Source organism: Caulobacter sp. FWC2, assembly GCF_002742625.1.
In the GTDB taxonomy this organism is placed as follows: domain Bacteria; phylum Pseudomonadota; class Alphaproteobacteria; order Caulobacterales; family Caulobacteraceae; genus Caulobacter.
Window position 1 is genome coordinate 4547415 of sequence record NZ_PEBF01000001.1, and the last position, 55062, is coordinate 4602476.

At 67.8% G+C, this 55062-nt stretch carries 56 protein-coding genes (2 of these 56 running past the window's edge); 34 read left to right on the forward strand and 22 right to left on the reverse strand.

Going from position 1 to position 55062, the window contains the following annotated elements:
- The 5 genes from CSW62_RS21515 to CSW62_RS21530 all read left to right on the forward strand — a co-directional run.
- A protein-coding gene (locus CSW62_RS21515; RefSeq protein ID WP_099581394.1) for a FecR domain-containing protein crosses the window boundary here: on the forward strand, positions 1 to 511 show its 3' portion. 467 nt of this gene lie to the left of the window's left edge; 511 of the gene's 978 nt are visible here — the last part of the coding sequence; its start codon lies off the left edge, out of view; it ends in the stop codon at positions 509 to 511.
- A gap of 105 nt (positions 512 to 616) precedes the next feature.
- The gene (locus CSW62_RS21520; RefSeq protein ID WP_233206750.1) at positions 617 to 2266 is read left to right on the forward strand and encodes a TonB-dependent receptor; all 1650 of its coding nucleotides are present in this window, start codon (positions 617 to 619) and stop codon (positions 2264 to 2266) included.
- Positions 2267 to 2289: 23 nt separating this feature from the next.
- Positions 2290 to 2931: a TonB-dependent receptor gene (locus CSW62_RS27135; RefSeq protein WP_233206751.1), complete on the forward strand. Its 642-nt coding sequence runs from the start codon at positions 2290 to 2292 to the stop codon at positions 2929 to 2931.
- Between the two features lie 145 nt (positions 2932 to 3076).
- Positions 3077 to 3922, forward strand: coding sequence for a glycosyltransferase family 2 protein (locus tag CSW62_RS21525; RefSeq protein WP_099581396.1), 846 nt, complete (start codon positions 3077 to 3079; stop codon positions 3920 to 3922).
- Positions 3923 to 3941: 19 nt separating this feature from the next.
- Positions 3942 to 4715: a polysaccharide deacetylase family protein gene (locus tag CSW62_RS21530; protein ID WP_233206752.1), complete on the forward strand. Its 774-nt coding sequence runs from the start codon at positions 3942 to 3944 to the stop codon at positions 4713 to 4715.
- Between the two features lie 6 nt (positions 4716 to 4721).
- Here CSW62_RS21530 and CSW62_RS21535 read toward each other — a convergent pair whose 3' ends face one another.
- Complete coding sequence (locus tag CSW62_RS21535; protein ID WP_099581400.1) at positions 4722 to 4847, reverse strand: hypothetical protein; 126 nt, start codon at positions 4845 to 4847, stop codon at positions 4722 to 4724.
- A gap of 93 nt (positions 4848 to 4940) precedes the next feature.
- Positions 4941 to 6389, reverse strand: a complete 1449-nt coding sequence (locus CSW62_RS21540; RefSeq protein ID WP_099582407.1) for a protein adenylyltransferase SelO — start codon at positions 6387 to 6389, stop codon at positions 4941 to 4943.
- Positions 6390 to 6637: 248 nt separating this feature from the next.
- Between CSW62_RS21540 and CSW62_RS21545 the strand changes: the two genes are divergently transcribed.
- Together CSW62_RS21545 and CSW62_RS21550 are read left to right on the forward strand one after the other, a co-directional pair.
- A complete protein-coding gene (locus CSW62_RS21545; protein WP_099581403.1) occupies positions 6638 to 9058 on the forward strand; it encodes a TonB-dependent receptor in 2421 nt (806 codons plus the stop codon).
- 196 nt (positions 9059 to 9254) lie between these two features.
- Entirely contained in the window at positions 9255 to 11672 is a 2418-nt protein-coding gene (locus tag CSW62_RS21550) for a M28 family metallopeptidase (RefSeq protein WP_099581405.1), read from the forward strand.
- A gap of 1 nt (position 11673) precedes the next feature.
- On the opposite strand, the gene CSW62_RS21555 is transcribed toward CSW62_RS21550, so the two are convergent.
- Genes CSW62_RS21555 through CSW62_RS21565 form a run of 3 tightly spaced genes read right to left on the reverse strand, consistent with a single transcriptional unit; the run spans position 11674 to position 14107 of the window.
- On the reverse strand, positions 11674 to 13536 hold the full coding sequence (locus CSW62_RS21555) for an AMP-binding protein (protein WP_099581406.1): 1863 nt from the start codon (positions 13534 to 13536) through the stop codon (positions 11674 to 11676).
- A gap of 17 nt (positions 13537 to 13553) precedes the next feature.
- Positions 13554 to 13901 carry a hypothetical protein gene (locus tag CSW62_RS21560; RefSeq protein WP_099581408.1) on the reverse strand — a complete coding sequence of 116 codons (348 nt, stop codon included), beginning with the start codon at positions 13899 to 13901 and terminating at the stop codon, positions 13554 to 13556.
- A complete protein-coding gene (locus CSW62_RS21565; RefSeq protein ID WP_099581410.1) occupies positions 13898 to 14107 on the reverse strand; it encodes a hypothetical protein in 210 nt (69 codons plus the stop codon). Before CSW62_RS21565 ends, CSW62_RS21560 begins: the two co-directional genes overlap by 4 nt.
- A gap of 298 nt (positions 14108 to 14405) precedes the next feature.
- On the opposite strand from CSW62_RS21565, the gene CSW62_RS21570 reads away from it, so the two are divergent.
- On the forward strand, positions 14406 to 14651 hold the full coding sequence (locus CSW62_RS21570) for a hypothetical protein (RefSeq protein ID WP_143324442.1): 246 nt from the start codon (positions 14406 to 14408) through the stop codon (positions 14649 to 14651).
- A gap of 11 nt (positions 14652 to 14662) precedes the next feature.
- On the opposite strand, the gene CSW62_RS21575 is transcribed toward CSW62_RS21570, so the two are convergent.
- From CSW62_RS21575 to CSW62_RS21585, 3 genes are all read right to left on the reverse strand, one after another.
- Entirely contained in the window at positions 14663 to 14875 is a 213-nt protein-coding gene (locus tag CSW62_RS21575; RefSeq protein ID WP_099581414.1) for a hypothetical protein, read from the reverse strand.
- 91 nt (positions 14876 to 14966) lie between these two features.
- A complete protein-coding gene (locus CSW62_RS21580; RefSeq protein WP_047413801.1) occupies positions 14967 to 15149 on the reverse strand; it encodes a DUF3606 domain-containing protein in 183 nt (60 codons plus the stop codon).
- A complete protein-coding gene (locus CSW62_RS21585; protein WP_099581416.1) occupies positions 15149 to 15340 on the reverse strand; it encodes a hypothetical protein in 192 nt (63 codons plus the stop codon). The genes CSW62_RS21580 and CSW62_RS21585 overlap by 1 nt, the downstream gene beginning before the upstream one ends.
- 1074 nt (positions 15341 to 16414) lie before the next feature.
- Between CSW62_RS21585 and CSW62_RS26240 the strand changes: the two genes are divergently transcribed.
- Positions 16415 to 17002 (forward strand): DUF6680 family protein, encoded by a 588-nt coding sequence (locus CSW62_RS26240; protein WP_143324443.1) that lies wholly within the window; start codon positions 16415 to 16417, stop codon positions 17000 to 17002.
- A gap of 63 nt (positions 17003 to 17065) precedes the next feature.
- Here CSW62_RS26240 and CSW62_RS21595 read toward each other — a convergent pair whose 3' ends face one another.
- Together CSW62_RS21595 and CSW62_RS21600 are read right to left on the reverse strand one after the other, a co-directional pair.
- On the reverse strand, positions 17066 to 18505 hold the full coding sequence (locus CSW62_RS21595) for an aldehyde dehydrogenase family protein (protein WP_099581418.1): 1440 nt from the start codon (positions 18503 to 18505) through the stop codon (positions 17066 to 17068).
- An 89-nt stretch (positions 18506 to 18594) separates the two neighbouring features.
- Complete coding sequence (locus CSW62_RS21600) at positions 18595 to 19065, reverse strand: NUDIX domain-containing protein (protein WP_099581420.1); 471 nt, start codon at positions 19063 to 19065, stop codon at positions 18595 to 18597.
- A 290-nt stretch (positions 19066 to 19355) separates the two neighbouring features.
- On the opposite strand from CSW62_RS21600, the gene CSW62_RS21605 reads away from it, so the two are divergent.
- The 8 genes from CSW62_RS21605 (at position 19356) to CSW62_RS21640 (ending at position 24262) form a co-directional block, all read left to right on the forward strand.
- On the forward strand, positions 19356 to 19742 hold the full coding sequence (locus tag CSW62_RS21605) for a dihydroneopterin aldolase (RefSeq protein ID WP_099581422.1): 387 nt from the start codon (positions 19356 to 19358) through the stop codon (positions 19740 to 19742).
- Positions 19739 to 20509: an SDR family oxidoreductase gene (locus CSW62_RS21610; RefSeq protein WP_199170669.1), complete on the forward strand. Its 771-nt coding sequence runs from the start codon at positions 19739 to 19741 to the stop codon at positions 20507 to 20509. The genes CSW62_RS21605 and CSW62_RS21610 overlap by 4 nt, the downstream gene beginning before the upstream one ends.
- 190 nt (positions 20510 to 20699) lie before the next feature.
- Complete coding sequence (locus CSW62_RS21615; RefSeq protein ID WP_099582408.1) at positions 20700 to 21215, forward strand: 6-carboxytetrahydropterin synthase; 516 nt, start codon at positions 20700 to 20702, stop codon at positions 21213 to 21215.
- Positions 21216 to 21229: 14 nt separating this feature from the next.
- Positions 21230 to 21640, forward strand: coding sequence for a dihydroneopterin aldolase (gene folB / locus CSW62_RS21620; protein ID WP_199170670.1), 411 nt, complete (start codon positions 21230 to 21232; stop codon positions 21638 to 21640).
- Between the two features lie 3 nt (positions 21641 to 21643).
- Complete coding sequence (locus tag CSW62_RS21625) at positions 21644 to 22195, forward strand: hypothetical protein (protein WP_099581427.1); 552 nt, start codon at positions 21644 to 21646, stop codon at positions 22193 to 22195.
- A 125-nt stretch (positions 22196 to 22320) separates the two neighbouring features.
- The gene (locus CSW62_RS21630; protein ID WP_099582410.1) at positions 22321 to 22695 is read left to right on the forward strand and encodes a DUF4870 domain-containing protein; all 375 of its coding nucleotides are present in this window, start codon (positions 22321 to 22323) and stop codon (positions 22693 to 22695) included.
- A gap of 4 nt (positions 22696 to 22699) precedes the next feature.
- Entirely contained in the window at positions 22700 to 23101 is a 402-nt protein-coding gene (locus tag CSW62_RS21635; protein WP_099581429.1) for a hypothetical protein, read from the forward strand.
- 171 nt (positions 23102 to 23272) lie between these two features.
- Positions 23273 to 24262 carry a tetratricopeptide repeat protein gene (locus CSW62_RS21640; protein WP_099581431.1) on the forward strand — a complete coding sequence of 330 codons (990 nt, stop codon included), beginning with the start codon at positions 23273 to 23275 and terminating at the stop codon, positions 24260 to 24262.
- A 175-nt stretch (positions 24263 to 24437) separates the two neighbouring features.
- Here the strand turns inward: CSW62_RS21640 and CSW62_RS21645 are convergent, their stop codons facing one another.
- The 5 genes from CSW62_RS21645 to CSW62_RS21665 form a co-directional block, all read right to left on the reverse strand.
- Entirely contained in the window at positions 24438 to 25844 is a 1407-nt protein-coding gene (locus CSW62_RS21645; protein WP_099581433.1) for a glycoside hydrolase family 30 beta sandwich domain-containing protein, read from the reverse strand.
- Positions 25844 to 28132 carry a glycoside hydrolase family 3 protein gene (locus tag CSW62_RS21650; protein WP_099581435.1) on the reverse strand — a complete coding sequence of 763 codons (2289 nt, stop codon included), beginning with the start codon at positions 28130 to 28132 and terminating at the stop codon, positions 25844 to 25846. Before CSW62_RS21650 ends, CSW62_RS21645 begins: the two co-directional genes overlap by 1 nt.
- Before the next feature lie 22 nt (positions 28133 to 28154).
- Positions 28155 to 29684, reverse strand: coding sequence for a tryptophan halogenase family protein (locus CSW62_RS21655; protein ID WP_099581437.1), 1530 nt, complete (start codon positions 29682 to 29684; stop codon positions 28155 to 28157).
- A gap of 117 nt (positions 29685 to 29801) precedes the next feature.
- Positions 29802 to 32651 (reverse strand): TonB-dependent receptor, encoded by a 2850-nt coding sequence (locus CSW62_RS21660; protein WP_099581439.1) that lies wholly within the window; start codon positions 32649 to 32651, stop codon positions 29802 to 29804.
- A 153-nt stretch (positions 32652 to 32804) separates the two neighbouring features.
- On the reverse strand, positions 32805 to 33845 hold the full coding sequence (locus tag CSW62_RS21665; protein ID WP_099581441.1) for a LacI family DNA-binding transcriptional regulator: 1041 nt from the start codon (positions 33843 to 33845) through the stop codon (positions 32805 to 32807).
- Between the two features lie 413 nt (positions 33846 to 34258).
- Here CSW62_RS21665 and ahpC point away from each other — a divergent pair, with 413 nt between their 5' ends.
- Both ahpC and ahpF read left to right on the forward strand, forming a co-directional pair.
- Positions 34259 to 34822, forward strand: coding sequence for an alkyl hydroperoxide reductase subunit C (gene ahpC / locus CSW62_RS21670; RefSeq protein WP_099581443.1), 564 nt, complete (start codon positions 34259 to 34261; stop codon positions 34820 to 34822).
- Between the two features lie 141 nt (positions 34823 to 34963).
- A complete protein-coding gene (gene ahpF / locus CSW62_RS21675; protein ID WP_099581445.1) occupies positions 34964 to 36550 on the forward strand; it encodes an alkyl hydroperoxide reductase subunit F in 1587 nt (528 codons plus the stop codon).
- 61 nt (positions 36551 to 36611) lie between these two features.
- Here ahpF and CSW62_RS21680 read toward each other — a convergent pair whose 3' ends face one another.
- On the reverse strand, positions 36612 to 37499 hold the full coding sequence (locus CSW62_RS21680) for a hypothetical protein (RefSeq protein ID WP_099581447.1): 888 nt from the start codon (positions 37497 to 37499) through the stop codon (positions 36612 to 36614).
- 91 nt (positions 37500 to 37590) lie between these two features.
- Positions 37591 to 38481 carry a branched-chain amino acid aminotransferase gene (locus CSW62_RS21685; protein ID WP_099581449.1) on the reverse strand — a complete coding sequence of 297 codons (891 nt, stop codon included), beginning with the start codon at positions 38479 to 38481 and terminating at the stop codon, positions 37591 to 37593.
- 81 nt (positions 38482 to 38562) lie between these two features.
- Between CSW62_RS21685 and CSW62_RS21690 the strand changes: the two genes are divergently transcribed.
- From CSW62_RS21690 to CSW62_RS21700, 3 genes are all read left to right on the forward strand, one after another.
- A complete protein-coding gene (locus CSW62_RS21690; RefSeq protein WP_099581451.1) occupies positions 38563 to 39066 on the forward strand; it encodes a MarR family winged helix-turn-helix transcriptional regulator in 504 nt (167 codons plus the stop codon).
- Positions 39067 to 39078: 12 nt separating this feature from the next.
- A complete protein-coding gene (locus CSW62_RS21695; RefSeq protein WP_099581453.1) occupies positions 39079 to 39780 on the forward strand; it encodes a response regulator in 702 nt (233 codons plus the stop codon).
- A gap of 124 nt (positions 39781 to 39904) precedes the next feature.
- Complete coding sequence (locus CSW62_RS21700) at positions 39905 to 41245, forward strand: ATP-binding protein (protein WP_099581455.1); 1341 nt, start codon at positions 39905 to 39907, stop codon at positions 41243 to 41245.
- Positions 41246 to 41379: 134 nt separating this feature from the next.
- On the opposite strand, the gene CSW62_RS21710 is transcribed toward CSW62_RS21700, so the two are convergent.
- The 4 genes from CSW62_RS21710 to CSW62_RS21725 form a co-directional block, all read right to left on the reverse strand.
- A complete protein-coding gene (locus CSW62_RS21710; RefSeq protein ID WP_099581457.1) occupies positions 41380 to 41937 on the reverse strand; it encodes a TetR family transcriptional regulator in 558 nt (185 codons plus the stop codon).
- Positions 41938 to 41977: 40 nt separating this feature from the next.
- Positions 41978 to 42760, reverse strand: a complete 783-nt coding sequence (gene proC, locus CSW62_RS21715) for a pyrroline-5-carboxylate reductase (RefSeq protein WP_099581459.1) — start codon at positions 42758 to 42760, stop codon at positions 41978 to 41980.
- A gap of 95 nt (positions 42761 to 42855) precedes the next feature.
- Positions 42856 to 43362 carry a YbjN domain-containing protein gene (locus CSW62_RS21720; protein ID WP_099581461.1) on the reverse strand — a complete coding sequence of 169 codons (507 nt, stop codon included), beginning with the start codon at positions 43360 to 43362 and terminating at the stop codon, positions 42856 to 42858.
- A gap of 132 nt (positions 43363 to 43494) precedes the next feature.
- Entirely contained in the window at positions 43495 to 43764 is a 270-nt protein-coding gene (locus CSW62_RS21725) for an accessory factor UbiK family protein (protein WP_099581463.1), read from the reverse strand.
- 114 nt (positions 43765 to 43878) lie between these two features.
- Between CSW62_RS21725 and lgt the strand changes: the two genes are divergently transcribed.
- From lgt to CSW62_RS21780, 11 genes are all read left to right on the forward strand, one after another.
- Complete coding sequence (lgt, locus tag CSW62_RS21730; RefSeq protein WP_099581465.1) at positions 43879 to 44793, forward strand: prolipoprotein diacylglyceryl transferase; 915 nt, start codon at positions 43879 to 43881, stop codon at positions 44791 to 44793.
- Positions 44780 to 45952 (forward strand): class I SAM-dependent methyltransferase, encoded by a 1173-nt coding sequence (locus CSW62_RS21735; protein ID WP_099581467.1) that lies wholly within the window; start codon positions 44780 to 44782, stop codon positions 45950 to 45952. Before lgt ends, CSW62_RS21735 begins: the two co-directional genes overlap by 14 nt.
- Positions 45949 to 46737 (forward strand): peptidoglycan editing factor PgeF, encoded by a 789-nt coding sequence (pgeF, locus tag CSW62_RS21740; RefSeq protein WP_099581469.1) that lies wholly within the window; start codon positions 45949 to 45951, stop codon positions 46735 to 46737. The genes CSW62_RS21735 and pgeF overlap by 4 nt, the downstream gene beginning before the upstream one ends.
- Before the next feature lie 250 nt (positions 46738 to 46987).
- Positions 46988 to 47926 (forward strand): ribose-phosphate pyrophosphokinase, encoded by a 939-nt coding sequence (locus CSW62_RS21745; protein ID WP_099581471.1) that lies wholly within the window; start codon positions 46988 to 46990, stop codon positions 47924 to 47926.
- Positions 47927 to 48064: 138 nt separating this feature from the next.
- Positions 48065 to 49123 carry a hypothetical protein gene (locus CSW62_RS21750; RefSeq protein ID WP_099581474.1) on the forward strand — a complete coding sequence of 353 codons (1059 nt, stop codon included), beginning with the start codon at positions 48065 to 48067 and terminating at the stop codon, positions 49121 to 49123.
- 289 nt (positions 49124 to 49412) lie between these two features.
- On the forward strand, positions 49413 to 50009 hold the full coding sequence (locus CSW62_RS21755) for a 50S ribosomal protein L25/general stress protein Ctc (RefSeq protein ID WP_099581476.1): 597 nt from the start codon (positions 49413 to 49415) through the stop codon (positions 50007 to 50009).
- A 90-nt stretch (positions 50010 to 50099) separates the two neighbouring features.
- Positions 50100 to 50717 (forward strand): aminoacyl-tRNA hydrolase, encoded by a 618-nt coding sequence (gene pth, locus CSW62_RS21760; RefSeq protein ID WP_099581478.1) that lies wholly within the window; start codon positions 50100 to 50102, stop codon positions 50715 to 50717.
- A gap of 2 nt (positions 50718 to 50719) precedes the next feature.
- A complete protein-coding gene (locus tag CSW62_RS21765) occupies positions 50720 to 51469 on the forward strand; it encodes a tetratricopeptide repeat protein (RefSeq protein WP_099581480.1) in 750 nt (249 codons plus the stop codon).
- Between the two features lie 54 nt (positions 51470 to 51523).
- Positions 51524 to 52129, forward strand: coding sequence for a DUF2975 domain-containing protein (locus CSW62_RS21770; RefSeq protein WP_099582411.1), 606 nt, complete (start codon positions 51524 to 51526; stop codon positions 52127 to 52129).
- A complete protein-coding gene (locus CSW62_RS21775; protein ID WP_099581482.1) occupies positions 52129 to 52377 on the forward strand; it encodes a helix-turn-helix transcriptional regulator in 249 nt (82 codons plus the stop codon). Before CSW62_RS21770 ends, CSW62_RS21775 begins: the two co-directional genes overlap by 1 nt.
- 25 nt (positions 52378 to 52402) lie before the next feature.
- Positions 52403 to 53254 carry an alpha/beta fold hydrolase gene (locus tag CSW62_RS21780; protein WP_099581484.1) on the forward strand — a complete coding sequence of 284 codons (852 nt, stop codon included), beginning with the start codon at positions 52403 to 52405 and terminating at the stop codon, positions 53252 to 53254.
- A 37-nt stretch (positions 53255 to 53291) separates the two neighbouring features.
- Here the strand turns inward: CSW62_RS21780 and CSW62_RS21785 are convergent, their stop codons facing one another.
- The gene (locus CSW62_RS21785) at positions 53292 to 54122 is read right to left on the reverse strand and encodes a pirin family protein (RefSeq protein ID WP_099581486.1); all 831 of its coding nucleotides are present in this window, start codon (positions 54120 to 54122) and stop codon (positions 53292 to 53294) included.
- A gap of 120 nt (positions 54123 to 54242) precedes the next feature.
- Between CSW62_RS21785 and ychF the strand changes: the two genes are divergently transcribed.
- Positions 54243 to 55062, forward strand: partial view of a redox-regulated ATPase YchF gene (gene ychF, locus CSW62_RS21790; protein ID WP_099581488.1) — the 5' portion only. It continues 281 nt past the right edge of the window; only the first 820 of its 1101 coding nucleotides appear in the window; the start codon lies at positions 54243 to 54245; the stop codon falls past the right edge of the window.

Genomic DNA, 55062 nt, shown 5'->3' on the forward strand with positions numbered 1-55062 from the left:
CCAGGCCCTGTTCGATGTCGCCCATGACACCGCTCGCCCCTTCCTGATCACGGCCGGCGACGAAACCGTGCGGGTGGTGGGCACCAAGTTCGACGTCCGCCGCCGCGACGGCCTGCTCACGGTCACCGTGCTGCGCGGCCTGGTCGAAGTCTCGACCGACGGCGACGACACCCCCGTACGCCTGCGTCCGGGCCAGATGCTGGAACATGTCGAGGGCGCTTCCGGCGTCACCGTGCGCAACGTCGCGACCGAGGATCAGGTCGGCTGGCGCTCGGGCCGGCTGATCTATCGCAACGAGCCGCTGACGCGGATCGTAAGCGACATGAACCACTATTTTGACCGGCCGCTTCGCGTCGAGGGTGAAAACGCCGCCAATCTTCGGTTCTCCGGCGTATTGATCGTGGATGGTCAGGATGCAATGGTCCGCCGCCTGACAAGCCTCATGCCGATTTCCGCGACGCCGAGCGATGATTCAATTGTCCTGCGCGGAAGGCCGTCCGCTCCCAACTGACGTTCTTGACCGGGTCCGACCCTGAATCGGGCTTCTCTCCTGCTCGCCGCCAGTCTTCTGGGTCTGGGCGCCAGCGCGCATCAAGCCGCCGCTGCTGAAGCGCGCGTGCGCCTCGACATCCGCAAGCCCACCGCCGCTGAGACCCTGATCGAGCTGGGCGTCCGCATGGGCGCGTCCATCGGCGGGGTCGAGGCCTGCAAGGGTCCCGGCGTTCAGCTGGTCGGCGTCTTCAGCCTGCGCGAAGCCCTGGACCGCGTCAGCCGGGGCAAGGGCTGCGCCTACAGCTTCGTCGACGCCCGCACGGTTCGCTTCTCGGTTGTCCGCCCCGCCCCGGCGCTGCGTCCCGTGACCGCCGCTCGGCCGACCGGCGTCGCGGCCGAGCCGATCGCGCCTCTGGCCCCTCTGGTCGTCAACGCCGGCAAGCGCTCGCCGCGCCTGGGCGCCCTGGCCGGCGGCGTCAGCGTCATCGGCTCGCCGCAGCTGCAGGACACCGGGGTCGGCGAGACCGGATCCGTGTCGCGCCAGACGGCAGGCTTCATGACCACAAACCTGGGGGCGGCGCGCAACAAGATCCTGCTGCGCGGCCTGTCGGACGGCACCTTCACCGGCCGCACCCAGTCGACGGTCGGCACCTATCTCGACGACATACCCGTCAACTACAACGCCCCCGATCCGGACCTGCGGCTGATCGATGTCGACAGGGTAGAGGTGATGCGCGGCCCGCAAGGCGCGCTCTACGGCGGCGGCTCGCTGTCCGGGATCTATCGCATCGTGACCCGCCAACCGGAGCTGGGGCGCTATTCGGCTTCGGTCGGCACGACCATAGCCAACACCGAATCAGGCTCGAACAGCTATCGCGCCGAGGGCATGATCAACGCCCCGCTGGGCCAGATCTCAGCCGTGCGTGTGGCGGCTTACTACGACGTCGACGGCGGCTATCTCGATGACGTCAATCTGCGCCTGTCCAACGTCGACAAGACCACGCGCCGCGGCGGCCGCGTGGCCTGGCGCGCGGACCTCGGCGACTGGCGGATCAGGCTCGGCACGGCCCTGCAGAGCGTTTCGTCCAAGGACACCCAGTACGTCACCCTGACGCCTGGCGGCCCACGCCGCGCCAACCAGGTGCGCGAGATCCACCGCAACCGCCTGTCCCAGACGTCGGTCAAGATCAGCGGCTCGGGGGACTGGGGCCAGTTCGAGTCCGTGACCGGCTACGTCACCCACCGCTACGCCAGCCGCTACGACGCCACCGTCTCGCTCAGCCAGTTCTCGGAAGTGGCGCTGGAACTGGGCGTCTATGACGAAGCCGCCCGCGTACGCATGGCGGTGGAGGACATGATCTACACCGCGCCCGCCATCGGCCGGCTGCGCTGGATGATCGGCGGCTTCCTGGCCACCAGCATCGAGGACGGCGACGCCGACCTGCGCGCCCGCGCGGGGGCTATAACCCGCAGCTACTACGACGAGGCGCGCAAGGACCGGCTGAACGAGTACGCCCTCTATGGCGAGGCGACCTACGACCTGGGTGGCGACTGGAAGATCGCGCTGGGCGGGCGAGCGTTCAAGACCACGGTCCACACGCGCTCGTACGTCCTGGCGCCGTCGCCGGGCCAGTCGCGCGATCTCGACCGCCAGGCCTCGTTCAGCGGCTTCTCGCCCAAAATCTCGATCCAACGCGACCTGGCGCGCGGCGGCATGATCTACGCCCTCAGTTCCGAGGGCTATCGCGCCGGTGGCTTCAATTCGGGGGACTGACCACGCCGTCCGAGACGCGGCGCGTGTTCCAGCCCGACCACCTGCGCAATTACGAGGTCGGCGCGACGCTCAATCCGTTCCAAGACCGCATGAACCTGCGCGCGGCGCTGTTCTATGACGATTGGCGCGACATCCAGACAGACCAGTACTTCGCCTCGGGCCTGTCCTACACCGCCAATATCGGCGACGGGCGCAATTTAGGCCTGGAGATCGAGGCGGGCTGGAAGGCGACGCACCACCTGACCCTGAAGGCCAACGCCCTCTTCAACGAGCCGAAACTGACGCGCATCGCCCCCGGATACGGCATCACCAACAGCGCCAGCCTGCCCGGGGTGCCGGACGTCTCGTTCGGCAGCCTGGTGACCTATCAACGCCCGATCACGGCCACCGCCATGCTCCTGCTGACGGCCGAGACCGGCTATATCGGCGAGTCTCGCCTGACCTTCGACCCGCGCTTCTCCCCGATCATGGGCGGCTACTACACTGGCAAGCTGTCGGCCCAGGTGCTGACCGACCGCTGGCGCGCGGCGGTGTTCGTCAGCAATCCCTGGAACAGCTCCAGCGACACCTTCGCCTACGGCAACCCCTTCAGCTTCGGCCAGGTCCGGCAGGTGACGCCGCAGCGCCCGCGCACATGGAGCCTGGCCCTGTCGGCCAACTTCTAGGCGGAACGCCTCGCCCGCCAGCAGCGGCAATTTGTTGCAAAGCTTACATATTTGTCATCGTCGGATGCGGGGGGCGGCCCTTGGCGGCGACGTCTTTCCTATCGAAGCGACCGCGGGGGCGTAGTCGTTCGATCGAGGACATGTAATGGCCAAGCTCTCGGCCCTGCTTTGCGTGCACAACGAAGAACAACGCCTGCCGGCGTGCCTGGCGGCCCTGTCGTTCTGCGACGAGATCGTCGTGGTCGCCGACCGCTGCAGCGACGGCACCGAGGCCCTTGCTCGCCACTACGGCGCCAAGGTCGTCTCGGGCATCTTCCCGATCGAAGGCCCACGCAAGCACGCAGGCATCGCCCGCTGCACCGGTGAATGGATCCTGGAGCTGGACGCCGACGAAGGCGTCACCCCGGCCTTCGCCAAGGAGGTCCGCGAAACGATCGAGCGCGCCGACGCCGCCGACTGGTACCAGATTCCGATCGACAACTATGTCGGCGACCAGCTGGTCCGCCATGGCTGGGGCGGCTCCTTTGGCACCGCCTCGGCGGCCCGTCTGTTTCGTCGCGGCGTCAAGTCGTGGAAGGCCGAGCGCGTCCATCCCGGCGCCAAGCTGGACGGCGCCTATGGCGGCCGCCTGAAGACGGCCCTGAACCACATGGTCGACGAGGACATCGCCGACATGTTCGCGCGCCTGGGCCGCTACACCGCCCTGAAAGCCCAGGACTTGGCCGACAGCGGCAAGATCAAGAGCCTCGGCGACGACGCCTTCCGCGGCGTGCGCCGGTTCTTCAAGTGCTATGTCTCGCGCAGGGGATACAAGGAAGGCGACCTGGGCTTCCTGATATCGCTGATGGCCGGCCTCTATCCGATCCTGTCGAACCTGCGGGCGCGCGAGATCCTGCGCACACGCGCCCAGGAGGCCAAGACCGAGCGTCCGGCTATCCCCCCCGCGCCGCTGACATTGCCTCTGCGCCGCGTCGAGGCCGCTGGCCAGTAAGCGCCTGATCGTCGCCATCATGTCCCGGCTGCCGATCGTCTTTCGCCTGGTCCTGGGGCCGGAGCTCGCGCTCTGGGCCAAGGCTGGTCGCGCGCCGGTGCTGTGGTGGCGCGACGACGACGCCCGCGCGGCGACGGGCGCGCTGGAGCAATTACTAGCCCTGTCCCGCCGCCACCAAGCCCCGCTGACCCTGGCGGCCATCGCCGGTCCCAGCCTGCCCCTGCTGGTGAGCCGCACCGAGACCGAGCCCCAGGTCGAGCTGGCCGTCCATGGCTTCAAGCACGTCAACCGCCAGCCGCAAGGCCAGGGTTTCGGCGAGATCATCGACAGCGACGATACCGACTGGATCCGCGCCCAGCTCCGCGCCACCGTCATGCAATTCCACCGCGTCGGCGTGGCGCCGACCCTGTTCGTGCCGCCGTGGAACAACCTCAAGCCTCAGCTTCTGGAGGTCCTGCCGGACTCCGCGATCACCGCGGTCTCGGGCTTTGACCAGGCCAGCAGCGAGCGAGATGGCGTTAAGCGTCTGGACGCGCACCTGGACGTGCTGCGCTGGAAGGGCGGCGGCCGGTTCCGTGGAAGCTGGCGCTTCCTGTCCCGGATGCGGCGGCTGATGATCCAGCGGCGCAAGGCGGGTCAATGGGACGAGCCCATCGGCCTGCTGACCCATCACCTGGATCACGACAAGGCGACCTGGCTGTTTCTGGAACGCTTCCTGGCGACGTTCCGCGTCACCGCGCGCCGTCAGCTGACCGGCGAGACGGCGGCGCCCATCGAAGCGCTCAGCGCCTAGACTCGATTAGGCGAGTTCGGGACGGTCGCGCAGGCACTCGCCGATGGCGCGGGCGCAGCCCGGGATGCCGAGGGCGCCCACGAAGGACATGGCCACGGCGCAGACCAGCATGATCGGTTGGAAGATGCGCATCGGGGAATCTCCACGCGGGGCGTTCGTCGGAGGCACTGTGCCGCAACTGTAAGACGGAAACTTGACGGTCGTTCCGCGCCCGAATGAAAAAAATCAGGGTGCGGTGTTTTTGTCGCCGCTCAATCCCAGGGCGTAGGCCCGGCGGGCGGCCTCGATCCGGCTAAGCTTTTCGGTTAGCGGCCCCCAGTCGTCGCCTTCGGCGACGGGCGCCCACAGGGCCTCGACCTCCTCGATGATCAGTTCCTCCGGCTCCGGACGTTGGAAAACCGGATCGGCCAGACGCTCGGGCCGGTCGGGCTCGAAGTCGGCCAGCCGTCGACGGAATGTCTCGAACGTCTCTGTGCGGTAGAGCTCGGCGCGCGGCCCTTCCAGCGCCCGCGCCTGCGACGCCGCCCCGCCGAACCAGTCGAAGAAGAACGGCTCCCAGCGCAGGGCCTCGCCCCCTTCGGCCAAGGCGCGAAAAGCGCTGTTGACCAGCTCGACATCCTCGTCCGGGTTACGGCTCTTCACCGCCAGACGGTCCAGCATCGCGCCCCGCAGGGCCAGGCGATAAGCATCGGAGAAGCCGTTCAGCGCCGCCAGCAGACCGGCCTGGTCGGCGACCAGGGTCAGGCTGGCTGCCAGCTGCTGCAGGTTCCAGAACACCGCCTCGGGCTGGCGGCCGAAGCTGTAGAGCCCCTGGTGGTCGAAATAGGCGGCCGTGAAGTTCGGGTCGTTGCGCGGAAGGAACCGCCAGGGGCCGTAGTCGAAGCTCTCGCCCGTCACGACCATGTTGTCGGTGTTCAGCACCCCATGCACGAAGCCCGCCGTCATCCAGCGCGACAGCAGCCGGGCGCTGGCCGCCACCGTCTCCTGCATCAGCGCCGAAGCCCGGTCGGGCGCATCGGCCAGGTGCGGGAAATAGGTCTCGACCACGTGATCCACCAGCTGAACGATCAGGTCGCGCTGGTCGAAATAGGCCAGGCGCTGGAACGTGCCGAAGCGGATGTGGCTGTGCGACAGCCGGGTCAGCACCGCCGATCGGGTGGGGCTGGGCTCGTCGCCGCGATTAAGGGCCTCCCCGGTCTCGACCAGCGAGAAGGCGCGCGACGTCGGAACGCCCAGCGCCTCCAGCATAGACGCCGCCAGGATCTCGCGCACACCGCCCTTCAGGGTCAGGCGCCCGTCGCCGGCCCGCGACCATGGCGTCCGCCCCGAGCCCTTGGTGGCGAGATCCAGCAGGCGGTCCGTCCCCTGTTCGCGAAGCTGGGCGAACAGGAAACCCCGGCCGTCGCCGAGGTCGGGATTGTAAGTGCGGAACTGGTGGCCGTGATAGCGCATGGCCAGCGGGACCGGCTGGTTGTCCGGCAGCGGCGCGAAGCGACCGAAATGGCGGACCCAGTCGGCGTCGGTCAGGCCGTCCAGTCCGACGCTGGCCGCCGCCCTCTGGTTGCGGAATCGCAGGATGGTTTCCGGAAAGTCGGCCGCCTCGACGGGATCGGCGAAATCGCCCCCTAAAGCCTGGAGTCGCGGATCAGGGCGGTAAGCGGGCGAGAGGCTCATGAGGGGCCAGATGAGACCCACCCGCCCCGCGCGCAAGCCCCTTTCGAATTTCTATGACGGCTGCCGATTGCTGTCGCTTCCCGGCAACAGAAATCGCTCGAACCTAGTCGCGACAAGGGATTTTGCTTGCCGAGCCTGCCTCTGGCGCCTAACCCTTGGCTATCCATTCGAACAATCGTTCGACGGAACAACGAAAAAAACGAGCCGGGGCGGGCAAGCGCTTTCGGCCGACAACCGAGAGGTAGGAAATGCGCTTTACCCAGGTGCTTTGCGGCACTGCGTCCGCTGTTGTTCTCGCCGGTATGGGCGCCGGCGCCGTCCAGGCCAAGCAGGCCGCCCAAACCGAAATCCCCACCGTCGACAGCATCATCGTCACCGCCCAGAAGCGCGAGCAGAACCTGCAGGACGTGCCGATCGTGGTGACTGCGGTCGGCGCCAAACAGCTGGAAGGCGCGGGCGTCAGGGACATCAAGGATCTCCAGATCCTGACGCCGGGCCTGAACGTGGCGTCGACGTCGAACGAAACCAATACCACCGTCCGCATCCGCGGCGTGGGCACGGTCGGCGACAACCCCGGCCTGGAATCCTCGGTCAGCGTCGTCATCGACGGCGTCTATCGCCCGCGTAACGGCGTGGCCTTCAACGACCTGGGCGAGATGGAACGGGTCGAAGTGCTGAAGGGTCCGCAAGGCACCCTGTTCGGCAAGAACACCTCCGCGGGCGTCATCAACGTCCTGACCAAGGCCCCTGATTTCGAATTCGGCGCCGAGGCCGAGGCGACCTTCGGCAACTACGGCGCCAAGGGCGGTTCGGTCGCCGTGACCGGTCCGATCATCGCCGACAAGCTGGCCGGCCGCCTGTTCGCCGCCAAGCGCGAGCGCGACGGCTTCTACACCATCAAGACCGGCGCGGGTCCGCGCACGGCCACTGACGACGCCAACCAGGATTTCTACACGATCCGCGGCCAACTGCTGGCGACGCCGACCGATGAGCTGAAATTCCGCTTCATCGGCGACTACACCAAGCGTGACGAACGCTGCTGCGTGGGCGTGCAGATCGTGACCGGCCCGACCGGCGCCATCCTCGACGCCCTGTCGGCGGACTCGGGCGTGTCCATTCCGGCCAAGCCGTTCGACCGCATTTCCTACGCCAACCGCCCGACCGATCAGCAGATCGAGGACAAGGGCGTTTCGCTGGAAGGCGAATGGACCACGCCGTGGCTGGGCGGCGCGACCCTTACCTCGATCACCGCGGCCCGTGAGTGGACGACCAACAACGGCCAGGACGTCGACTTCTCGACCGCCGACATCGCCTATCGCAACAGCGACCAGTGGCGCACGCGCTTCAAGCAGTTCAGCCAGGAACTGCGTTATGCCGGCCGCACCGAAAAGGGCGAATGGCTGATCGGCGCGTTCTACGCCAACGAGGATCTCGATCAGCTGACGCCGTTCCGCTACGGCGCGTCCTACGAGACCTATCTGGGCCTGCTGCTATCGGGCGGCGCCAGCCCCACCTTCGTGTCGGCGCTGACCGGCCGCGCGCCCGGCACGTCCTACACGGCGGGCTCCGGTTCGCTGGACACCTACGCGCAGAACTCCAAGAGCCTGTCGTTCTTCACCAACGACACCTACCACCTGACCGATCGGATCGACCTGACGATCGGCCTGCGCCACACCCACGAACTGAAGACCCTGGCGACGCAGTACACCAACCTGCCGGGCAACAACGGCTGCGCCGCCGCGCTGGGCCGCACCGGGACGATCGTCGGCATCGTCGGCGCCGCCAACGCCTCGACCGTGATCGGCAACCTCTGCCTGCCTTGGACCGATCCGGGCTTCAACAGCTACAGCTCCAAGCAGAAGCGTAACGAGAAGGAATGGACCGGCACCTTCAAGGTCTCGGCCAAGGTCACCGACGACATCATGTCGTATGTGTCCTGGGCCAAGGGCTACAAGGCGGGCGGCTTCAACCTCGACCGCTCGCGCATCGGCCTGGGCGCGCCGAACCCGGACACCAGCTTCGCGCCGGAAACGGTGGAATCGATCGAGGTCGGCTTCAAGACCAGCTGGCTGAACCGCCGCCTGTCGGTGAACTCGGCCTTCTTCCACCAGTCTTACAAAGGCTTCCAGCTGAACACCTTCACCGGCGTCAGCTACATCGTCACCTCGATCCCGGCCGTGGAGTCGTTCGGCGTCGACACCGACCTGCTGTGGTTCACCCCGATCCGGGGCCTCAGCCTGCAGGGCGGCGTCACCTATGCCGAGACCGAGTACGGTCCGTTCATCGCGCCGACCGGCGTCTCCCCGCGCCTGTCCGACGCCCGCCTGTCGTTCGCCCCGCTGTGGTCGGCCTCACTGGCTGCCAGCTATGAGCATGACATCGGCTCGTCGCTGCTGTTCCACGCCAACCTGAGCGGCAAGTTCAGCTCCAGCTACAACACCGGCTCGGATCTGGCCCCGCAGAAGGTCCAGCCGAAGATGACGGTCCTGAACGGCCGCATCGGCATCGGCAGCCAGACCGGTCTCTGGACGGTCGACGCCTGGGCCCAGAACCTGACCAACAAGAAGTACTATCAGGTCGGCTACGACGGCCCGCTGCAATCGGGCACCTACGACGCCTTCCTCGGCGCGCCGCGCACCTACGGCGTGACCCTGAAGGCCAAGTTCTAGCCGGCCAAATCTCTAGCCGGGAGGGGGAACCGGCGGCGGCTTCGAGCCTCCGCCGGCTTTCGGAAGAGGGGAAGGGGCGATCCGGGCGACCGGGTCGCCCTTTTCTTTGGTCGAAGCTTTTCGAGGGGGTTTGCGATCTCTGCGCATCACCCCAGCATGACCCTTGGGGGATTCGTTCAACTCCGGAGCCGCGCCCATGAAGACGATCCGCTTCCTCGGGTTCTGGATCTGCCTGGCCCTCGGCCTGGCGCTGGGGACATGGAGCCAGAGAACCCCCGCGCCGATTCCGGCCAGCGCGCCGGCCACGGCCTTCTCGGCCGACCGCGCCATGGCCGACGTCACCACCATCGCCCAGAAGCCCCACCCGACCGGCTCGGCCGAGATCGCCAAGGTCCGCGACCATCTGCGGGAACGGATCTCGGAGCTGGGGCTAGAGGTTTCGATTCGCTCTGGTGAAGGCTTCTGGGCCAAGTCCGACAACGGCCGCACCCTGATCGTAGCCGCCGTCCAGAACGTCATCGGCGTCCTGCCGGGCAAGGACCCCAGCCTGCCGGCCATCCTGGTGATGAGCCACTATGACTCCGTGCACAATTCGCCGGGCGCCGCCGATGACGCCACCGGCGTAGCCGCCGCCCTGGAGATCGCCCGCGCCCTGAAGGCGGACGGCGAGCACGCCCGCGACGTCATCTTCCTGTTTACCGACGCCGAGGAGGCGGGCCTGCTGGGCGCCGACGCCTTCTTCAACCGCGACCCGACCCTGGAACGCGTCGGCCTGGTGGTGAACCTGGAGGCGCGCGGCGACGCCGGTCGGGCGGCCATGTTCCAGACTGGACCCGGCAACGGCGCGCTGATGAGCGTCTTCGCCCGCCAGGCCAAGGGTCCGTCGGCAAATTCGCTGGCCTCGGCGGTCTACGAGAAGATGCCCAACGACACCGACTTCACCCACGCGGTGAAGCGTGGCCTGCCGGGGCTGAACCTGGCCTTCATCGACGACCAGCTGGCCTATCACACGCCGCTGGCCCGCCCCGACCACCTGGAGCGCGGCAGCCTGCAGCACATGGGCGACCAGGCCCTGCCGACGATCCGCGCCCTGGCCAACGCCCCGACCCTGCCGGCCAAGACCGCCAACGCGATCTATTCCGACGTGCTGGGCCTGTTCATGATCAGCTATCCGCCGACCGTGGGCTGGGGGCTGCTCGCCCTCGCCGCCGGCCTGATCGTCTTCACCGCCTGGCGCACCCTGAGCCTGGGCGCCGCCAACGGCTGGGAGATTGCCCGGGGCGTCGCCGGCCTGCTGCTGACCGCCTCCAGCATCGCCACGGTGCTGCACCTGGCCGGCCGGCTGCTGATGATCACCGATGTGCAGCGCTACTACGGCGTCCTGACCCGCTTCGACCTGCTGCTGTGGGGCTGCGGGCTGCTGGCGGTCGCGGTCGGGCTGGGCGTCGCCACTGCCCAGGCGCGAGGCGCACGCCGGATCATCCCCTGTGTCGCCGCCCTGGCCCTGGGCGGGGCGTGCAGCCTGGTCGGCGGCTTCGATCCCATCGGTCTTGGCCTGGGGGTCGCAGCCTGCGTGCTGGCCGCCCTGTCCCTGGGCTTCAAGACCGACGTGCTGGGTGCCTGGATCGGCGGGATGATCGTGCTGCTGGTGATGGCCACCGCCGCCCAGGTCCTGGCCCCCGGCGCGACGGTGATGCTGACTTGGCCGTTGCTGATCGCCGCGCTGGGCGCGGCCCTGATCATTGGCGTCGGCGGGACGCGCGACCGACGCGTAGCGCTGGCGCTCACGGGCGCGGTCGGCCTCCTTGCCGTACTGTCGACCGCCCAGCTGACCGCCTGGGGATCCTGGACCTTCGCCGGCGTCGGCATGATGGAGCCGGCGGTCCTGGCCCTGTTCGCCATGCTGGCCGCGCCCGCCCTGTCGCCCCTGGCCCACGACTTCGCCGCCACCCGCTGGGCCTGGCGCGCCGCCGGCGTGCTGGCCCTGGCAGGGGTCGCCCTGGTCGCCAACGCCGCCCGCCTCGGCGGCGAGCCCGGCCGCCCGGCCGTGACCCAGGCCCAGCACGTGGCCGACCTGTCGACCGGCAAGGCCTGGCGCCTGACAGAGGCTCCGCGCCTCGACGCCTGGACCAAGGCCGCCCTGCCCGACGACGGCGGCTCGGATCCCAAGCAAGCGTCCCTGGCCCCGTTCTGGCGCAAACCGGTCTGGATGTCCGAGACCCGCGCCGTGCCGGTCGAGGCCCCTCGGCTGAGCGTCGATCGCGCCGAGGACCGCCTGCTGGTCCGGCTGATCCCTGCACCCGGCGCCGAGATGGTCAGCCTCCGCCTGCGCCCCAGCGGCGCCCTGGCCGCGCCGCGCCTCAACGGCCGGCCGATCACCCTGAAGACCGAGGCCGGCCAGTGGTCGACGGTGAACTATCACGCGCCCGATCCGAACGGAGTCACCCTGAGCTTCACGACCCAGGGTCCCGGCAAGGTCGACGTCGCGGCGCTGGAGTATCACGACGGCTGGCCCGCCCTGGCCAAGGCCCCGCCCGCCAAGCCCGCCGACCTGATGGCCATCGGCATGTCCGACAAGACCGCTGTGCTGGTGCGCGGCGGGATGAGCTGGTGAGCTAGACCGCGAAGACCCCTTCGCCCGGCGCCTTGGCGTACAGCGCCTCGACCCGCTCGGCCCGGCGGTCCAGCGCGCAGCGTTGGTTGACGTAGCCCTTGTCGGTGATCTCGCCGGCGTCGATCGAGGGCGGTTCGGTCAGGATGGTGAAGCGGCCGATCCGCCGCGACGAGCCGCCGGCCGCCGCGTTGAACGCCGCCAACCGCTCGCGCAGGATCGCCACCAGCTTCTCCAGCGGCGTCCCCGGCCCAGGATCGGCGACCAGCGCCTGAAGGCCGGCCGGCGAGGGCCAGAGCATGGCGCCGATGAATGGCTTGTCCTGGCCGGTGATCACCGCATCGTGGATGTAGGGACTGCAGGCGGCCACGAGGTCGGGGCGCAGCACGCCGACGCTGACCCAGGTGCCGCTGTCCAGCTTGAAGTCCTCGGTCACCCGGCCGTCGAACACCAAGCCCTTGGCCGGGTCTTCCGGATCGACGAACCGCGCCGCATCGCCCAGCTTGTAGAAGCCCTCCTCGTCGAAGGCCGCCGCCGTCCGCTCCGGGTCCTTGTGATAGCCCGCCGCCACGGTCGGTCCCTTGACCCGGACCTCGAACTTGCCGCCGCTGGGGGCCAGCTTCAGGGCGATGCCCGGCAGGGGAAGCCCGACCAGGCCGACCCGCTCGGTGATCCAGTGGGTGACGGTGATGCCTTGGGTCTCGGTCGCGCCGTACATGGTGGTCAGCGGGATCCGCTGGCCGGTCTCGGCCACGGCCAGGGCCTGGATACGGTCATAGACGTCGTTGGACAGGGTCGCGCCGCCATAGCCCATGTAGCGCAGGTTCTTGAAGAACGAGCGGCGCAGGGCCGGATCGCTCTCCATCGCCTCGGCCAGCATTGAAAACGCGATCGGGGCCGAGCCGAACACGATCGGCGAGACCTCATAGAGGTTCTTGATCGTCGTCTCGAACATCCCCGGCAGCGGCTTGCCCTCGTCGATGTGCAGCGTGCCGCCGGACCAGATCACGGCGTTGAAGCCGATATTGCCGGCCGAGATGTGGCTCCAGGGCATCCACTCCAGGCTCTGGGGGATCTCGTCGGTCGCGACGTCGGTGCGCAGGCCCTCCTGGCCGGCGATCACGCCCGCCATCATGCCATGGGTCTGGGGCACGGCCTTGGGCAGGCCGGTGGAGCCAGAGGTGAACAGGTACTTGGCCACGGTCGCCGGACCTAGGGTCTCGCGGGCGGCCTCGACCGCCGGCGTCGGCGTCGTGCCGGCCACGTCGGCGAAGGCGACCGTCCCCTCGCTGCCGTCGGCGGTGATCACCACGAGGGTCGGGTCGATGGCCTTCAGGGTCTCCAGCGCCTTGGCGAACAGCGCGCCGCTCTGGGCGAAGACGACGCGGGGGGCGACCTTCTCGCAGCAGTGCCGGAGCTTGGCGTGGTCGGTCGAGATCAGGCTGTAGGCCGGGCTGATCGGCGCGGCCGGAACCCCGGCGGCATAGGCGCCCAGGGTCATCAGGGCGTGCTCGATGGAATTGCCCGACAGGATCATGACGCTGTCGTGGGCCGTCAGGCCACTGTCGAACAGGAACTGGGCGACGCCCTCGACCGCCCGCTGGGCCTGGCCGTAGGTGACCGCGCGCCAGGGACCATGGCCGGGCTCGCGCTGCTTGATGTAGGGCCGATCCGGATGCTCGGCGGCCTTTTGCGCGATCAGGTGGGCGATCGAGCGCGGCCCCTGGCCGGGGGCGTGGTTCGAGGTGATGACGATCGAACCGTCCGGACGCCGCTCGACGCTGACATCCGGGCCCTTCATGGCCAAGGGCTTGAACGGGACCTTGGTGACGTCGCGCGAGGGCGCGGCGCCGTCTGGCGGCGTCATGGTCTCACTCCCTCAAGTTATCGTTGTTCTGTTGGAACTGACGGTAACGGAAAGCGCGAGGCCGGCAAGGCTGCCGTTCGGGGAAGCCTACTTCGGGGAAGCCTACTTCGGGGGGACTGATCCAGGACGCTGACGGTCACCCCGCCCTCGACGACCCGGACGCCCAGATAGTGCATCGCGCCGCCCAGATAGCTGATCTGCTCCAGCGGCACGCTGTCGTCGCGGCGCAGGCGGCGGCCGTCATTCAGCGTCAGCCGCAGGGTCATCTTCTTGGCCGAGGCGCCGCCGGCGATGGCGTCCTCGATCTCGCGGCGGAACAGGACGGCCGGAGGCTGCGGCGGCTTCAAGTTCGCGGTCTTGCTCATGAGCGCGCTCCAAAGCCGTGTTCGCCGGTGATGCGGATCTGGCAGGCCTGGCCGGAGTCCTGCAGGGTCCTCGCGCGGCGATGGGCGGCCGCCTTGGCGACCTCCTTGTCGGCCGACTGGCCAAAATGCTCGCCTGCCAGTTCGACGCTCCACGCGCCCTCATGTCGGGCGACAGTGAGAACGGCTCGATTGCTAATTTCACGCATTTCGAAGGATTAACACAAAAAGGAGCCGACCGGGGGATTAATCGTTTCCGGTCCAGGTCGGGCTATTTTCTTGGCCGACCAAAATATTTTGGCCCGTGAAATCGTCGTGAAAACATCCCCAGTTCTTGGGAAATTACTCGGGCCACTCACCTGTCCCCCTCTGGAAGTCGGAAGAAACGTCCGTCGTCCACCGAAACGTGATAGGCTGGCGAGGTTCATGTCGACCTGGCGGCTCCCCCAGGCGCCCGGGCCCTCCCGGCTGATCGGCGGCTACGATCACCCGGCGCACCGGAGCGACATGACCCAGGATCCCCCCGCCAGCGACACGCTGACCGACAGCCAGTTCAACGCCTTGCAGAGCCTGGCCGAACGCCAGCCGGGCCAGGACTCCAACTTCGTCAACATCAGCGCCGCCCAGGCCCTGACCCGCCTGGGCCTGGCCCGGCGCGGCGGCGGTGGCTGGGAGATCACGCCCCAGGGCCGCAACCATCTGCTGCGAGCCGTCTCACGCGACGACGCCGACGGCGCGGCCAACGCCCGCTAGGGTCAGCAGAGTCAGCGCCGCCCGCGTCGCGCGGGCTTGGCCGCCGCCTCGGCTTGCGTCACCTGGGCGCTGAACGCGTCAAGGTCGACACCGAAGCGCCCGCCGCAGTCTGGGCAATCCAGCACCGGCAGCATGCGCACGACATCGATGGTCGCGCGGACTTGACCGCCGCAATGCGGACAGGGAAATTCGAGCTCTACGCCACCAACGTCCACGCCCGCCATGCCGGTCGCTCCGCCCGTTTCGACTCACAGTAGAGGTGCGAACGATGACAGCGGCGACCATGGCCGGGCATGCGGCGTAACGCCTCGCTCCTCAGCGCTTCTTGCCGAGCTCGGCGGCGATGTCCTTGGTCATCCGGCCGACCTTGCGATGGGCGGCGGTGATCTGGTCGCGGGTGACGCCCCAGCGCTTCATCCAGTACTCGACGGCCTGGCGCTCGGAGAGATCCAGGCGATCCTTGTCGATGAAACCGCGCTTGTCCTTGAGTCCGGCCATTATTTCTTCATCCAGGGTTTGGAGTCGCCCGCCGCGATGCCGGCCGCCCGCTGCCGCTGAAACTTCCCGCCGCGCGGGGGCTTCGGACGGGCGTCGAGCACGGCCTGCTTGAGGCGCAGGGCGCGCTGCATGGGGGTCTCGTCGAGGGGCGCTTCAGGGGGCGCTTCGGGCGGCGGGGCGTCGGTGGTCATGCGGGGAGCCTAGCACATCTTGCGGCGGGCGCCGCCGCGGACACATCCGATCGACTTCACGCGGCGCGGCCGCTGAAGACACATGGGGAGGCGACGGAGCGGCCGGGCGAACCCGGGGACCGTAGTGGTTTGTGTGTTTCGGCTCGCAGACCGCTCCGCCAGGTTGTTCTTGCCCGTGAGGATGGGGGGCGTGAGCGTATTTCAGCTCGGGACCCCATTTGCCCCCGGACGGGCGCGGACCAAGTCGATCGGCTACATCCGTCTCGACCCCGACGATCCACGATAGGCGGCTTGTACGATCACCGCCCTGTCGCTCCGCTGTCGGCTTGGCCCCGGACGGCGCCGTCACCCGCGTGCGCTCCTAAAGAGTAAGCGACGTGGCGTGATGGCGCCGCCGGGAACCGCCAGCGGCCCCGCTCAACCTACCCCCGCCGCCGTCTTGGGCCGGATCCAAACGCCCTCCCCCGCGACGGGGACAGCTCTGAGTATGCGGTGGTGCTGAACGCCGATGATGCAACGGCGCGAAAAAGTGGGAAGGCGTTGATTTCGCGAGGTTCGGCGCCGCGAACGCCGGGGATAGAGGCCGCTCAATCCCCGCGAGGGCGCGTTTTTGGAACCCTCTCTCTTTGAGAGAGGGAGGGGCCCACGCCTGCGGCGTGGGAGGGTGAGAGGTTACACCCTCTCCGGACAAGGCACTGACGAAACGCGCGGCGGAACGGTCCAGGCTTCCCCGGCCACCGGTGAAACCTCTCACCCTCCCACCGCTACGCGGCGGGCCCCTCCCTCTCTCAAAGAGAGAGGGTTTCCGGTGCGCGCGACCCCCGCTCAGTGAAAAGCCCTTCCGCCCCGGAAGAGCGCCCCCCTTACATCTCACGGCGAGACGATCGCCGGGCTGTCCAGGTCACTCAAGGACGACGCTGCGCGTCGCCGCGCGCGGCCGCTCGGAGAGCGGTCCTTGACTGACCTGGTCAGTCCGGCACGCCGCAGCCTCCAAGAGATGTAAGGTGATCACCGATCTGGGCGGTCGGATTACTACACATCGTGCGAATCCTTCACACGGTGTATGCTAGTGGAATGGCCACGCAAGATCCTAATCACGCTCTTTTCTTGGGCTTTGCGCTAAAGGATATAATCGGCGCCATCCTCATTCCAATTGTGGCAGTACTTACTACCTTGTTTTATCAAGACAAACAGGGACAGAAGAAGGAGCGCATGCAAGTTCTTCGGATGCTTTTGGCGACACGCCATATGCCCTCCGATCCAGCTTACAGTACGGCCATCAATCTCATCCGCGTCGAGTTTAACTCTGTAAAAAGCGTTATGGACGCACACACTAAATATATCGAACAAATCAACTTGCGCGTTCCGCCTGAAGGAGAGGCCCTTCACCAAAATCAGGTCGCAAAGGCCCAGACGAAATTAATTTCGTCGATAATGAAGTGCCTAGGGCTGAAATTCTCCGAAGCCGATATCCAATCGGACGCGTACGCGGCTGCGGGTTTTATAAATCGCGACAACCTCTATTTAGACAGCATGCATGCCGCCCGTGATTCAGCAAATTCGATGAGAGATGTCGCTGTCGCTCTTCGATTTCAAACTGAACTTCTCGCAAACCAGATAGCGCCTGCGGCAGCGCCGATATTACCACCCGCTGCTGATTAAGTATAAGAAAGGGCGGAGCCTTTCAGCCCCGCCCTCCCCAAACTCACCTAGCTCAGAGCCGCCCTACTCCGCCGCCACCTTCGGCGCGTAACCCAGGATCGCCTTCGTCTCCAGGAACTCCCCGAACGCGTGGTCGCCCCACTCCCGGCCGTTGCCGCTCATCTTGTAGCCGCCGAACGGGGCCATCAGGTCAGGGCTGGCGCCGTTCAGGTTCACTTGGCCGGCGCGGAGTTTAGCCGCAACAGCACGCACCGCCTCCGGGTCGCCGCCCGAGACATAGGCCGCCAGGCCGTACTCGGTGTCGTTGCCGACGGTGACGGCTTCCTCGACCGTGTCGTAGCCGAGGATCGAGATCACCGGGCCGAAGATCTCTTCCTTGGAGATCGTCATGTCGGGCTTCACATTGGCGAAGACGGTGGGCTTCACATAGTAGCCCTTGTCGAGCCCTTCCGGACGGCCGACGCCGCCGGTGACCAGGGTGGCGCCCTCGTCGATGCCCTTCTGGATCAGGCCCTGGATCTTGTTCCACTGGGTCTCGCTGACCACCGGGCCCATCTTGTGGTTGCCGTTCGGGTCGCCGACCGTGTGGCTCTCGGCGGCGGCCTTGGCGATGGCGATCACCTCGTCCATGCGCGCACCCGGCACAAGCATCCGGGTCGGGGCGTTGCACGACTGGCCCGAGTTCAGCATCACCGAGGCCACGCCGCCGCCCACCGCGCGGGCGAAGTCGGCGTCGTCGAGGATGATGTTGGGGCTCTTGCCGCCCAGCTCCTGGTGGACGCGCTTGACGGTCGGCGCGGCGTTCTTGGCCACCTCGATGCCGGCGCGGGTGGAGCCGGTGAACGAGACCATGTCGACTTCAGGATGGCTGGACAGGGCCGCGCCGACCGTGGGGCCGTCGCCATTGACCAGGTTGAAGACGCCGTGCGGCACGCCGGCGGCGTGCAGGATCTCAGCCCAGATATAGCCGCTGAACGGCGCGATCTCCGACGGCTTCAGCACCATGGTGCAGCCGGTGGCCAGGGCGGGCGCGACCTTGCAGGCGATCTGGTTCACCGGCCAGTTCCACGGCGTGATGAAGGCGCAGACGCCGATCGGCTCCTTGACGATCCGGGTCGTGCCCCGGTCTTCCTCGAACTTGTAGTTCTTGAGCACGGCGACGGCGGTCTGGACGTGGCCGATGCCCATGGCGGCCTGGGCGCGCTGGGCCAGCCAGGCCGGAGCGCCCATCTCCTCGGTGATGGCCTTGGCCATGTCCTCGAAGCGCTTCTGGTACTCGGCGATGATGCGCTCGAGCACGTCGATGCGCTCCTCGCGGCTGGTCTGCGACCAGCTGTCGAACGCCTTGCGGGCGGCGCGGACGGCGCGGTCGACATCGACCTCCGAGCCCATCGAGATCACGCCGGCGACCTCTTCGTTGGCCGGGTTGATGACGTCGAGCGTCTTGGGCGCGGCCGGGTCGACCCAGGCGCCGTCGATATAGAACTTGGTGTACTCGCGCATGCCGTTCTCCTGCCCTTGGATGTGGGGTCCGCTCTGCGGGGCGGTTTCAAACAGGCATTTAATGTGATCGGCGTTCAGGTGGGAAGCCCTCACCACATCACATCTGGCTCCGCATCGCCCAAAGCCTCGGCGATCCGCCGCCGCGTGGCCTTGGTGGTCTCCTCCGGGAGCTCGTCCAGCCCGAACCAGCCGACCGCGTGGATCTCGCCCTCGGCGTCGGAAGCACAAGGCTCCCAGGCCTCGACGCGATAGACCAGCACGTGGTCGCCGGGGTGCAGGACCTCGTTGCTGTGGGCCGAGATCAGGCGCGGGCGCGACAGGGCGCGCACGCCGGCCTCTTCCTGCAGTTCGCGGACCACGGCGGTCTCGGCCGTCTCGCCGCGCTCGACCCCGCCGCCGGGCAGGTACCACCCCTTGATGTAGGTGTGCTGGATCAGCAGGACCTTGCCGGCCTGATCGGTGACCACCGCCCGCACGCCCAGCGTCAAGCCGCGCGCCATGCGGAAGAAGGCGTAGACCAGGGGGCGGGTGAAGGGTTCGATGCGACGGCGCCAGAGCATCAAGCTTTGTAGCCCTATCGCCGCCGCCGAGGGACCGAAAACCTCGTCCTTCGACAAGCTCAGGATGAGGTTTCCTACTGAGCTGGCTCAAAACTAGCCCTCATCCTGAGCCTGTCGAAGGACGAGGGCGGCCCCGCCCTTGCGGTCAGCGGCGCCGGAGGCTAAAGCCGGCTCGATCTTTGTTTTCTCTTTTGCGGAGCCGCGCCATGATCGCCATCGGTGTCATCGCCATTTTCCTGGCTGTCATCCTGGGCCTGAACTTCTTCGAGTTCGGCCGCGTCGACTAAGCGATGACGGGCCCCTTCGACTGGCAGACCGCCGCGCCGCATCAGGTCGCGGTGCTGGAGGACGTCGAGGTTCTGGTCCGTTGCGGGCTGCACCCGTGGGAGCGCCATCCCGAGCGCCCCAACCGGCTGCGCTTCAGCGTGCGGCTGTATTCCCGGACCGAGTTCACCGGTCCGGGGACCTATATCGACTATGATCCGGTGCGCGCCCTGATCGTGGGCTGGCAGGGCCGCGACCATGTCGACCTGCTGGAAACCCTGCTGCAGGAGGCCGTCGACGCGGCATTCCTCGACCCGCTGGTCGACGCCTGCTGGGTGCGCGTCGTCAAGCCGGAGATCTTCCCGGAGACCCGTGCGGCCGGCGTCGAGTGGTTCAAGGTCCGGCCTTCGTGACGAGCGCCCCTCTGAAAGTCGCGCTCGTCACCGGCGCCGCGCGACGTATCGGCGCTGTCCTGGCGCGGGCGCTGGCGGAAGCCGGCTACGCCGTCGCCCTGCACTATCGGAGCTCGGCGCAGGACGCCCAGGCTCTTGCCCACGCCCTGACCGCCGACGGCCATGTCGTGGCGCTGTTCCAGGCCGACCTCTCGATCCCCGCCGAGGGCCAGGCCCTGGTCGGCGCCGTCCGCGCCCGGTTCGGCCGGCTGGACCTGCTGGTCAACAACGCCTCGCTGTTCGAGTATGACACCTTCGAGACCCTGACTGCGGAGCGCTGGGACCGGCACATCGCCACCAACCTGACCGCGCCGGTGTTCCTGATCCAGGCCTTCGCCACGGCCCTGGGCGAGGCCGAGACCGGCCTGGTGGTGAACCTGCTGGACCAGAAGGTGCTGCGGCCCAATCCCGACTACTTCGCCTACACCGCCGGCAAGCTGGGCCTGGCCGCCCTGACCCCGGTGCTGGCCCTGGCGCTGGCCCCGAAGGTGCGGGTCTGCGGCCTGTCCCCGGGCGTCACCCTGCCCTCGGGCAAGCAGACGCAGGACGACTATGTCCGCGCCGCCCGCGCCACGCCGTCGGGCGTCAGCAGCACCCCGGCCGACCTGGCCCGCGCCCTGCTCTTCATCGTCGACACCCCGGCCTTCTCGGGCCAGACCCTGACCATCGACGGCGGCGAGAGCCTGCTGGGCCGCCCGCGCGACGTGGCTTACGACCCAGAGGTCTAGCGGACCGAGGTCTGGCGAAGGGGCGCGGCGCAACTATATTTTGCGCTGCACCTGCTGTTCATGATAAGGGCGCGGCCTCTCTGAAGCGCTCGACTATTCGTCACCGTCGTTTCGCCGAACCGCCCTTCCACATTTGACGCGCTCCGCGCCGCGCTCGGCCGATACCGGGCGGCCGGTCCAGGTATTCCAGATGCTTAGCCTCGAATTCAATCGCCGGTACTCCATGGCCCACCGGCTGTTGAGCGACCCGTCGTCCAAGTGCAAGACGCCGCATGGCCACGACGAGTACGTCTTCATCCGCCTGCGCCCGGCCACGCCGCTGGACCTGGGCGGCTCGAACATGACGGCCTCGTTCGAGCGGGCCAAGCGCGCCTGGCACGGCTGGATCGACGGCTTCGTGGACCACGCCTTCCAGGCCAATCTGGCCGACCCGCTGATCGGCTTCTTCCGCGAGCACGAGCCCGAGACCCTGGCGCGGGTCATGACCTTCGACGGCGACCCGACCACCGAGGCCCTGGCGATCGCCATGGCGCTGAAGGCCAAGGCTTTCCTCGCCATCGACGGCCTGTTCACGCTAGAGTCCCTCAAGATCCAGGAAACCCCGACCAATACGGTCGGCCTGGACGCCACGGACATGGCCGGCCTCGCCGGTTGGGCGCCAGGTCAGTGGTGCCTGCGCGCGGACAACAGCATCAACGACTTCTAGCGAAACCGGATCGAATGGCCGCTCCTGCTTCCCTCGCCGACACCGCGCCCGCCGACGCTCCCTTGGCGCGGATCATCGTCACCAAGGTCTTCGTCCGTGGCCTGAAGGTCGACGCCGAGATCGGCGTCTACGACCACGAGCACGGCCGCATGCAGCCGCTGGTCGTGGATGTGGAGCTGGATGTGGCCGCAAGCCACTGCGAGCGCCTGGGCGACACCGTCAACTACGAGACCATCGGCGAGGCCGCCCGCGCCATCGCCGCCGAGGGCCATATCGACCTCGTCGAGACCTTCGCCGAGCGCCTGGCCCAGGCCTGTTTCGCCGATCCGCGCGTCACCCGCGCCCGGGTGCGGGTCGAGAAGCCCCTGGCCCTGGCCCCACACGCGGCCGCCGCCGGCGTCGAGATCACCGCCGTCCGGTCCTAGTCCATGGCGGTCACCCACAGCGCCCGGCTCGCCCCCTTCCAGCCCGAGACGGTCTGGACCCTGGAGGCCGGCGCGCTGGTGGAGACCCGCGGCAAGGTCGAGCGCCGCTTTCCGCTGTCCAGCCTGACCCGCTACAGCCTGGCGACCGACAAGACCGGCGGCCGGCGTCGCAGCCTGCTGCTGACCTTCGGCCGCCGCCGCATCAGCATCGCCTCGCAGAGCTATCTCGGTCCCGGCCAGTTCGAGGACCGGCTGGCCAGTTTCTCGACCCTGGCCCGCGCCATCGCCGCCGTCGGCGCGGATCTGGCCCCGCGCGCGCGCTTTGGCCTGGCGCGGTTCGAGGCGCGCGCCGCCCTGACCTGGGTGATCGGCCTGACCGCGTTCGGCGCGGCGGCCATGCTGCTGTTCTCGCTGTCGGCCGGCATGGCCTCGGTCGGCATCGACATGGCCGCGCGGATGAGCTTCGTGCTGATCCTGATGTTCGCCGCCCTGCCCTGGCTGAACCGGGGGGCGCCGTTCGATCCCCACGACCCGCCGAGCGATCTGCTGCCTTAGGGGCCTCTCCCGGCGCAGCCGGGTTACTTCGCCTTCATGACGCCACCTTCATTTGCATCAGGCGGCGTTCGGCGCGACCATTGATCCAACGACGTTCTCTTAGGCTCAAGCTCGTGACCGACTCCATTACCGACCCTGGCGCCATCGACCCCGCCGTCCCGCCACGTTTGCAGGACGACAAGACCCTGCCCGGCGTCATCTACGCCCTGCACATCGCGGGCGGTGTGACCGGCGGCCTGACCAGCCTGATCGGCGCGATCATCGCCTATATCAGCCGCAAGGACGCACCCGAGTGGCTGGCCAGCCACTACGAATTCCAGATCCGGACGTTCTGGTTTGCGCTGGGCTTCAGCATTGTCGCCCTGCTGCTGACCCCGGTCGGGATCGGCATCGTCCTGCTGCCCGCCATCGGCGTCTGGCTGGTCGTGCGCGGCGTCGTCGGCCTGTCGAACCTGCTGAAGGGCCAACCCTATCCCACGCCCAAGAACTGGATGCTGTAAGACCATGACCGACACCACCGCCGTCACCCCCGTGGCCGAAGAGGACAAGGTCCTGCCGGCCGTCGTCTATGGCCTGTATCTGCTGGGCTTCACCAACGGCCTGACCTGGATCATCGGCCTGATCGTCGCCTATGTGAACCGCGACGCCGCCGGGCCCATCAATGCGAGCCACTACACCTTCGCCATCCGGACCTTCTGGCTGTCGATCGCCTGGTTCCTGATCGGCGGCCTGCTGATCTTCTTCGGCATCCCGATGCTGATCGTGCTGGTCGGCCTGCCGATGATCATCGCCGGCGGCCTCATTCTGGGCGCGGTCGGCCTGTGGTTCGTGGCCCGCTGCGTGCTGGGCATCTACTATCTGGCGCGCGGCGAGGCGTATCCGCGCCCGCAAGCGTGGCTGATTTAGAGGCGCCCGTACCGCCAGGCGCCCGCTGAAGAGTCATCCGCTCGCCCCCCTTCCCCTGCCGGTTGAGACGGCTCGACGGAAGCGGGGCCATCGGATGACTTGTGCGGCCTGGCGGTGGGACGCCCCTTTCGGGGGGCGACGCCTGTTTGGGTGAACGTCTGGGGGGACGTGATGCTGGCGCGACTGGTTGGGATCATCTTGGGGCTGATCCTGGCGACGTCGGGATACGTGGTGGCGGGTTGGGGCTCGCTGGGGAACTGGGCCACGAATCTCGACCTCGGACCGTTCGAGCCGCATCGCCCCGCCGCCGGTGTGGCGGCGGCGATGGTGGGCGGAGGGCTCATCGTCGCCGCCCTGCTCCCCCGCCGGAAGCCCAGGAAGCGCGCCGCGCCGATGGCCTTCGGCCTGGAGCTGCAAGAGCCTGAAGCGCAAACGGTGGTCGCGCCCCCGGCGCCCGAGCCCGTCGCAACGTCGCTGCAAGCCCATCCCACGCCAGAGCTTGTCGCCCCGTCCGTCATGCCGGTGGCGGCGCCGGTCGCCGCCCCGCAACCCGCCCCGCCGCCCCGCCCACCAAGCTTCCCGGAATTGCGCGCTCGTCTGGTCTCGCTCAGCCGCGAAGAATCCTGGCACGAGGCCGCCCGCACCCTCTCGGCGATGAAGACCACCGCCCGCACTGACGAGGAGATGGCGATCGTCTATCGCGATCTCGGCGACTTCGCCCGCGCCCAGGGCCAGATGGACGACGCGGCCGAGGCCTATGACACCTCGGTTTCCTACGCCCGCCAGGTGCGCCAGACGCGGGGCGACGACGAGAGCGCCGAGCTGCTGGCCGGCTCGCTGTCGGGCGTCGGCGACGTGGCCGAGACCGAGGGCCGCCTGGACGCCGCCCTCGCGGCCTTCGAGGAAGCCCTGGCGCTCCGCCGTTCGCGCGGCGGCCGCGAGGCTGGCGACACGGGCGCTCAGCGCGCCTTGTCGGTGAACCTGGAACGCCTGGCCGACCTGCGCGAGGACCGGGGCCACCGCATGCGGGCGTTGGATCTCTACCGCGAAAGCTACGATATCGCCGGCCGCCTCGCCGCCACAGATCCGACGCGGTTCGGGCCGGACCTCGCGGCGACGCGGGCCCGGCTGAACGAGCTGGAAGCTAAGATCTCGACTTAGGTTTTCCTTCTCCCCCTGCGGGAGAAGGTGTCAGCCGCAGGCTGACGGATGAGGGGTCGCGCAAACCGACAAGCCGCAGTGGCCGCTAGGCTGTCAGGGCGGATACTGCTTTCAACCCCTCACCCGACCCGCTGCGCGGGCCACCCTCTCCCGCAAGGGGAGAGGGAAACATTGATCACCAGGTAAACGTCGTCGCCGCCCGCGCCGGGATGCTGGCCTTGAAGCGGCGGGCGCCCTCGACGATGGCGAAGTCCGCCGGCGCCTTGCCGGTGTTCAGCACCAGCAGCACGCGGCCGCCGTCGCGGTTGTGGAAAGCGACCGTGCGCAGGTCGCCGACCTTTTCCGGCGAGCCGATCCGCACCGCGCCGGGCTTCACGAAGCGGCTAGCCTGGCCGAAGGCGTAATATTCCTGGGTACGGGTGATCGCGCCGCTCGCGCTGTCGATCGTCACCACCGGACGGCAGTCGCCGCAGCCGCCGGCGTGGGGGCCGAACTTTTCGTCCAGGGCCAGGTTCCACATCAAGACGCCGCGCGCGCCGCGACGGGTCGAGCCGATGATCAGCTGTTCGACCATCCACGAGAAGCTGTCGTCGAACTTGGGGGCCCATTCGCCGCCCGAGCACTCGGTGAAGAACACGTCCTTGTCCGGATGGGCGGCGCGGACGGTCTCCATGGCGTCGACCTGGCCGGCATAGCAGTGCCAGGCGACGCCGGCGACGAAGGCCTTGGCCTTGGCGTCGGCCAGCACGGTCATCGGCTGCTCGGGCTTGTCCCAGTTGTGATCCCAGTCCAGCGCCTTGGTCGCGATCTTCTGGCGCGCGAACACCGGGGCCAGGTTCTCGCCGAAGAACCTGGCGCGGTCGGCGGGGAGCCAGCGCATGCCCGGATAGTTCTCCGGCTCGAAGTCGGGCTCGTTCTGGATGCTGAGATAGTCGGTGGGGACCCCGACCTTCTTGGCTTCCTTGATGTAGCGGGCGAAGAAGTCGGCATAGACGGGATAGGCCTCGGGCTTCAGCTGGCCTTTCACCAGGGAGCCGGTGGTCTTCATCCAGGCCGGAGCGCTCCACGGCGAGGCCATGATCTTCAAGTCTGGATTGATCTTCAGGGCCGCGCGGACGGTCGGAAAGACGAATTCCTGAGGCCGCTTCAGCGAGAAGTGCGCCAGCGTCGGATCGGCCGCGCCGCTTGGCGCGTCGTCCAGGCTGTAGTGGTCCAGCGAGAAGTCCGACGCGCCGATGGTGACGCGGGTGAAGCTGAAGCCGAGGCCGCCCTCCCCGCGTCCATAGAGTTCGCGCAGCAGGCCGTCGCGCTGGGTGGGCGTCAGCTTGTTCTGGATCAGCCAGGCCGAGGCGTCGGTGATCGACGCCCCGAAGCCGACCATGGTCTGGTGCCGCTCCTTGGCGTCGACGACGATGACCGGCAGGCCGGCGACGGCCTCGGCGGTCGCCATGCCCGACGGGGCCTGGGCGGCCAGAAGCTGGCTCCTGTCGCCCGTCGTCACCCAGCTTTTCAGCTTGGGCGCGGCGTGGGCGGGGGCCGCCGCGACGAGCGCGGCGGCGAGGGTGAGAGACAGAACGCGCATTACGGCTTCCGCGACCAGGCCTTGAGGTTGGCCTTGCCGGTCAGGGCCATGTCCCCGGCGTGGCTGCCGACATAGAGCGGATAGCTGCCGGCCGGGATCGTCCAGCCCGGCTTGGCGACATCGTAGTCGGCCAGCAGGCGCGGCTCGACGGTCAGGGTGACGCGCTTGGTCTGGCCCGGCGCCAGGTCGACCTTCTCGAAGCCCGCCAGGCGGACCATCGGCTTGCGCTTGCCCGCCGTGACGTAGAGCTGCGGCGTGTCGGCGCCGGCGACCTTGCCGGTGTTGGTGACGTCGAAGCTGACCTTCAGGCCCGCCGCGTCCTCGACCCTGAGGTTCTTGTAGGCGAAGGCCGTATAGGAGAGGCCGTAGCCGAACGGATAGAGCGGCTGACGCTTTTCCTGCGCGTACCAGCGGTAGCCGACGGCGGCGCCCTCCGGATACTGCACGGCGAAGCCCTTGATGCCGTCGACCTTCTGGCCGGCGCGGCGGGCGTCGTCGATGGCGGCCTGCTCGGCGAAGCCCGGCGCGCTGGCGCGGGGGGCCTGGTCGGCGGACTTCGGGAAGGTCATGGCCAGGCGGCCCGACGGGTTGACCTCGCCGAACAGCAGGCGGGCGATGGCCTGGCCGCCGCGCTGGCCAGGATACCAGGCCTGCAGCACCGCGCCGACCCGATCCAGCCACGGCATCGTCACCGGGCCGCCGGTCTCCAGCACCACGATCGAATGCTTGTTGGCGGCGGCGACGGCGTCGATCAGGGCGTCCTGGTTGTCGGGCAGGACGATCGAGGGCGCATCCTGGGCCTCGGTCTGCCAGTGCCAGGCGAAGACGATGGCGACGTCGGCGTCCTTGGCGGCGGCGGCTGCGGCGGCCGGGTCCTTGCCGTCGACATAGATCACCTGCGCGCCCGGCGCGGCGGCCTTGATCGCCTCCAGCGGCGAGGAGGCGTGCCAGGTGACGCGGACGAACGAGGCCGCCTCGCCGCCGTTCAGCGGGATCTCGACCGGCGCGCCGCCGACCGAACGCACTTGCGACGAGCCGCCGCCCGAGATCACCCCGACATCGGCATGGGCGCCGATCAGCACGATCTTCTTGGCCGTCTTGGCCAGCGGCAGCAGGTTTCCGTCGTTCTTCAGCAGCACCGAGCCGCGTTCGGCCACGGCCTGGGCGACCTTGGCGTGGGCGGCGTAGTCGATCGGCTGGGCCGTCGTCGGGGTCGGGTTGTCCATCAGGCCCGAGGTGATCACCCCGTGCAGGATGCGGCGGACCATGTCGTCGACGCGAGCCTGGCTGACCTCGCCCTTGGCCACGGCGGCCTTCAGGTCGTCGCCGAAGAAGATCTGGCTGTCCAGTTCCTGGCCCGACTGCTGGTCGAGGCCGGCCAGAGCCGCCTTGGTGGTGCTGTGCACCGCGCCCCAGTCGGACATCACGAAGCCCGGATAGTTCCAGTCGCGCTTCAGCACCTTGTTCAGCAGGAAGTCGTTCTGGCAGGCCCAGTCGCCATTGACCTTGTTGTAGGCGCACATGACCGAGGCGGGGTTGCTCTTCTCGATCGCGATCTGGAAGGCCAGCAGGTCGCTCTCGCGCAAATCCGCTTCGCCAATTTGCGCGTCCATCACGTGGCGGCCGGTCTCCTGGGCGTTGAGGGCGAAGTGCTTGATCGTCGAGACGATATGGTTGGACTGAACGCCCTTGATCTGCTCGCCGACCATCTCGCCGGCCAGCAGCGGGTCTTCGCCCAGATACTCGAAATTGCGGCCGGCCCACGGGTCGCGGGTCAGGTTGACGCCGCCGGCCAGCAGCACGTTGAAGGTCTTGGCGCGGGCCTCGGCGCCGATCATCGCGCCGCCGGCATAGGCCAGCTTCGGCTCGAAGGTCGAGGCCAAAGCGAGACCTGAAGGCAGGGCGGTGGCGACGTCGCCCTTACGCTGCTCGACCTGGTTGGCCACGCCCAGGCTGGCGTCGCTCTCACGCAGTGTCGGGATCTTCAGGCGCGGCACGCCCGGCACGTAGCCGGCCGAGGGGATCATGTCGGCCGGGGCCGGCTTGGTGATGGGCGGGAACAGCCCGTGCAGGTACGTGATCTTCTCGTCCATCGTCATCTGCTTGACGAGGGCGTCGGCGCGAGCCCAGGCCGGGTCATTGGCGCGCGGGGCCAGCGGGGCGCTGTCCTTGCTCGGCATGACCTGAGCGAGCACACCCGACATCGGGGTCAGGGCGAGCAACGCCACGGCGGCGGTGGTCCGGCACAGGATCCGCAGGGCGGATGAAGGCTGGGCGGCGGTCGTCATGGCGTTACTCCGTCGAAAACGTCTAGGGGACTGGAACAGGGGTCGCCGGCAGCGGCGGGGCCTGGCACGCGCGGGCCACGAACTCGGCGTGGCTGGGCATCACGTTCAGGCACTTGCCGATGACGGTCTGGATATTGCCGAGGTGGGTGGCGATGGCCTCGTCCGAGTGGACACGAACCAGCGGGTCGTAGCCGCGCGGGATCACGCCCTGGCCCAGGAACACCTGGATCCAGCTCTCCTCGGTGAACAGCTCGTCGTCCTCGCGGAACACCCGGCCGTTGGCGCGGAAGAGATCCATCTTTCGCTGCAGGGTGGCGGGGACTTCCATGTCGCGGCAGTGGCGCCAGAACGGCGTGTCGTCGCGCTCGGTGGCCTTGTAGTGAAGGATGATGAAGTCGCGGATGCGCTCGTATTCGAAGTCGCTCTGGCGATTGAACTCGTCGACATTGGCCTGGTCGAAGCCGCCATCGGGCAGCAGGCGGACCATGCGGATCACGGCCGACTGGATCAGGTGCAGGCTGGTGGACTCCAGAGGCTCCATGAAGCCGCTGGCGAGACCCACCGAGACGCAGTTCTTGTTCCAGATCTTCTTGCGCTTGCCGGTGGTGAAGCGGATGCGCAGCGGGTCGGCGCGCTGGGCGCCGTCCAGGTTCGACAGCAGGACGCGCTCGGCCTCGTCGTCGTCGATGTACTGGCTGGAATAGACGTGGCCATTGCCCGTGCGGTGCTGCAGCGGGATCCGCCACTGCCAGCCGGCGTCGTGCGCCGTCGAGCGGGTATAGGGCGTGAAGTGCGCCGAGCGCTCGGTCGGCACGGCGATGGCCCGGTCGGCCGGCAGCCAGCGGGTCCAGTCGTCGTAGCCGGTCTTCAGGGCCTGCTCGATGATCAGGCCCCGGAAGCCCGAGCAGTCGACGAAGAAGTCGGCCGCGATGACCGCGCCGTCATCCATGGTCACCGACTGCACAAAGCCGTCGTCGGGCCGCAGCGTCACGTCGACGATCTTGCCCTCGCGCCGCTGGACGCCACGCGCCTGGGCGTAGGTCGACAGGTGTTTGGCGTAGAGACCGGCGTCGAAGTGGAAGGCGTGGGCGATGTGGCCGATGGGCGACTCGGCCATGTCGGCCCGGGCGCGCATGAACCTGTCCTGCCGCGCCATGGCGTTGTTGATCGACAGGGCCTCGAAGTCCGGGGCCTGGCCCAGTTCGCGCATCCGCAGCCAGTACTGGTGGACGCGCAGCCAGCCCAGGTCCTGGCCCAGTACGCCGAAGCCGTGCAGATAGCCCTCGCCCTTGCGGAACCAGTTGCGGAACTCGATGCCCAGCTTGAAGGACCCCTGCGTCTTGCGCAGGAAGTCGTCCTCGTCGAGGCCGAGCAGCTCGTTGAACTTCTTGATGGCGGGGATGGTCGCTTCCCCGACCCCGACCGTGCCGATCTGCTCGGACTCGATCAGGACGATCTCATAGAGACCCTGGAACAGCCGCGAGCACAGCGCCGCCGTCATCCAGCCCGCGGACCCGCCGCCGGCGATCAGTATCTTCTTGAGCGGTTGCAACCACCCGCCTCCCGTTAAGTTCGAAGGTCGGGGCCGCCGTTGGGCGACCCCGCCTCCGATTGGTTCTTGCCTGGCGAGCCAAGCCGCAGGGGGAGCGCGGCCAGCTCAGCCTTCTGCTTAGAACCGATAGTTCACGCCGAACAGGATCTGACGGCCGTACTTCTCGTAGGTCTCCGGCAGCGAACCGCCGCCCTGGGTCTTCGTGCCGCCGCCATCGAGGCCGAGGCGCGTGCGGTACGGCGAGTCCGTCAGGTTGTTGACCTGCAGCAGGAGCCCGAGGTTCTCCAGCGGGCCGTCGTTGAAGGTGTAGCCGATCTGGGCGTCCACCTGCTTGTCGGCCAGGATCTCGGTGAAGCCCCGGGTGGCGAACAGCTGCACCACTTCGCCCTTGAAGGCCGAGCGGTAGCGCTGGCTGATGCGCGCCTGGAATCCGCCGCGCTCGTAGTAGCCGGTGACGTTGTAGACCGTGCCCGACAGGCCCGGGATGCGGACGGCCTGCTTGGCGTCTGTGCTGGTGGTCGGGTTCAGGTTCGACTTGGTCAGCGACAGGCTGCCCTGCAGGCCGAAGCCCTTCAGGATGTCCGCGAACTGGCCGAACTCGACCGCGCCGCTGAACTCCAGACCCTTGACCGTGCCGCCATTGCCGTTGGCCGGCAGGGTGATCTGGCCGATGTTGTTGATGATCGTCCCGGCCGGGATGTTGGCGCCCGCCGGCAGCGGGATGCCCGTGAAGTCGAACGTGCCCGACTGCTGATAGATGTAGGTGTCGAGCTTTTTATAGAAGCCGGCCACCGACACATAGGTCGCGGGGCTGACATACCACTCGTAGGCCAGGTCGGCGGCCTTAGCCATCCACGGCTTCAGGTGCGGGTTGCCGCCCGAGGCCGACCACGGATTGACCGTCGTGCCCGGACCGCAAGGCTGGCTGGAGCAGACCAGGCCGTTGAAGCCCGGCGTCACGTTGGCGCGCATGTCGTCCATGCGCGGACGGGCCATGGTCTTGGACAGGGCGAAGCGCAGGCGGTGACCGCCGCCCAGGTCATAGATCAGGTTCATGCTGGGCAGGACGTCGGTGTAGTCGTCCTTGGCGTTGATCTTGGTCGGGACGATCGGCTGGCCCGAGGCCAGGCCGTTGATCACGACGCCGCTCGATTCCTGCTTCTGCTGCACCACCTGCACGCCGACATTGCCGCGCACCGGGCCGCTCTGGAAGTTGGCCTTGGCGAAGAAGGTCGTGACCTCTTCGGTGATGTCCCAGTTCTTGTCGTAGTAGTTGGCGTCCAGGATCGGGGCCGAGTTGTAGTACTTCTTCCAGACGTCGCCGATCTTGACGGAGATGACATCGCCGAAGCCGGCGAAGCCCAGGTTGGTCGGCGAGACCAGGTCGGCCTGATCGACATAGACCTGCTGGCGACCGTTCTTCAGGAACAGGTCGTTGTCCGAGACGGTCTTGCCCTTGTCGCGCTTGGTGTAGTTCACGCCGCCCGACAGCTGGGTGATGAAGCCGTCCATCTCGTGCTCAAGGCGGATATCGACAGCCTTGACGTCTTCCTTGACGTGCGGATAGCGGATGGAGCCGTCATGGCCCCAGCCGCCCCACGGGGCGCGGTCGCCCAGGGTGACCTTGCTGGCGTCGGCGTAGTTCAGACCCTCGTCATACTGCGAGAACCCGTTGTCGGCGACCTTGAAGCCGATGGTGTCATAGGTGCGGCCCACGTCGCCCGTCGACCCGGTGACCCCGCCCACGCCACGGCCGTAGCCGGCGTAGGTCTCCATGATCTGTTCCTTCCGCTTGTTCGACGAATAGGACAGGTCGGCGACCAGCTTGGTCTTCTCGGTCAGCTGGAATTCGTTGTTGAAGCCGGCCGAGAACAGCTGGTCCCGGCGGGTGTTGTAGTCGTTGCGCACGATCGGCACGCCGTGGTTCAGCGTACCGCCGGTGGCGAACTTCGAGCCGCCCATGTCGGCGCTCGTGACGTTCGAATAGGTCACGCCGTCGGCATAGGGGTTCGAGAACCACTGGGCGCCGCGCGTCGTCTCCTTCTGATTGAAGGTCGAGTAGTACAGGTCCAGCGTCGAGTGGATCCGGTCGTTCGGCTGGTACTCGAAGATGCCGATGACCGCGTCGCGCTTGTTGTTGCGCGAGACGGCCATGATTTCCTGGCCGTTCAGCATCAGGGCGCCGTCGGCGCTGTCCGGCGAGGTCGACTCGGGCGGGAAGGCCTCATAGCCGTAGGCCTTGTAGCGCTTCACCTGCGACGGCGAATCCAGGTGGGCGTAGCCCAGGGCCACGCCGATGGTACCGTCGGCGAACTGGTTGATGTAGCTGGCGCTGAAGCGGCCGCCCACGTTGTGGGAGTCGTCGTTCAGCTTCTTGCCCGAGGTCTTCTCGCCGCGCAGGTTCACGGCCAGGACGCGCTTGCCGTATTCCAGCGGGCGCACGGTGCGCAGGTCGGCAGTGCCCGACAGGCCCATGCCCGAGACCTGGGCGTCGGGCGTCTTGTAGATCACGACGCTGGACAGCAGTTCCGACGGATACTGGTCGAACTCGACGGCGCGGTTGTCGCCGGAGCTGGCCTGCTGGCGGCCGTTCAGCAGGGTGGTGGTGAAGTCGGGGGCGAGACCGCGGATCGAGATCACCTGGGCGCGACCGTTGACGCGCTGGGCGGCGAGGCCCGGCAGGCGGGCGATCGACTCGGCGATCGACACGTCCGGCAGCTTGCCGATGTCCTCGGCCGAGACGGCCTCGACGATCGAGGTCTCGTTCTTCTTGATGTTGATCGAGTTCTGGATGCCGGCCTTGATGCCGGTCACCACGATGGCGTCGACCGTGTCGTCGGCCTGCGGCGCCGGAGCGGCGGCCTGGGCCCACGCCGAGCCGGCCAAGGCCAGGCTGATGGCGGCCGTGGAGGCGGTGACGTAAAATTTCTGGACGGACGGACGCGTCCCGCTTTTGCGGTTTCGCATTCTAGTTCTCCCCTCTGAAGCCGCCCCTGCGCGGGCGACCGACTTTTCTCGTGAGGCCAACCTCGGCCGTGGAAGCGCTTCCATGGAAGCGCTTCCACTAGCACGGCAGGCGACAACGTTGTCAAGATCGAAACAGGAAGTCCGGTATGGTCGCTACTGCGCGGCCGTGGTCTGGCGGCGAACAACCGCGTGGTCAAGCTGCTGGAAGACCGGCTCGGACGCGGTGTTGGCTCCGGTCAGGCGGGCCACCAGCATCTCGACGGCGCGCTGGCCCAGCACCTTGACCGGCTGGTGCACCGTGGTCAAAGGCGGCCAGACGATGGCGGCGACGGGGGCGTCGTCGAAGCCGGTGATCGACAGGTCGCGGGGGATGCTGAGGCCCCGCGCGTGGGCGGCCGACAGGGCGCCGGCGGCCATGTCGTCGTTGGCGCAGACCAGGGCGCTGGGGCTCAGCGGATGGTCCAGCAGCCCCGGCGCCAGGTGCGTGCCCGAGCGGAAGGTGAAGTCGCCGCGCGCCATGATCCAGGCGTCGTCGCCCAGACCTTGTTCGGCCAAGGCGCGCTCGAAGCCCTTCATGCGGCGGTCGGCCGAGAGGTGGCCCTCCAGTCCGGCGATGAAGCCGAACCGGCGATGGCCCAGGCTCAGCAGCTCGCACGCCATGTCGTAGCCGCCGGCCTCGTCGTCGACCCCGACGCCGTCGACGATCCCGCGCCCCGGTCCGCCCGGCGACACGGTCACCACCTTGCAGCCCTGGGCCAGGGCCGCCTGGATCAGCGAGACGTCGTCGCTGTAGGGCGGCGACAGGATCAGGCCCTCGCAGCGCTGGCTGGTGATCAGGTCCAGCACCCGCTTCTCGCGGTCGGGCGTCTGTTGCGGGACGTTCTGGACCAGAACCTGATAGCCCAGGGTCAGGCAGGCGCGCAGGGCCCCCAGCTCCAGGGCGGACTCGTAATAGGAGTTCGGGTCGTTCTCGAGATCCGAGGCAAAGACGAAGGCCAGCAGCCGACTGGCCCCGCCGGCTAGGCTGCGGGCCTGCGGATTGACCTTGTAGTCCAGCTGCTCGATGGCCCGCATGACGCGGGTCCGGACCTCGTCACGGACGTTGGGGCCGCCGTTCAGCACTCGAGACACCGTCACGCGCGCCACGCCCGAAACGCGGGCGACGTCGTCGATGGTCGGTCTCTTGCCGGTCAAATCACACTCCACTGGATGCGGGACCATGGTCGTGACGCCCTGATCGCACAAGCGATAGGCGTTCCACAGGCAAGGGCTCGCGCGCAAGGGTTCGCACGAGATGGCCTAGCCGATCAACAAAATTGGTCTGACCAATATGAGGCTAGACACGGCCATCGCCGCGAAACGGCGGCGCGGGGAGCCTTGGCTCCACAAGTTTTTGCGACAACGGGCTGGCCAGGCGGCGCTAACGCTCCATACTCGATATTCGATAATTCATCATTCGATCAATGAATACAGAGCAAGTAGCCCAAACCCCTTTCGCCTTTGCGAAATCAATAGATCCACTCTATCCCGTGGAGAAGTTTTATCAATTTGATCAATCGCGAGTCGGCGCTGTAACAGGGCCCATCTTCTTCCAACCGGAGCGCCTCATGTCGCTGATCAACACCGAGATCAAACCCTTCACCGCCCAGGCCTACAAGGACGGCAAGTTCGTCACGGTCAGCGAAGCCGATACCAAGGGCAAGTGGTCGGTCTTCTTCTTCTACCCGGCCGACTTCACCTTCGTCTGCCCGACCGAGCTGGAAGACCTGGCCGACAACTACGACGTCTTCACCCGCCTGGGCGTCGAGATCTACTCGGTGTCGACCGACACGCACTTCTCGCACAAGGCCTGGCACGACAGCTCGCCGGCCATCGGCAAGATCAAGTACACCATGATCGGCGACCCGTCGGGCGTGGTGACCAACAACTTCGAGATCATGCGTCCGGGCGTCGGCCTGGCCGACCGCGGCACCTTCCTGGTCGACCCGCAAGGCGTGATCCAGTTCATGGAAGTCACCGCCGAAGGCATCGGCCGCAACGCCATCGAGCTGCTGCGCAAGATCAAGGCCGCCCAGTACGTGGCCAGCCACCCGGGCGAAGTCTGCCCGGCCAAGTGGGAAGAGGGTGAAAAGACCCTGGCCCCGTCGCTCGACCTGGTCGGCAAGATCTAAAGCCTAACGACTACCCGGACCGCCGGCCGTTCATTCGGACCGGTCGGCGGCCCGGCCCTCGATCGTACGCCGCGTTCGATCCTCCCCCCCCGAAAATCGAACGCTACCTTTCTCTCCCCCTAGCCTTTTTGGGAGCGCGCCATGCTGGACGCCGGTCTGAAGACCCAGTTGACCACCTATCTGCAGAACCTGCGCCAGCCGATCGAACTGGTCGCCTCCCTGGCCGATGACGCCGGGTCGAAGGAGATGCTGGCCCTGCTGGAAGACGTCGCCGCGACGTCGGACAAGGTCAGCCTGAACCTGTCGGGCGACAACGCCCGCAAGCCTTCCTTCGCCATCACGCGCGCCTCGGGCGATGCGGATGTGCGTTTCGCCGGCCTGCCCCTGGGCCACGAATTCACCTCGCTGGTGCTGGCCCTGCTGCACGTGGGCGGCCACCCGCCGCGCATCGACGCCGAGGTCATCGAACGGATCAAGGCGCTGGACGGCGACTATCGCTTCGAGACCTATTTCTCGCAATCCTGCCAGAACTGCCCCGACGTGGTGCAAGCGCTGAACACCATGAGCGCCCTGAACCCGCGCATCAGCCACGTCGCCATCGACGGCGCCCTGTTCAAGGACGAGGTCGAGGCCCGCCAGGTCATGGCCGTGCCGACCATCCTGCTGAACGGCGAAGCCTTCGGACAGGGCCGCATGGACGTCGAGCAGATCCTGGCCAAGTTGGACACCGGCGCGGGCGACCGGATGGCCGAGAAGATCAAGACCAAGGACGCTTTCGAGGTGCTGGTCATCGGCGGTGGTCCGGCCGGCGCGGCCGCGGCGGTCTACGCCGCCCGCAAGGGCATCCGCACCGGCGTCGCCGCCGAGCGCTTCGGCGGCCAGGTGCTGGACACCATGGCTATCGAGAACTTCATCTCGGTCCCCCACACCGAGGGCCCGAAGATGGCCTCGGCGCTGGAGCAGCACGTCAAGGAATACGACGTCGACATCATGAACCTGCAGAAGGCCGTCGGTCTGGTTCCGGCCAAGACCCCGGGCGGCCTGATCGAGGTCAAGCTGGAGAACGGCGCCAGCCTGAAGTCGCGCACCGTCATCCTGTCGACCGGCGCCCGCTGGCGGAACGTCAACGTCCCCGGTGAAGCCGAGTACCGCAACAAGGGCGTGGCCTATTGCCCCCACTGCGACGGCCCGCTGTTCAAGGGCAAGCGCGTGGCGGTGATCGGCGGCGGCAACAGCGGCGTCGAGGCGGCCATCGACCTGGCCGGCATCGTCGCCCACGTGACGCTGATCGAGTTCGACAGCCAGCTGCGCGCCGACGCCGTGCTGCAACGCAAGCTGGCTAGCCTGCCGAACGTCAAGATCCTCACCTCGGCCATGACCACCGAGATCCACGGCGAGAACGGCAAGGTCTCGGCCCTGTCGTACAAGGACCGTAACCACGACAGCGTTCACCGCGTCGACCTGGAAGGCGTCTTCGTCCAGATCGGCCTGGTGCCCAACACCGAGTGGCTGAAGGACAGCGGCGTCGCCCTGACCAACCGTGGCGAGATCGAGGTCGACTATCGCGGCGAAACCTCGCTGCCCGGCGTCTTCGCCGCCGGCGACGCGACGGTCACGCCCTACAAGCAGATCATCATCGCCATGGGCGAAGGCGCCAAGGCCTCGCTCTCGGCCTTCGACTACATGATCCGCCAGGTCCCCGCGAACGAAGAGGCGGAAGCGGCTTAAGGGCGCTTCTGTTACGACCAGGCTTGCAGAGCCGTCCGGGAGCGATCCCGGACGGCTTTCTTCAGATTGTAAACCGGAACCAGTCCGCCAGGGTCTCCAGGTCGCTGGTTTTGAAGGGCGTGGCAGCGATCACTCCGATCTCCTTTCCGGTCGTCTTGTCAAAGACGCCATAATCGCCGGTCTTGGGGCTCTGGCCCACCGCCGCAGTCTCGCGCGGGATCGACCAGACCGTCCGCCAGAACCTGCGCAAAGTTAAACGGTCGGCGGTCAATTCGACCCTCAGGGTGGCGACCTTGCCATAGAGGTAGGCGGCATAGACGCTGGAGCCCGCCGGAAACACGTACAGCCACGGCTCCGGCGCCTGGCTCGCCAGGGCGGCGACCATCCACACACTGAATCCAATGAGCAGGGCGGGAATGATGCTTACCTTAGCAAGACCGCTCGGCTTTGGCCCAGCAGCCCAACTCGGCGGGGCTTGCGATAGAGCTCGGCGCAGCGCGGCTCGTGCTTGAAGCCACTCCCCCCAGTCGGCCCAGCCGCGCCGCATGCGCTCGTTCTGCGCGGCGTCGGCCGCCGCCTCTGCGACCTCGACCGACTCGGCCAGCATTTCTGGTGAAAGCCGGTCAATCTGGCGCTCAAGCCTGTAGCCCCGCTGTTTGCGGATTAAAGGCCAGCAGGCGAGATAGACCAGAACGAAGGTTGCGGAGATCAGCTGTCCCGCGATCAGGCAGGCGGCGACCGTGCGCAGCAGAGTCAATCCAATCTCAGACCAGCCGCGCGCTAGCCAAGCCGGGTTGGCGATGAGGTTGATCGTCGGGCCGACGAGCAGGAATAGGAGCCCCAGTCCTAGACCAGACTTTCCCACCGCCAGAAGTTCACGCCGCCAGGGATGCGCCACCGGCGGAGTCGGGATCGGGCGGCCGTCGCTACCCACCGGATTCATGTACATGCGCTCAAGCTCCACCACAGGATGTGGAACACGAAAAAGCCGCCCGGATCAACCGGGCGGCTTCGTCAGCACGTCTAGCGACTAGGTCGGCTCAGGCCGGCGTTAGCGCCTCGTTCCGCACCAGCGCCGCGTAGGTGTCCATCAGGTCCAGCGACAACTTGCCGGGCGTGAACTTGAACTCGCCGATCTCGGAGACCGGGGTCACTTCGGCGGCGGTGCCGACGATGAAGCACTCGGTGAAGGTCGCGAGCTCTTCCTTCTGGATGTGGCGCTCGACGATCTCGATGCCCTTGCCGCGCGCGATGTCGATCACCGTGCGGCGGGTGATGCCGTCCAGGAAGCAGTCGGGCTTGGGCGTGTGCAGGGCGCCGTCCTTGACGAAGAAGACGTTGGCGCCGGTCGCCTCGGCCACATAGCCGCGATAGTCGAGCATCATCGCGTCGGCGTAACCGTCCTTCTCGGCGGCGTGCTTGGAGATGGTGCAGATCATGTAGAGGCCGGCGGCCTTGGCCGCGACCGGGGCGGTCTTGGGGTCCGGACGCTGGTACTTGGCCCAGGTCAGGCGGATGCCCTTGGCCTTGGTCGCCGGGTCGAAGTAGCTGGGCCACTCCCAGACGGCGATGGCCACGTGGATCTTGGTCTGTTGCGCCGAAACGCCGATCATTTCCGACCCGCGCCAGGCGATCGGACGGACATAGCAGTCCTTGAGGCCGTTCTTGGCCGCCGTCGCCTTGCAGGCCTCGTCGATCTCGGCCACCGTGTAGGGGATCTTGAAGTCGAGGATCTCGGCCGACTTGAACAGGCGCTCGGTATGCTCGGTCAGCTTGAAAATCTCGCCGCCGTACATCCGCTCGCCCTCGAACACGGACGAGGCGTAGTGAAGGCCGTGGGTCAATACGTGCACCTTCGCCTCGCGCCAGGGAACGAACTGGCCGTCCAGCCAGATCCAACCGTCACGATCGTCGAAGGGAACCAGAGACATCGGTCCAAGACCTCCTTATTGGAAAACCCGGCTCTTAGACGCCCCGAGGCCGGGTGCGTCAAATAAAATGGACTCCTCGCGATGATAGCCCCGCTGCAGCCCGGTGCGGACGATCCCCGCCTGATCCTCCGCGAGGAGGAGCTGGACGGCGGGCTGGAGCTGATCCTGCTGGCCGAGGCCTCGCTGTGGGCGGCGGTCGACGCGGCGCTGGAGGCCGAGACCCTGGGCCTGGGCCGTTCGCACTGGCGCGCGACGTTCCTGCTGCGCCGCCGGCCGGGCATCGGCGTGCAGGACCTGTCCAAGCTGACCAGTCTCTCCAAACAGGCCGCCAGCCGCACCCTGGCCGACCTGCAGAAGGCCGGCCTGGTCACGCGTGGCGCGGGCGATCTGGACGGCCGCCGCCGTCCGGCGACCCTGACCCCCGAGGGCGTGGCCTTCGAGCAGCGCACGGCCGAGCGCCTGCGGGCGCTGCTGGCCCGGGCCTATCGCACCGGCGGCCTGGACGGCGTGGCCGGCGCGCGGCGGATCCTGGCGGCGCTGGCCGGCCCGCGCCAGGGCGTCGGCGCCCCTCGCCGTCAAACCTGATAGTGTTCCGCCATGAGTCCTGAAGAGCGCCGCGAGCGTCACATCCTGGTCGTCGACGACGACGACCGCCTGCGCAAGCTGATCAAGGAATTCCTCAGCCGGGCCGGCTTCCGGGTCACGGCCGCCTCGGATGCGGCCGGGGCCGATCGCCTGTTCGGGGCGCTGGACTTCGACCTGATGGTGCTGGACGTGATGATGCCCGGCGAGGACGGCATGGCCTTCACCAAGCGCCTGCGGTCCAAGGGCGGCGAGAGCGGTCGCACGCCGATCCTCATGCTCACCGCCCGCGACCAGACCGCCGACCGCATCGAGGGCCTGTCCAGCGGGGTCGACGACTATCTGGGCAAGCCGTTCGAGCCGCAGGAACTGCTGCTGCGCATCGAGGCCATTCTGCGCCGGTCGTCGGCGCGGCCGGTGGGCCCCAAGGCGCTGCTGCTGGGCCGCTGCACGTTCGAGGCCGATCGCGGCGAACTGACCTGCGACGGCGACGCCGTGCGCCTGACCGAGGCCGAGGTCACCCTGCTGCGCCGCCTGGCCCGCTCGGCCCACGAGCCGGTCGACCGCCTGGAGCTGGCCCGCGACACCGCCGACGCCACCGGCCGCGCGGTCGACGTCCAGGTCACCCGCCTGCGCCGCAAGATCGAGCCGGACCCGAAGAACCCGCGCTACCTGCAGACCGTCCGGGGGATCGGCTATCGGCTGGCGCCGGACTGACCGTGCGGCGGTCCCCCTCAGTCGCTTCGCGACAGCTCCCCCATGAAGGGGGAGCAGTATCCTGGGTTCTCCTCCCCCTTCATGGGGGAGGTGGCCCGGAGGGCCGGAGGGGGCTGCCCCGCTAATGCGCCTGCGCACCAAGCTCTACATCCCGCTGTTCATCAAGCGCTGGCTGCCGACCAGCCTGTTCGGGCGCAGCCTGCTGATCATCATCCTGCCGGTGGCGGTGATGCAGATCGCCGTGACCTGGGCGTTCTTTGACGCCCACTGGCAGTCAGTGACCAGCAAGCTGTCGGAAGGCCTGGCCGGCGATATCGCCTGGGCCGTGCAGTCCTACGAGGACGACCCCAGCCCCGCCGCTCTCGACAAGCTGGCCAAGCGGGCCGAGGACTCGATGTCGCTGTCGATCGCCTTCCAGAAGGGCCGCAAGCTGCCGACCGGCCACCGGCCCTCGCTGTTCGCGGCCCTGGATCGCTCCCTGGACAAGGCCCTGGACGACCGGCTCGAGAACCCGTTCTGGTTCGATACCACCCGCTACACCGCCTATATCGACATCCGCGTGCAGGTGAAGGACGGGGTGCTGCAGATCTACGCCCTGCGCGACCGCGCCTACGCCACCCAGGGCCACATCTTCATCCTGTGGATGGTGGTGGCGACCATGTTGCTGACGGCGGTGGCGATCCTGTTCATCCGCAACCAGGTGCGGGCCATCGAGCGCCTGGCCGACGCCGCCGACGCCTTCGGCCGGGGCGAGGACCACGACTTCAAGCCGCATGGCGCCCGCGAGGTCCGCCAGGCCGCCCAGGCCTTCCTGGCCATGAAGGCGCGCATCGTCCGTCACATCGAGCAGCGCACGGCCCTGCTGGCCAGCGTCAGCCACGACCTGCGCACGCCCCTGACCCGCCTGAAGCTGGAAATGGCCATGTCCGAACCCAGCGAACAGCTGGAGGCCATGAAGGGCGACCTCTCCGAGATGGAGCACATGATCGACGAGTACCTGGCCTTCGCGCGCGGCGAAGGCGGGGAGGCGGTTCAGGAAATAAGCCTGTCGGAGCTGGTCGAGGGCGTGGTCGCCGACGCCGAGCGCGGCGGGGCGATGGTCGAGACCGAGATCACCCGCGATCTGGAGGCGCGCCTGCGGCCGCTGGCCTTCCGCCGGGCCCTGGCCAATCTGATCGACAACGGCGTCGCCCACGCCGACCGGGTGAAGGTGACGGCCACCGCCCGTCTGACGGGCGGCGTGGAGGTGACGGTCGATGACGACGGCCCGGGCATCCCCGAGGACCGTTACGAGGAGGCATTCAAGCCGTTCTCGCGGCTGGACGAGAGCCGGAACCAGAACGAGAAGGGCGTCGGCCTTGGGTTGGCCATTGCGCGGGATATGGCGCGGGGGCTCGGTGGGGATTTGGTGCTGTCGCGCTCGATGATGGGGGGCTTGAGGGCCTCGATAAGGTTGCCGGGGTAAGATAGAAGCTCCTCCCCCGCGTTGCGGGGGAGGTGGCCCAGAGGGCCGGAGGGGGCTAGCTGGACTTTTGCCGAATTAGCCCCCTCAGCCGCTCCGCGGCAGCTCCCCCGCATCGCGGGGGAGCATCTACTGGGCTAAAACCCCGCACCGATCTTCGCCAGCCGGTCGGCCATCTGCTTAAGCCGCTTGTCCAGCTCGGCCATGGTGCGGTTCAGGGCGCCTTCGTCGTCGCGCCAGACCTGGACGACACGGGCCCACACGGCGGTCATGGCGACCAGACGCGGGGCGGTGGCCTCGATCCCGGCGGCTTCCAGCACGGCGCGGGCGATGCGGGGGAAGCGGCTCGCCGAGGCGAGAACGCCCTCGGCCTTGGCGATGGCGATCAGGGCCACGCGGTGGGGCTCCATCGCTTCCAGCCGGGCCATGGCGGCGTCGAACAGGCGGTCGTGGACGTCGGCGCTCTCGGCATAGTCGACGCCCAGAGCCGCGCGGTCGAAGCGGGCCGACAGATGGGCCAGCACCGCGTGCTTGCTGTCGGCCAGGCCGTAGAGCGCGGCGAACGGAACCTCGGCCTTCACAGCGATGTCGCGCAGGGCGATGGCCGGCCACGGCCTGTCGGCGGCCAGGGCGAGGGATGCGGCGGCGGCGCGGTCGAGGATGTCGTCGTCAGCGGAGATCGGGGCGTCGGTCATGGGAGTCACATGGCGGCGGAAAGCGACGAGAGCAAGACGCTCACCCCCCAAGTTCCTTCGAGCGCGCCACGGCGGCGTCCAGCGCCTTGGGCAGCAGGTCGCCAAAGCCGCCCTCGCCCATCAGCACCGCCAGCGCCGCAGCCGTCGTGCCGCCCGGCGAGGTCACCTGCTTGCGCAGTTCGGCCGGCTCCTCGCCGCCCTTCTCCATCAGCGCTGCGGCGCCGATGATCGTGGCGCGGGCCAGCCTGGCGCTGTCGGCCGCGTCCAGCCCCTGGGCCGCGCCGGCGGCTTCGAGCGCCTCGATGAAGGCATAGAGATAGGCCGGCGCCGAGCCCGACACGGCGGTGGCCGCGTGCAGCAGGTCCTCGCTGGGCAGGTCGACCACGGTCGCGACTGGGGCGAACAGGGCCTGGGCGACTGCGCGGGCGGCATCATCTTCGGCATGGATCGAGGCCGTACCCCGGCCAATGGCGACGGCGGTGGTCGGCATCACCCGCGCCACGCGCCGGCCGCCGAAGACTTCGGAAATGTCCGCCGCGCGCACACCGGCGGCGATCGAGACGATGATCGCGTCGGGGGCAAGGTGAGGAACCACGTCCTTGACCGCCTCGCGCCAGATCTGCGGTTTCACGGCCAGCAGCACGGTCTTTGCTGCGCCCAGCGCTTCCAGCGGCGGATTGACGAGCGCGCCTTGGAAGGCGGCGGGGTCGACGTTCGGATCACGGACGATCAGGTCGGCGGCGGCGAAGGCGCCGGCCGCGCTCCAGCCTTCGATCAAGGCGCCGCCCATGCGGCCCGCGCCGAGGAGGAGAATGGTGGTCATGGCGGGTCTCCCTCGCGGCCGCGAGGCAACCCCTCATCCGACCTGCTTCGCAGGCCACCTTCTCCCGCAAGGGGAGAAGGGAAGTCCAGCCTAAATCAGGCTTGGCCCACCGTCTCGAACATGCAGGCGGCCATGGCTTCGTCCGGGGTCTTGGCGCCCTGGAGCAGGAATTCGAAGGCCGGGAAGAAGCGATCGGCCGCTTCCACCGCCGCGTCGATCATCGAGGCGGCCTGGGCCATGGTCGGCCGTTCGCCAGCCGGCAGGGCCAGGGCGTGACGGAACACGACCTCGCCGTCCTCGGTCCAGACCTCGAAGTGGCCGAGCCAGACGCGCTGGTTGATCAGGGCCAGCAGCTCATAGGCGTTGGGGCGCTTGGACTTCGGCGCGCGCATGTCCAGCGACAGGCACAGCTGCAGGCAGTCAGCCTCCGGACGCCAGGCGAACCACAGCTCGTAGTCCTTCCAGTCGCCCTTCAGCGCGAACGCCAGGTCGCCGTCTTCGGTGCGATCAAAGGTCAGGTTCTCGGCCGACAGCACGTGTTCGACCACCTCGAGGGGATCAAGCGCCATCAGGACGTCGTCGTCTTCCGGTTGGGTGTCCATGAAAAACCTACGTCCCCGCCGGCGACGGCAGGGGGAGCCCCCGCCATGAATCGCTTACGTACCAGGGGACACTAATCTGCTTCGTGACGTTCGTCTCAACTCGCTTCACGCCGTGAGCGAGCGCCGAATCGCCTATTCGCCTGAACTCGCGGTTTTTCCAGCGGCGCTTTTGGCGGGGGCCTTCTTGGCCCCTTTCAGCGTCGCGACCTCTTCGCGGAGCGCGGCCACCTCGGCCTTCAGCGCTTCGAAATCATCGCGACGGATCAGGTCGAACTCGGCCGCCAGACGATCGGCCTGAGCCCGCATGGCGGTCTTGGCCTCCTCGCCGGCCGTCTGGGCGATGCCCATGGCCGCCTGGGTCAGCTTGGCGAATTCGTCGAGGAAGGGATTCTGGCTGTGCATCGCGGTTCCGAGTGGCCCGAAGAGCGGGCGCCATCTCTTATATGGGAAACAGGGGATGAAAGCGAAGCCCGAAGGCGATAGGACTGCGACGATCTGTCTCGCACGGAGCCGCGCGTGATCTTCCCGAACATCGACCCCATCGTGCACATCGGTCCCTGGGCCCTGCAGTGGGGTCCGCTGGCCCTGCGCTGGTACGCCCTGGCCTATGTGGCGGGCATCCTGCTGGGCTGGCGCTTCGCCGTCCGGATGACCCGGACCGAACGCCTGTGGGGCGGCCGTACGCCGACCGCCACGCCGCTGCAGATCGATGATCTGGTGCTGTGGATCACCCTGGGCATCATCCTGGGCGGGCGGCTGGGCTACATCCTGTTCTACATGCTGATGAACGAGGACCAGCGGATCTGGCTGCTTTCGCACCCTCTGGACGTGTTCAAGATCTGGGAGGGCGGCATGTCCTTCCATGGCGGCTTCCTGGGCGTCTGCGCGGCCATCGCGCTGTTCGCCCGCCAGCAGAAGATCGACGTGCTGAAGCTGGGCGACCTGATCGCGCCGGTGGCGCCGATCGGCATCTTCTTCGGCCGCGTCGCCAACTTCATCAACGGCGAGCTGTGGGGCCGGCCGACCGACGGGCCTTTGGGCATCATCTTCTGCAACGAGACCATCAAGGCCGCTCACCCGCAGCACATCTGCCCTGCCGGTTCCTATCCGCGCCATCCCAGCCAGCTCTATGAGGCGGGCCTCGAGGGCCTGCTGCTGTTCCTGATCCTGGCCTTCGCCGTCTATCGCCTGAAGTGGCTGCAGCGGCGCGGGGCGATCGTGGCGACCTTCCTGATCGCCTACGGCCTGTTCCGCCTGTCGCTGGAGAACGTGCGCAATCCGGACGTCGGCATGCCCGACTTCCCGTTCGGCCTGACCATGGGGATGATGCTGTCGACCCCGATGATCCTGGTCGGCGGCTGGCTGATGTGGAAGGCGCTGCGCGAGCCCATTCAAGTCGGTCCAGGCGAAGGCGGGCATGAGCCTGCTTGATCGCCTGAAGGCGCAGATCGCCCAGGACGGGCCGATCGGCGTTCCCGAGTTCTTCACCCGCTGCCTGCACGACCCCCGCGACGGCTATTACGCCATGCGGCCTGATCTGGGAGCCGGCGGCGACTTCATCACCGCGCCGCTGGTCAGCCAGATGTTCGGCGAGCTGATCGGCCTGTGGGTGCTGGAGACCTGGACCCGCATGGGCCGGCCATCGCCGTTCAGGCTGGTCGAGATGGGCCCAGGCGATGGCACGCTGATGAGCGACCTGCTGCGGGCCGGCCGGCTGGATCCCGCTTTCCTGGCCGCCGCCGAGGTATGGCTGGTCGAGGTGTCGGCCCCGCTGCGCGCCAAACAGGCCGCCAGGCTGGGCGAAGGTCCACGCTGGGTCAGTCGCCTGGACGAGGTCCCGGCAGGCGCGCCGATGATCCTGGTGGCCAACGAGCTGCTGGACTGCCTGCCCGCCCGCCAGTTCGTGCGGACCAAGGACGGCTGGGCCGAGCGGGTGATCGGATTGGGCGAGGACGGTCAGCTGGCGTTCGGGCTCAGAAGCTTAGGCAAATCCCCCCTCCCCCTTGATGGGGGAGGGGCAGGGGTAGGGGTGACAGCAGCGTTGGATGACGAGCGCCGTCGCCAGGTGGCCGACGCGGAATACACCCCCATCCCCAACCCTTCACCCATCAAGGGGGAAGGGAGCATTGGCCAGATCTGGGAATCCTCCCCCGCGCAGGCGGCCCTGGCCTCCGACATCGCCCACCGCCTCATCACGGACGGCGGCGCGGCGCTGCTGATCGACTATGGCCGCGACGTCCCCGAAGCCGGCGACACCCTGCAGGCCGTGCAGGGCCACCAGAAGGTCGATCCGCTGACCACCGCGGGCCTGGCCGACCTCACCGTCTGGGCCGACTTCCCCTCGGTCGTCGCCGCAGCGCGGGAAACCGGCGCCAAGGCGGGGCCGATCCTGAGCCAGGGCGAGTTCCTGCTGGCCCTGGGAATCGAGGCCCGCGCCCAGGCCTTGGCCAGCGCCCGCCCCGATCGCGCCGACCAGATCGCAAGACAGCTTGATCGTCTGGTCGGAGAGGCGCAGATGGGCGCTCTGTTCAAGGTTGCGTGCCTGACCGCGCCCGACCTTTCGCCCCCCCTCTTCGAGGACGCGACATGACCAAGACACCCGACCTGCCCACCGTCCAGTCGCCGCTGCTGGCCAGCCTGCCCGGGATCAAGCACGCCTTCTTCACGCGCCAGGGCGGGGTCTCGAAGGGGATCTACGACAGCCTGAACGTGGGGCGCGGCAGCAAGGACGAGCCGGCCGACGTCGAGGAGAACCGCGCCCGCATCGCGCGCTGGTTCGGCGGCGCGCCCGAGGACCTGAACGTCTGCTACCAGATCCACTCGACCATCGCGATCACGGCCGACGGCTCCTGGGGCGATGCGCGGCCGGAAGGCGACGCGGTGGTCTCCAAGACCCCGGGCGTCATCTGCGGCGCCATGGCGGCCGACTGCGCGCCGGTGCTGCTGGCCGATCCCGAGGCGCGGATCGTGGCCGCCGCCCATGCCGGCTGGCGCGGAGCCCTGGACGGCGTCGTCCAGGCCGCCGTCGACCGCATGGTCGAACTGGGCGCCCGACCCGAACGCATCACCGGCGTCGTCGGTCCCTGCATCGGCCCCAAGTCCTACGAGGTCGGCCTGGAGTTCCTGCACCGGTTCGAGGCCGACTGCCCTGGCTCGGGCCGGTTCTTCAAGCCGGGCGCCGCCGAGGACAAGCGCTTCTTCGACCTGCCGGCCTTCGTGCTGGACCGCCTGGAGACCGCCGGCGTCGAGCGTCGCGAATGGGTCGGGCGCGACACGCGGGCCGAGGAGGATTGGTTCTTCTCCAACCGTCGCGCCTTCCTGAACAACGAGGGCGACTATGGCCGCCTGCTGTCGGCGATCAGCCTGGAAGCCTAGAGCCTGTCCGTTTCTGATGGAATCATCAGAAACGGATAAACAGGCTCTATCTCAAACACCTAGAGCGTGGCGGGCGCCGAAACCGCTCACACTTTCGGCTGCCACGCTCTAAGGGAATCATGCGGCGCCGAGGACACGACGGCGAAGCTCCGCATACGGAAGCGGAAAAGTTCCGCCGTTAACACTTGTGCCTGGGGCGATCGCTGCTAGAAGGCCCCGCATCGGCCGCCCCCCACCCCGAGATATCTCCATGAAGCTGCTGTCCGGCAACTCCAACCGCCCGCTGTCCCAGGCGATCGCGGAATATCTCGACATGCCGCTGACCCGCGCCCAGGTGCGCCGGTTCGCCGACCTCGAAGTGTTCGTCACCATCGACGAGAACGTGCGGGGGGAGGACGTCTTCGTCATCCAGTCGACCAGCTATCCGGCCAACGACAACCTGATGGAGCTGTTGATCTGCATCGACGCCCTCAAGCGCGCGTCGGGCAAGCGGATCACCGCGGTGCTGCCCTATTTCGGCTACGCCCGCCAGGACCGTAAGACCGGCGGCCGCACGCCGATCTCGGCCAAGCTGGTCGCCAACCTGATCACCCGCTCGGGCGCCGACCGCGTCCTGACGATGGATCTGCACGCTGGCCAGATCCAGGGCTTCTTCGATATCCCGACCGACAACCTGCTGCCCTCGCGCCTGATGGCCGAGGACATCCGCCGCCACTACGCCATGGGCGACGACCTGATGGTCGTGTCGCCCGACGTTGGCGGCGTGGTGCGCGCCCGCGCCCTGGCCAAGCGCCTGGACGACGCCGATCTCGCCATCGTCGACAAGCGCCGCTCGGGTCCGGGCCAGTCGGAAGTCATGAACATCATCGGCGACGTCAAGGACCGCCGCTGCATCCTGTTCGACGACATCGCCGACTCGGCCGGCACCCTGTGCAACGCCGCCCAGGCTCTGATGAGCCACGGCGCCAAGTCGGTTAGCGCCTACATCACCCACGGCGTCCTGTCGGGCGCGGCGGCGGACCGGGTCGCTAATTCGGTCCTGACCGAACTGGTCGTCACCGATTCGATCGAGGCCTCGGACACCGCCAAGGCCTGCTCCAAGATCCGCTACGTCTCGTGCGCCCCCCTGATCGGCGAAGCCATCCGCCGCATCGCCAACGAAGAGTCGGTCTCGAAGCTGTTCGATTAAGCCTGTCGGGCGAAGGGAGAGCTTAAACTCGCCTCGCGCACGGCCACGCTTGTAAAAGTCTGGTTAACGGGGCGAAGTCACAATCTCGCCGACCCGGGCTGCTATGCGCGCCCCAAGACTTGATGGGGAATTCTCGAAATGCGTTCTTTTTCGCGTACGCGCGTCGTCCTGACGACGTCCGTCGTGGCGCTGGCCGCCTTGATGGCGGCCTGTAGCGCCCCCGCGCCGCCCGCGCCGCCGCCCGTCGTGCAGGCGCCGCCACCGCCGCCGCCCATCACCCTGTCGTCCAGCATCGTCGAACGCGCCAGCGCCTTCCGCGGCTACATGGCCCGCGCCGGCGCGGTGTCCCCGACCTTCCAGAACGGCGAGCAGATCCAGGCTTCGCTGAAGGTCGGCGCGTCCTACGAGGCCAAGTCGTTCATGAACGGCGCCGTGGCCTACGCCGCCGTCCTGGCCCTGCAGGACCCCACCTTCGTCGCCTCGGTGCGCGAGGTCGCGGCCAATCCGACCCAGCGCCAGGAGATGATCAACAACATCTTCTCCAACCCGTCGTACGCGGCCGTGTTCAAGGGCGCGGACAGCGCCGCCGGCCTGATCATCGACACGGTCGGCAATGACGGCCTGAGGGTTTACAGGGCCGGCAAGGCCGTGAAGCAGGCCGCCTACGACGTGCAGAAGTCGACCTGGTCGAAGAGCTCCGTCGTCGATCGCGACGGTCGCCTGGCCTCGGCCAAGAGCCTGTCGGCCAGCCCAGCCCTGGCCGAGAGCGCCGACGTGGCCGTGCTGCAGCAAGCCTCGACCGGCGGCCAGTCGCTGGGCCTGACCCCGCGCGCGGCTCCCGCCCCCTACCAGCCCGTGGTCATCCGCGGCCTGGCCGTGGCCGCCCTGGCCGCCCTGGGCGCGGCCGGCGACAACAACCTGGCCTCGATCGACGCGCTGAGCGGCGACTGGGCCACGGCCAACTGCCTGAACATGGCCAAGCTGAACCTCTACCAGTGCCTGGCCGTGTCCAAGCCGCACTACGAGGACATCTTCTGCCTGGGCCAGCACATCCTGATCGACACCGGCGCGTGCGTGATCAAGGCCTCGGGCGCGACCCTGCCGCCGGAACCGCCTCCGCCGCCGAAGGCCGAGCCGGCCAAGAAGACCGTGGCCAAGAAGGCTCCGGCCAAGAAGCCGGCCGCCAAGAAGAGCTGATCGTAGTCCGCACGTCATCCCGCGCTTTATGCGCGGGACCCATCCGTCCGCCGCGCGTTCGGTGCGGAACCATGGTCTCAGATAAAAGCTGAACCATGGGTCCCGCGCATGAAGCGCGGGATGACGGCGTGGTCTGGACCCTCCGCGAGGCTCCAGACCACGCGATTTGCGTCGCCCGGCCCTTTTGTGTATGTAGCGCGACCCCAAAACGACGCTGGCGAGCGTGGCAATACAGCCATAGGCGCTAGGTCACAGAAGAGAGCATCCGGCTCTCTAGAAAGACATGACAATGTCCGAGATCATTCTGAACGTTGAAGTCCGTGAAGGCGCCGGCACCGGCGCGGCTCGCGCGGTCCGTCGCGAAGGCAAGGTCCCCGGCACCCTGTACGGCGGCGGCAAGGCCCCGGTGAGCATCGCCGTGAAGGTCAACGAATTCCGCAAGTCGCTGTACACCGGCAAGCTGCTGGGCCACCTGGTCACCCTGCAGCACGGTGACGAGAAGCAATCGGTCATCGCCAAGGCCATCCAGTTCCACCCCGTCACCGACGAGCCGGTCCACTTCGACCTGTTCCGCGTCAGCGAGCACCAGCTGATCAAGATTGAAGTGCCGGTGCACTTCAAGAACCACGAAACCTCGGTCGGCCTGAAGAAGGGCGGCTCGCTGGAAGTGATCCGTCACACCGTCGAACTGGCCTGCCCGGCCGACAAGATCCCGGAAGAGCTGGTCATCGACCTGACCAACCACGACATCGGCGACACCATCCGCATCTCGGAAGTGAAGCTTCCGGAAGGCGTGAAGCCGGCCGTGGACCGCGACTTCGTGATCGCGACCCTGAAGGCCTCGTCGGCCGCCCAGTCGGACGCCGGCGACACCACCGAAGGCTAATCGCCTCTCGGTCGGTCGATCGAACCGATCTAAAGAGCGGGCGGGCCTCACGGTCCGCCCGTTTTTCTTTGTCCTCTTGAGATCCAAGCGATGCTGATCCTCGCCGGCCTGGGCAATCCCGAGTCCAAGTACGAGAAGAACCGCCACAACGTCGGCTTCATGGCCGTCGACGCCCTGGCGCGGAAGTGGGGGACGGCCCCGTGGCGCGCCCGCTTCCAGGGCCAGGCGTGCGAGGGCCAGGTCGGCACGCCCGACGGTCCGGTCAAGCTGCTGCTGCTCAAGCCCAAGATCTATTACAACGAGAGCGGCCGCGCCGTGGGCGAGGCCATGAAGTTCTTCAAGCTGACGCCCGCCGACGTGATCGTCTTCCACGACGAGATCGACATGGCCCCCGGCCGCTTCCGCATGAAGGCCGGCGGCGGCGCGGCTGGCAACAACGGCATCCGCTCGGTGACCAGCCAGGTCGGCGACGCCTTCCGTCGGGGCCGCATCGGCGTGGGCCATCCGGGCCACAAGGACGCGGTCATGCACTATGTGCTGGGCGACTTCCACAAGGTCGAGCACCAGTGGCTGGACCCGATGCTGGACGCCATCGCCGACGCCCTGCCCTTCGCCGCCGCGGGCGACGACGAGCGTTACCAGGCCGAGGTGATGCGCCTGGCGCCCGCGCCCAAGGCCGATCCGCGCAAGCCCGCCAAGGACGACTGACGATGTTCTCGCTGCCGCTGCCGCTGATCGGCCTGTCGCTCCTGATCGCCATCGCCCTGTGCGTCCACGTGGTCCGCACCGGCCAGCAGATGTACTGGCTGTGGATCATCCTGGCGTTCCAGCCGGTCGGAGGGCTGGTCTATTTCGTCGCCATCATCGCGCCCGCCTGGTTCGGCGGCCGCACCGCCCAGAAGATGGGCCAGGCGGCGCGCAAAGCCATCGATCCGCAGCGCGAATACCGCGAAGCCGCCCGCGCCGTCGATGACGCCCCCACGGTCGCCAACCGCGTCCGCCTGGCGGTCGCCGCCACCGAGCTGGGCAAGCACGCCGAGGCCGAGCGGCTCTACGCCGACAGCCTGACGGGCCTCTACGCCGACGACCCGCAGCTGCTGCTGGGCCGCGCCAACGCCCTGATCGAGCTGAACCGCCCCAGCGAGGCCCTGCCGCTGCTGGAGAAGCTGGGCGAGACGCCCACCGGCGGCCGCACGGCCCACATCATGCTGGCGCTCGGCCGCGTCTATCACGCCCTGGGCCGCGAGGAGCAGGCCGAGACCGCGCTGCGCTGGGCCGCCGACAACTATCCCGGCTTCGAAGGCATCGCCCGCTACGCCGTCTTCCTGGCCGGCATGGGCCGCAAGGACGAAGCCCGCGCCCAGCTAGCCGAGATCGACAAGCGCCTGTCCAAGACCCACGCCCACTTCCGCAAGGAGGCCAAGAGCTGGCGGGATTTCGCGGCGGCGGCGATTATCTAATTATCGTTTAACAGAAACTTTTTTAGAATCGACTGTGGCGTCATGGAGGACGTCATGGCCACGGTTCTGCGTCTGAAGCCCCTCTACCGCGTCCCGCCCGCACCGCCGCCCGAGAGCGCGGCCCAGCGCCGCGCCCGCCTGGGCAGCCGCGCCGCCGTCTGGCTGTTCACGAGCCTGTTCGTCCTTTCGGCCGCCATCCTGATCACGGCGATCGCGGTCATGGTGTTCTACAAGGGCGAGCTGGTCCGCATCGGGCCGGACAACTGCTACATCGGCGACGGCCCCGCCAATTCGGTGGCGTTCGGGTCGCTGCCCCTGGTCCACCGCCTCGTCTATGTCGTCGTCGGCATCGTGCGGGCCACACCCATCCTGATGATCTTCTGGAGCCTGCGCGCCCTGTTCGGCGGCTACGCCCGGGGGGAAGTGTTCTCGCGCGACGCGGCCCGTCGCTTCGGCCGGACCGGCAACTGGCTGTGCGCCTACGCCGTATCGCCGTTCCTGTGCCACCTCGCCCTTTCGGCCACCGGCTACGAGATCGACAAGAACTGGGCGCACATGGCCAGCCTGCAGGCCTTCGTCCTGGGTCTGCTGGTCTTCGTGATCGGCCAGGTCATGCAGGTCGGGCGCGAGATCGAGGAAGACCGCGAGGCCTTCGTCTGATGCCGATCGTCCTGCGCCTCGACGTCATGCTGGCCAAGCGCAAGGTGCGCTCCAACGTGCTGGCCCGCGCCATCGGCATAACCGACGCCAACCTGTCCCTGCTCAAGTCCGGCAAGGTGAAGGGGGTCAAGCTCGAGACCCTGGAAGCCATCTGCGACTTCCTCGACTGCCAGCCGGGCGACATCCTCGAATACCAACCCGAACAGCCGCCCGACATTGTGGGCGAAGACCTCAAACGCGCCGGCTGACGGCGCCTTTTCTCGGAGACACGCCATGAGACTTTCAACGCCCGTCCGGGCGATCGCGGCCGGCTGCCTGCTGTTCTGGGCCAGCCTGGCGGAGGGCCAAACCTTCGCCGAGGCCGAGGGCGGCAAGATCGCCTACGAGACCTGCGGGTCCGGCGACAAGGCGATCGTGCTGCTGCACGACGGCATCCTTCACGCGGCGGCCTATGACGACGTCTGGCCGCTGCTGTGCCAGCGCTTCCGTGTCGTGCGCTACGACCGGCGCGGCTATGGGGCGTCCCCGGCGGCCACGACGCCCTTCGCCTCGGTCGACGACCTGTCGGCCGTAATGAAGGCGGCAGGCATCGCGCGCGCCACCCTGGTCGGTTCGTCGGCCGGCAGCGGCATCGCCGTGGATTTCACCCTGGCGCATCCGGACACCGTCGATGGCCTGGTCCTGGCGGGTCCATGGGTCAGCGGGTTCAAGCCCTCTGCCGGCTTCATCGCCCGAAGCCTGAAGTTGGCAGCCCTGATCAAGATGGGCAATATCGAGGGTGCGGTGAAGGACCCCTACATTCTGACCAAGTCCGCCGACGCCGAGCGGGCCAGGGTCGTGGCCCTGCTGAAAGCCAATCCGCAGAACCTCGGCAATCCCAGCGGCAAGGTCGAACGCGCTGGTCCTGAGGCGCGCCCGCGCCTTGGCGAAATCCATGTCCCGACCCTGGTGCTTGTCGGCGAGGTCGACATCAAGGACGTCGTCGACCAGGCCCAAGTGGTCGCGACGGCCGTGCCCGGCGCCAAGCTGGAGACCGTCCCGGCGACGGGGCACTTCATGTACCTGGAGAAGCCGAAGGACTTCGCCGAGCGGATCAGCGCTTTCGTCCAGGCCGAAGGCCGGTGAGCGCGCCGGTTCTCCCGCCGTCAGAGAGGGGGCTTCCTCAGAACCGCCCGCGCTGGAAGTCCTCGAACGCCTGCACGATCTCCTCGCGGGAGTTCATTACGAAGGGGCCGTGCCAGAAGACCGGCTCCTCGATCGGGCGGCCGGCCAGCAGCAGCACCCGCGCGTCGGTGACGGCCTCGACCCGCACCGTGTCGCCACGGCCCAGGAAGACGCCCGACAGCGCGTCGACCGTGTCGTGGGCGACGCGGACCTTGCCCTCATAGACCGCCAGCATGGTGTTGCGATCATCGCCCACCGGCTCTTCGAACACGGTCCCGGCCGGCAGCACGACGTCGAAATAGAGCGCGTCGACCGCGCCGCCGCCGATCGGGCCCGCCGTGCCGGAGTCGGTGACGCCCGAGATCACCTTGACGGTGACGCCGCGATCGCGGGCCTCGACCGGAATCGCATCGCTCTCGAACTCGCTATAGCCGGGCTCGCTCATCTTCAGCCTGGCCGGCAGGTTCACCCACAGCTGGAAGCCGCGCATGCGGCCCTCTGCCTGCTCGGGCATCTCGGAGTGGACGATGCCCTTGCCGGCCCGCATCCACTGGATGCCGCCGGGACCGATGATCCCTTCGCGGCCGGTGTTGTCCTTGTGACGCATCCGGCCTTCCAGCATGTAGGTCACGGTCTCGAAGCCGCGATGCGGATGGTCGGGGAAGCCGCCCATGTAGTCGGACGCCTGGTCATTGTCGAAACAGTCCAGCATCAGGAAAGGGTCGAACATCTGGGCCTCCGGCGTGCCCAGCATGCGGGTCAGCCGCACGCCATCGCCATCCGAGGCGGGCATGCCCTTCACGATCTTCAGGACGGGGCGAACGCTCATGGGGAAGCTCCTTTGCGCCTTTGATATCTGATCTGGTTGCAGTTCTTGCAAGAGGGGTCCGGTTCGCCTTTCCCGACCATCCGTGGTAATCGCCCGCCCAACGAAATTCACGAGAGTTCCATGGCCCTTAAAGTCGCCATCGTCGGCCTGCCCAACGTCGGCAAGTCCACCCTGTTCAACGCCCTGACCCAGACGGCGTCGGCCCAGGCCGCCAACTATCCGTTCTGCACGATCGAGCCCAACACCGGCGAAGTCGCCGTGCCCGAGCCGCGCCTCGACGCCCTGGCCAAGATCGCCGGCTCCAAGGAAATCATCCCGGCCCGCATCACCTTCGTCGACATCGCCGGCCTGGTGCGCGGCGCGAGCAAGGGCGAAGGCCTGGGCAACCAGTTCCTGGCCAATATCCGCGACTGCGACGCCGTGGCCTTCGTGGCCCGCTGCTTCGAGGACGGCGACATCGTCCACGTCGAAGGCCGCATCGACCCGATCAGCGATCTCGAGATCATCGAGATGGAGCTGATGCTGGCCGACCTGGAAAGCCTGGAAAAGCGCGTTCCCGCCCTGGAGAAGCGCGCCAAGGTCGGCGCCGACAAGGACAGCGCCAACACGCTGCGCCTGGCCAATATCGCCCTGGCCCTGCTGCGCGAAGGCCGTCCCGCCCGCGCCGCCAAGATCGACGCCGACGACGAGAAGGCGTGGCACATGCTGCAGCTGCTGACCTCGCTGCCGGCGCTCTATGTCTGCAATGTCGACGAAGGCTCGGCCGACAAGGGCAACAAGTACAGCGACCTCGTCGCCGAACGCGCCGCCAAGGACAACGCCAAGGCCGTGGTCATCTCGGCCCAGATCGAGAGCGAGATCGCCCTGCTGGACGCGGCGGAACGCGCCGAGTTCCTGGAAACCCTGGGCCTGGAAGAGCCGGGCCTGAACCGCCTGATCC

Bases quoted from the DNA above. Each gene is read 5' to 3' on its own strand.
- CSW62_RS21525 (WP_099581396.1), top strand. From the start codon at position 3,077: ATGGCCAAGCTCTCGGCCCTGCTTTGCGTGCACAACGAAGAACAACGC.
- CSW62_RS21530 (WP_233206752.1), top strand. From the start codon at position 3,942: ATGTCCCGGCTGCCGATCGTCTTTCGCCTGGTCCTGGGGCCGGAGCTC.
- CSW62_RS21535 (WP_099581400.1), bottom strand. From the start codon at position 4,847: ATGCGCATCTTCCAACCGATCATGCTGGTCTGCGCCGTGGCCATGTCC.
- CSW62_RS21540 (WP_099582407.1), bottom strand. From the start codon at position 6,389: ATGAGCCTCTCGCCCGCTTACCGCCCTGATCCGCGACTCCAGGCTTTA.
- CSW62_RS21545 (WP_099581403.1), top strand. From the start codon at position 6,638: ATGCGCTTTACCCAGGTGCTTTGCGGCACTGCGTCCGCTGTTGTTCTC.
- CSW62_RS21550 (WP_099581405.1), top strand. From the start codon at position 9,255: ATGAAGACGATCCGCTTCCTCGGGTTCTGGATCTGCCTGGCCCTCGGC.
- CSW62_RS21555 (WP_099581406.1), bottom strand. From the start codon at position 13,536: ATGACGCCGCCAGACGGCGCCGCGCCCTCGCGCGACGTCACCAAGGTC.
- CSW62_RS21560 (WP_099581408.1), bottom strand. From the start codon at position 13,901: ATGAGCAAGACCGCGAACTTGAAGCCGCCGCAGCCTCCGGCCGTCCTG.
- CSW62_RS21565 (WP_099581410.1), bottom strand. From the start codon at position 14,107: ATGCGTGAAATTAGCAATCGAGCCGTTCTCACTGTCGCCCGACATGAG.
- CSW62_RS21570 (WP_143324442.1), top strand. From the start codon at position 14,406: ATGACCCAGGATCCCCCCGCCAGCGACACGCTGACCGACAGCCAGTTC.
- CSW62_RS21575 (WP_099581414.1), bottom strand. From the start codon at position 14,875: ATGGCGGGCGTGGACGTTGGTGGCGTAGAGCTCGAATTTCCCTGTCCG.
- CSW62_RS21580 (WP_047413801.1), bottom strand. From the start codon at position 15,149: ATGGCCGGACTCAAGGACAAGCGCGGTTTCATCGACAAGGATCGCCTG.
- CSW62_RS21585 (WP_099581416.1), bottom strand. From the start codon at position 15,340: ATGACCACCGACGCCCCGCCGCCCGAAGCGCCCCCTGAAGCGCCCCTC.
- CSW62_RS26240 (WP_143324443.1), top strand. From the start codon at position 16,415: ATGGCCACGCAAGATCCTAATCACGCTCTTTTCTTGGGCTTTGCGCTA.
- CSW62_RS21595 (WP_099581418.1), bottom strand. From the start codon at position 18,505: ATGCGCGAGTACACCAAGTTCTATATCGACGGCGCCTGGGTCGACCCG.
- CSW62_RS21600 (WP_099581420.1), bottom strand. From the start codon at position 19,065: ATGCTCTGGCGCCGTCGCATCGAACCCTTCACCCGCCCCCTGGTCTAC.
- CSW62_RS21605 (WP_099581422.1), top strand. From the start codon at position 19,356: ATGACGGGCCCCTTCGACTGGCAGACCGCCGCGCCGCATCAGGTCGCG.
- CSW62_RS21615 (WP_099582408.1), top strand. From the start codon at position 20,700: ATGCTTAGCCTCGAATTCAATCGCCGGTACTCCATGGCCCACCGGCTG.
- folB (WP_199170670.1), top strand. From the start codon at position 21,230: ATGGCCGCTCCTGCTTCCCTCGCCGACACCGCGCCCGCCGACGCTCCC.
- CSW62_RS21625 (WP_099581427.1), top strand. From the start codon at position 21,644: ATGGCGGTCACCCACAGCGCCCGGCTCGCCCCCTTCCAGCCCGAGACG.
- CSW62_RS21635 (WP_099581429.1), top strand. From the start codon at position 22,700: ATGACCGACACCACCGCCGTCACCCCCGTGGCCGAAGAGGACAAGGTC.
- CSW62_RS21640 (WP_099581431.1), top strand. From the start codon at position 23,273: ATGCTGGCGCGACTGGTTGGGATCATCTTGGGGCTGATCCTGGCGACG.
- CSW62_RS21645 (WP_099581433.1), bottom strand. From the start codon at position 25,844: ATGCGCGTTCTGTCTCTCACCCTCGCCGCCGCGCTCGTCGCGGCGGCC.
- CSW62_RS21650 (WP_099581435.1), bottom strand. From the start codon at position 28,132: ATGACGACCGCCGCCCAGCCTTCATCCGCCCTGCGGATCCTGTGCCGG.
- CSW62_RS21660 (WP_099581439.1), bottom strand. From the start codon at position 32,651: ATGCGAAACCGCAAAAGCGGGACGCGTCCGTCCGTCCAGAAATTTTAC.
- ahpC (WP_099581443.1), top strand. From the start codon at position 34,259: ATGTCGCTGATCAACACCGAGATCAAACCCTTCACCGCCCAGGCCTAC.
- ahpF (WP_099581445.1), top strand. From the start codon at position 34,964: ATGCTGGACGCCGGTCTGAAGACCCAGTTGACCACCTATCTGCAGAAC.
- CSW62_RS21680 (WP_099581447.1), bottom strand. From the start codon at position 37,499: ATGTACATGAATCCGGTGGGTAGCGACGGCCGCCCGATCCCGACTCCG.
- CSW62_RS21685 (WP_099581449.1), bottom strand. From the start codon at position 38,481: ATGTCTCTGGTTCCCTTCGACGATCGTGACGGTTGGATCTGGCTGGAC.
- CSW62_RS21690 (WP_099581451.1), top strand. From the start codon at position 38,563: ATGATAGCCCCGCTGCAGCCCGGTGCGGACGATCCCCGCCTGATCCTC.
- CSW62_RS21695 (WP_099581453.1), top strand. From the start codon at position 39,079: ATGAGTCCTGAAGAGCGCCGCGAGCGTCACATCCTGGTCGTCGACGAC.
- CSW62_RS21700 (WP_099581455.1), top strand. From the start codon at position 39,905: ATGCGCCTGCGCACCAAGCTCTACATCCCGCTGTTCATCAAGCGCTGG.
- CSW62_RS21710 (WP_099581457.1), bottom strand. From the start codon at position 41,937: ATGACCGACGCCCCGATCTCCGCTGACGACGACATCCTCGACCGCGCC.
- proC (WP_099581459.1), bottom strand. From the start codon at position 42,760: ATGACCACCATTCTCCTCCTCGGCGCGGGCCGCATGGGCGGCGCCTTG.
- CSW62_RS21720 (WP_099581461.1), bottom strand. From the start codon at position 43,362: ATGGACACCCAACCGGAAGACGACGACGTCCTGATGGCGCTTGATCCC.
- CSW62_RS21725 (WP_099581463.1), bottom strand. From the start codon at position 43,764: ATGCACAGCCAGAATCCCTTCCTCGACGAATTCGCCAAGCTGACCCAG.
- CSW62_RS21735 (WP_099581467.1), top strand. From the start codon at position 44,780: ATGAGCCTGCTTGATCGCCTGAAGGCGCAGATCGCCCAGGACGGGCCG.
- pgeF (WP_099581469.1), top strand. From the start codon at position 45,949: ATGACCAAGACACCCGACCTGCCCACCGTCCAGTCGCCGCTGCTGGCC.
- CSW62_RS21745 (WP_099581471.1), top strand. From the start codon at position 46,988: ATGAAGCTGCTGTCCGGCAACTCCAACCGCCCGCTGTCCCAGGCGATC.
- CSW62_RS21750 (WP_099581474.1), top strand. From the start codon at position 48,065: ATGCGTTCTTTTTCGCGTACGCGCGTCGTCCTGACGACGTCCGTCGTG.
- CSW62_RS21755 (WP_099581476.1), top strand. From the start codon at position 49,413: ATGTCCGAGATCATTCTGAACGTTGAAGTCCGTGAAGGCGCCGGCACC.
- pth (WP_099581478.1), top strand. From the start codon at position 50,100: ATGCTGATCCTCGCCGGCCTGGGCAATCCCGAGTCCAAGTACGAGAAG.
- CSW62_RS21765 (WP_099581480.1), top strand. From the start codon at position 50,720: ATGTTCTCGCTGCCGCTGCCGCTGATCGGCCTGTCGCTCCTGATCGCC.
- CSW62_RS21770 (WP_099582411.1), top strand. From the start codon at position 51,524: ATGGCCACGGTTCTGCGTCTGAAGCCCCTCTACCGCGTCCCGCCCGCA.
- CSW62_RS21775 (WP_099581482.1), top strand. From the start codon at position 52,129: ATGCCGATCGTCCTGCGCCTCGACGTCATGCTGGCCAAGCGCAAGGTG.
- CSW62_RS21780 (WP_099581484.1), top strand. From the start codon at position 52,403: ATGAGACTTTCAACGCCCGTCCGGGCGATCGCGGCCGGCTGCCTGCTG.
- CSW62_RS21785 (WP_099581486.1), bottom strand. From the start codon at position 54,122: ATGAGCGTTCGCCCCGTCCTGAAGATCGTGAAGGGCATGCCCGCCTCG.